Source organism: Micromonospora sp. NPDC051543, assembly GCF_044454415.1.
GTDB lineage: Bacteria > Actinomycetota > Actinomycetes > Mycobacteriales > Micromonosporaceae > Micromonospora.
The window spans coordinates 246,683-287,563 of the sequence record NZ_JBITDT010000003.1; the positions used below are offsets into that span (position 1 = coordinate 246,683).

The 40,881-nt window shown below is 71.3% G+C and carries 41 protein-coding genes (1 of these 41 running past the window's edge); 23 read left to right on the plus strand and 18 right to left on the minus strand.

Annotated features, from left to right (window positions below):
- Window positions 1-482 carry the beginning of a zinc-binding alcohol dehydrogenase gene (locus ACIA3K_RS06900; RefSeq protein WP_396799594.1) on the minus strand. Its footprint begins 556 nt before the window's first position, so 482 of the gene's 1,038 nt are visible here — the first part of the coding sequence; the start codon lies at window positions 480-482; its stop codon lies off the left edge, out of view.
- A 116-nt stretch (window positions 483-598) separates the two neighbouring features.
- On the opposite strand from ACIA3K_RS06900, the gene ACIA3K_RS06905 reads away from it, so the two are divergent.
- From ACIA3K_RS06905 to ACIA3K_RS06920, 4 genes are all read left to right on the plus strand, one after another.
- Entirely contained in the window at window positions 599-1,993 is a 1,395-nt protein-coding gene (locus tag ACIA3K_RS06905) for an ABC transporter substrate-binding protein (protein WP_396799595.1), read from the plus strand.
- Window positions 1,990-2,940 (plus strand): carbohydrate ABC transporter permease, encoded by a 951-nt coding sequence (locus ACIA3K_RS06910; protein ID WP_396799596.1) that lies wholly within the window; start codon window positions 1,990-1,992, stop codon window positions 2,938-2,940. The genes ACIA3K_RS06905 and ACIA3K_RS06910 overlap by 4 nt, the downstream gene beginning before the upstream one ends.
- Complete coding sequence (locus ACIA3K_RS06915; protein WP_396799597.1) at window positions 2,940-3,806, plus strand: carbohydrate ABC transporter permease; 867 nt, start codon at window positions 2,940-2,942, stop codon at window positions 3,804-3,806. The genes ACIA3K_RS06910 and ACIA3K_RS06915 overlap by 1 nt, the downstream gene beginning before the upstream one ends.
- A gap of 61 nt (window positions 3,807-3,867) precedes the next feature.
- Window positions 3,868-4,473 (plus strand): class I SAM-dependent methyltransferase, encoded by a 606-nt coding sequence (locus ACIA3K_RS06920; protein ID WP_355050020.1) that lies wholly within the window; start codon window positions 3,868-3,870, stop codon window positions 4,471-4,473.
- A gap of 45 nt (window positions 4,474-4,518) precedes the next feature.
- Here ACIA3K_RS06920 and eccB read toward each other — a convergent pair whose 3' ends face one another.
- A complete protein-coding gene (gene eccB / locus ACIA3K_RS06925; RefSeq protein ID WP_396799598.1) occupies window positions 4,519-5,889 on the minus strand; it encodes a type VII secretion protein EccB in 1,371 nt (456 codons plus the stop codon).
- Window positions 5,890-6,015: 126 nt separating this feature from the next.
- On the opposite strand from eccB, the gene ACIA3K_RS06930 reads away from it, so the two are divergent.
- Both ACIA3K_RS06930 and ACIA3K_RS06935 read left to right on the plus strand, forming a co-directional pair.
- Complete coding sequence (locus tag ACIA3K_RS06930) at window positions 6,016-6,729, plus strand: spermidine synthase (protein ID WP_396799599.1); 714 nt, start codon at window positions 6,016-6,018, stop codon at window positions 6,727-6,729.
- A 191-nt stretch (window positions 6,730-6,920) separates the two neighbouring features.
- Window positions 6,921-7,097 (plus strand): hypothetical protein, encoded by a 177-nt coding sequence (locus ACIA3K_RS06935; RefSeq protein WP_357121405.1) that lies wholly within the window; start codon window positions 6,921-6,923, stop codon window positions 7,095-7,097.
- Between the two features lie 12 nt (window positions 7,098-7,109).
- On the opposite strand, the gene ACIA3K_RS06940 is transcribed toward ACIA3K_RS06935, so the two are convergent.
- Complete coding sequence (locus tag ACIA3K_RS06940) at window positions 7,110-8,912, minus strand: acyl-CoA dehydrogenase (RefSeq protein ID WP_396799600.1); 1,803 nt, start codon at window positions 8,910-8,912, stop codon at window positions 7,110-7,112.
- Window positions 8,913-9,161: 249 nt separating this feature from the next.
- Here ACIA3K_RS06940 and ACIA3K_RS06945 point away from each other — a divergent pair, with 249 nt between their 5' ends.
- The 8 genes from ACIA3K_RS06945 (at window position 9,162) to ACIA3K_RS06980 (ending at window position 15,263) form a co-directional block, all read left to right on the plus strand.
- The gene (locus ACIA3K_RS06945; RefSeq protein WP_396799601.1) at window positions 9,162-10,199 is read left to right on the plus strand and encodes an SMP-30/gluconolactonase/LRE family protein; all 1,038 of its coding nucleotides are present in this window, start codon (window positions 9,162-9,164) and stop codon (window positions 10,197-10,199) included.
- Between the two features lie 274 nt (window positions 10,200-10,473).
- Entirely contained in the window at window positions 10,474-11,037 is a 564-nt protein-coding gene (locus tag ACIA3K_RS06950; RefSeq protein WP_396799602.1) for a SipW-dependent-type signal peptide-containing protein, read from the plus strand.
- Window positions 11,038-11,046: 9 nt separating this feature from the next.
- A complete protein-coding gene (locus ACIA3K_RS06955) occupies window positions 11,047-11,679 on the plus strand; it encodes a hypothetical protein (RefSeq protein WP_396799603.1) in 633 nt (210 codons plus the stop codon).
- 11 nt (window positions 11,680-11,690) lie between these two features.
- Window positions 11,691-12,971: a signal peptidase I gene (locus ACIA3K_RS06960; RefSeq protein WP_396799604.1), complete on the plus strand. Its 1,281-nt coding sequence runs from the start codon at window positions 11,691-11,693 to the stop codon at window positions 12,969-12,971.
- An 11-nt stretch (window positions 12,972-12,982) separates the two neighbouring features.
- A complete protein-coding gene (locus ACIA3K_RS06965) occupies window positions 12,983-13,456 on the plus strand; it encodes a hypothetical protein (protein WP_396799605.1) in 474 nt (157 codons plus the stop codon).
- 62 nt (window positions 13,457-13,518) lie between these two features.
- A complete protein-coding gene (locus ACIA3K_RS06970; RefSeq protein WP_396799606.1) occupies window positions 13,519-14,124 on the plus strand; it encodes a DUF4291 domain-containing protein in 606 nt (201 codons plus the stop codon).
- 23 nt (window positions 14,125-14,147) lie between these two features.
- The gene (locus ACIA3K_RS06975; protein ID WP_396799607.1) at window positions 14,148-14,528 is read left to right on the plus strand and encodes a VOC family protein; all 381 of its coding nucleotides are present in this window, start codon (window positions 14,148-14,150) and stop codon (window positions 14,526-14,528) included.
- Between the two features lie 39 nt (window positions 14,529-14,567).
- Window positions 14,568-15,263 carry an alpha/beta fold hydrolase gene (locus ACIA3K_RS06980; RefSeq protein ID WP_396799608.1) on the plus strand — a complete coding sequence of 232 codons (696 nt, stop codon included), beginning with the start codon at window positions 14,568-14,570 and terminating at the stop codon, window positions 15,261-15,263.
- Window positions 15,264-15,458: 195 nt separating this feature from the next.
- Here the strand turns inward: ACIA3K_RS06980 and ACIA3K_RS06985 are convergent, their stop codons facing one another.
- From ACIA3K_RS06985 to ACIA3K_RS06995, 3 genes are read right to left on the minus strand one after another with little or no spacing between them, the layout of a single operon-like run.
- Window positions 15,459-16,715: an MFS transporter gene (locus ACIA3K_RS06985; protein WP_396799609.1), complete on the minus strand. Its 1,257-nt coding sequence runs from the start codon at window positions 16,713-16,715 to the stop codon at window positions 15,459-15,461.
- Complete coding sequence (locus tag ACIA3K_RS06990) at window positions 16,712-17,308, minus strand: helix-turn-helix domain-containing protein (RefSeq protein WP_396799610.1); 597 nt, start codon at window positions 17,306-17,308, stop codon at window positions 16,712-16,714. Before ACIA3K_RS06990 ends, ACIA3K_RS06985 begins: the two co-directional genes overlap by 4 nt.
- A 40-nt stretch (window positions 17,309-17,348) precedes the next feature.
- Window positions 17,349-18,941, minus strand: a complete 1,593-nt coding sequence (locus ACIA3K_RS06995; protein WP_396799611.1) for an LLM class flavin-dependent oxidoreductase — start codon at window positions 18,939-18,941, stop codon at window positions 17,349-17,351.
- Window positions 18,942-19,054: 113 nt separating this feature from the next.
- Between ACIA3K_RS06995 and ACIA3K_RS07000 the strand changes: the two genes are divergently transcribed.
- Window positions 19,055-19,579, plus strand: a complete 525-nt coding sequence (locus tag ACIA3K_RS07000; RefSeq protein ID WP_396799612.1) for a MarR family winged helix-turn-helix transcriptional regulator — start codon at window positions 19,055-19,057, stop codon at window positions 19,577-19,579.
- A gap of 73 nt (window positions 19,580-19,652) precedes the next feature.
- Here the strand turns inward: ACIA3K_RS07000 and ACIA3K_RS07005 are convergent, their stop codons facing one another.
- The 3 genes from ACIA3K_RS07005 to ACIA3K_RS07015 form a co-directional block, all read right to left on the minus strand.
- Entirely contained in the window at window positions 19,653-21,161 is a 1,509-nt protein-coding gene (locus ACIA3K_RS07005) for a phosphoesterase (RefSeq protein WP_396799613.1), read from the minus strand.
- Between the two features lie 170 nt (window positions 21,162-21,331).
- On the minus strand, window positions 21,332-23,284 hold the full coding sequence (locus tag ACIA3K_RS07010) for a Xaa-Pro dipeptidyl-peptidase (RefSeq protein WP_396799614.1): 1,953 nt from the start codon (window positions 23,282-23,284) through the stop codon (window positions 21,332-21,334).
- Between the two features lie 84 nt (window positions 23,285-23,368).
- On the minus strand, window positions 23,369-24,031 hold the full coding sequence (locus ACIA3K_RS07015; protein WP_355050036.1) for a hypothetical protein: 663 nt from the start codon (window positions 24,029-24,031) through the stop codon (window positions 23,369-23,371).
- A 366-nt stretch (window positions 24,032-24,397) separates the two neighbouring features.
- Between ACIA3K_RS07015 and ACIA3K_RS07020 the strand changes: the two genes are divergently transcribed.
- Both ACIA3K_RS07020 and ACIA3K_RS07025 read left to right on the plus strand, forming a co-directional pair.
- A complete protein-coding gene (locus ACIA3K_RS07020; protein ID WP_396799615.1) occupies window positions 24,398-25,360 on the plus strand; it encodes a helix-turn-helix transcriptional regulator in 963 nt (320 codons plus the stop codon).
- A 55-nt stretch (window positions 25,361-25,415) separates the two neighbouring features.
- On the plus strand, window positions 25,416-26,051 hold the full coding sequence (locus ACIA3K_RS07025) for a DUF6624 domain-containing protein (RefSeq protein WP_396799616.1): 636 nt from the start codon (window positions 25,416-25,418) through the stop codon (window positions 26,049-26,051).
- A 30-nt stretch (window positions 26,052-26,081) separates the two neighbouring features.
- Here ACIA3K_RS07025 and ACIA3K_RS07030 read toward each other — a convergent pair whose 3' ends face one another.
- Window positions 26,082-26,468, minus strand: coding sequence for a winged helix-turn-helix transcriptional regulator (locus ACIA3K_RS07030; protein ID WP_396799780.1), 387 nt, complete (start codon window positions 26,466-26,468; stop codon window positions 26,082-26,084).
- A gap of 96 nt (window positions 26,469-26,564) precedes the next feature.
- Here ACIA3K_RS07030 and ACIA3K_RS07035 point away from each other — a divergent pair, with 96 nt between their 5' ends.
- Window positions 26,565-27,422, plus strand: coding sequence for an SDR family oxidoreductase (locus tag ACIA3K_RS07035; RefSeq protein ID WP_396799617.1), 858 nt, complete (start codon window positions 26,565-26,567; stop codon window positions 27,420-27,422).
- 72 nt (window positions 27,423-27,494) lie between these two features.
- On the opposite strand, the gene ACIA3K_RS07040 is transcribed toward ACIA3K_RS07035, so the two are convergent.
- Window positions 27,495-28,187: a TetR/AcrR family transcriptional regulator gene (locus ACIA3K_RS07040; RefSeq protein ID WP_396799618.1), complete on the minus strand. Its 693-nt coding sequence runs from the start codon at window positions 28,185-28,187 to the stop codon at window positions 27,495-27,497.
- Window positions 28,188-28,303: 116 nt separating this feature from the next.
- Here ACIA3K_RS07040 and ACIA3K_RS07045 point away from each other — a divergent pair, with 116 nt between their 5' ends.
- On the plus strand, window positions 28,304-29,302 hold the full coding sequence (locus ACIA3K_RS07045) for an ion transporter (protein WP_396799619.1): 999 nt from the start codon (window positions 28,304-28,306) through the stop codon (window positions 29,300-29,302).
- 37 nt (window positions 29,303-29,339) lie between these two features.
- Entirely contained in the window at window positions 29,340-29,693 is a 354-nt protein-coding gene (locus tag ACIA3K_RS07050; protein WP_396799620.1) for a TraR/DksA family transcriptional regulator, read from the plus strand.
- A 69-nt stretch (window positions 29,694-29,762) separates the two neighbouring features.
- On the opposite strand, the gene ACIA3K_RS07055 is transcribed toward ACIA3K_RS07050, so the two are convergent.
- Window positions 29,763-30,257 carry a GNAT family N-acetyltransferase gene (locus ACIA3K_RS07055; protein ID WP_396799621.1) on the minus strand — a complete coding sequence of 165 codons (495 nt, stop codon included), beginning with the start codon at window positions 30,255-30,257 and terminating at the stop codon, window positions 29,763-29,765.
- Between the two features lie 407 nt (window positions 30,258-30,664).
- Here ACIA3K_RS07055 and ACIA3K_RS07060 point away from each other — a divergent pair, with 407 nt between their 5' ends.
- Window positions 30,665-32,059: an enolase C-terminal domain-like protein gene (locus ACIA3K_RS07060; RefSeq protein ID WP_396799622.1), complete on the plus strand. Its 1,395-nt coding sequence runs from the start codon at window positions 30,665-30,667 to the stop codon at window positions 32,057-32,059.
- An 8-nt stretch (window positions 32,060-32,067) separates the two neighbouring features.
- The gene (locus ACIA3K_RS07065; RefSeq protein ID WP_355050045.1) at window positions 32,068-32,763 is read left to right on the plus strand and encodes a FadR/GntR family transcriptional regulator; all 696 of its coding nucleotides are present in this window, start codon (window positions 32,068-32,070) and stop codon (window positions 32,761-32,763) included.
- Window positions 32,764-32,856: 93 nt separating this feature from the next.
- On the opposite strand, the gene ACIA3K_RS07070 is transcribed toward ACIA3K_RS07065, so the two are convergent.
- From ACIA3K_RS07070 to ACIA3K_RS07080, 3 genes are read right to left on the minus strand one after another with little or no spacing between them, the layout of a single operon-like run.
- Window positions 32,857-33,669, minus strand: coding sequence for an ATP-binding cassette domain-containing protein (locus ACIA3K_RS07070; RefSeq protein ID WP_396799623.1), 813 nt, complete (start codon window positions 33,667-33,669; stop codon window positions 32,857-32,859).
- The gene (locus ACIA3K_RS07075; RefSeq protein ID WP_357121335.1) at window positions 33,669-34,721 is read right to left on the minus strand and encodes an ABC transporter substrate-binding protein; all 1,053 of its coding nucleotides are present in this window, start codon (window positions 34,719-34,721) and stop codon (window positions 33,669-33,671) included. The genes ACIA3K_RS07070 and ACIA3K_RS07075 overlap by 1 nt, the downstream gene beginning before the upstream one ends.
- A 40-nt stretch (window positions 34,722-34,761) precedes the next feature.
- Entirely contained in the window at window positions 34,762-35,769 is a 1,008-nt protein-coding gene (locus tag ACIA3K_RS07080) for an ABC transporter permease (RefSeq protein WP_396799624.1), read from the minus strand.
- A gap of 671 nt (window positions 35,770-36,440) precedes the next feature.
- Between ACIA3K_RS07080 and ACIA3K_RS07085 the strand changes: the two genes are divergently transcribed.
- Window positions 36,441-37,868, plus strand: a complete 1,428-nt coding sequence (locus tag ACIA3K_RS07085) for an endo-1,4-beta-xylanase (RefSeq protein WP_396799625.1) — start codon at window positions 36,441-36,443, stop codon at window positions 37,866-37,868.
- 86 nt (window positions 37,869-37,954) lie between these two features.
- On the opposite strand, the gene ACIA3K_RS07090 is transcribed toward ACIA3K_RS07085, so the two are convergent.
- From ACIA3K_RS07090 to ACIA3K_RS07100, 3 genes are read right to left on the minus strand one after another with little or no spacing between them, the layout of a single operon-like run.
- Window positions 37,955-39,109: a serine hydrolase domain-containing protein gene (locus tag ACIA3K_RS07090; RefSeq protein ID WP_396799626.1), complete on the minus strand. Its 1,155-nt coding sequence runs from the start codon at window positions 39,107-39,109 to the stop codon at window positions 37,955-37,957.
- Window positions 39,110-39,112: 3 nt separating this feature from the next.
- Window positions 39,113-39,937, minus strand: coding sequence for a carbohydrate ABC transporter permease (locus ACIA3K_RS07095; protein WP_355050051.1), 825 nt, complete (start codon window positions 39,935-39,937; stop codon window positions 39,113-39,115).
- A complete protein-coding gene (locus ACIA3K_RS07100; RefSeq protein ID WP_396799627.1) occupies window positions 39,934-40,776 on the minus strand; it encodes a carbohydrate ABC transporter permease in 843 nt (280 codons plus the stop codon). Before ACIA3K_RS07100 ends, ACIA3K_RS07095 begins: the two co-directional genes overlap by 4 nt.
- Window positions 40,777-40,881: the final 105 nt, after the last annotated feature.

Here is a 40,881-nt window from a genome sequence, read left to right on the forward strand (position 1 = left end):
TGCCCGAAGACGCCGACCCAGTCGCCCAGGTGCAGGTCGCCGGCGAGCACGGCGGTCAGCGCGATGGCGCCGGGCCGGGCGAAGACCGCGGCGAGCGGGTCCAGCCCGACGGGCAGAGGACGGACCGCCTCGGCGGGGAGCACGGCCTCGGCGCGGTGCCCCCAGATGCCCCACACGAGCTGGCCCGGATGCCGGTCGGCGACCTCCGCGGCTACCTCGACGACCTCGCCGACCTCCTCGTAGCCGAAGCCGACCAACGGGTACGGCACGGGGGCCTGCCGGGGGACGAACATGCGGGCCGTGTCGTCCCAATCCTTGCGGAGCCGGGGATTGCTGCCCCGGTAGAGGGTCAGCTCGGTGCCGGCGGAGATGCCCGAGTAGCAGGTGCGGACCCGGACCTGGCCGGGACCGAGCGGATCTGGCGGGCAGGGCTCGAGACTGATCTGTCGAGGCCCGGCGAGGGAGACCACCCAGTTGCCCATGTGTCACATCCCGGTAGCACTGGGGTCCAGGATAGCCAAAAAATAGCCATATGTCTTGCTATTGATCAATCGAAGGTGTTGGATCCCTCTTGTACCCTTCGAGAGGAGTGCCACCGATGTCAGCACCTCCGAGGCGGATACTCGCCACCACCCTGATCCTGGCACTGGCCACGTCCACCCTGCTGGCCTGCGGAGACGACGGATCCGACAGCAACAGCAAGAAGATCACCGTGTGGAGCCTGGAAGACGTCGCCGACCGCGTCACCGCCACCAAGGCGATCATCGCCGACTTCACCGCCAAGACCGGGATCCAGGTCGACCTCGTCACCGTCAACGAGGACCAGTTCCCCTCGTTGATCGCCGCAAACGCCGCCGCCGGCGAGCTGCCCGACGTGGTCGGCTCGGTCTCCCTGGCCGGCATCCGTACGCTCGCGGGCAACGAGCTGCTGCACGCCTCGGCGAACGCGGAGGTCGTCGACGCGCTGGGCCGGCAGACGTTCTCCCCCCGGGCGTTGGAACTCACCTCCGACGACGGCAAGCAGCTCTCCGTGCCCAGCGACGGGTGGGGGCAACTGCTCGTCTACCGCAAGGACCTGTTCGACGCCGCCGGCCTGCCCGCCCCCGACACGTACGACCGGATCGCCACCGCCGCGACGAAGCTGAACACCGGCGGGGTCGCCGGCATCACCGCCGCCACCTCGGCGAGCGACGTGTTCACCCAACAGACCTTCGAGCACCTGGCCCTGGCCAACGGTTGCCAGCTCACCGACGACTCCGGCGCCGTCACCCTCGACTCCCCGCAGTGCGTCGAGGCGTTCCGCTTCTACGGCGACCTGATCCGCACCAGCTCCGTCAAGGGCGCGCAGGACGTCGACACCACCCGGGCCACCTACTTCGCCGGCAGGGCGGCCATGGTGATCTGGTCGCCGTTCATCCTCGACGAGCTGGCCGGGCTGCGGAACGACGCCAAGCCGACGTGCCCGCAGTGCCAGGGCGACCCGGCGTTCCTCGCCAAGAACAGCGGGTTCGTCACCGCGATCAAGGGTCCGAACGGCGCCGAACCCGCGCAGTACGGCGAGATCAGCTCGTGGGCGGTGCTGGACGGTGCGGTCACCGACCCGGCCAAGTCCTTCGTGGAGTACATGCTCGGCGACGGTTACCCGCGCTGGTTCGGCATGTCCCCCGAGGGCCGCTTCCCGGTGCGCAAGGGCACCCCGGCCGAGCCGGAGGCGTTCCTGACCGCCTGGACCACCAGCCCCGCCGGCGTGGACACCAAGAAGCCCCTCACCGACGTGTACGGCGACGACGTGCTCGCCACCCTGCGGCGCAGCCCGGACACGTTCGGGCGCTGGGGCCTCAGCCAGGGCCAGGGAAAGCTGGTCGGCGCGATGCTCGGTGAACTTCCGGTGCCCAAGGTGCTGGGTGACCTCACCGCCGGGAAGTCCGACGCGGCGGCCGCCGCCGGTCGGGCCCGGAAGGACGTCGAGGCGATCAAGGCAGGCGTCAATTGACCACCACCGCGCCCGGCCGCTCCCCCACGCAAGAGCGGCCGGAGCGGGCGCGTCGCCGACCGCTGACGCTGCGGCGCCGAGAGTCCCGCGCCGGGCTGGCGTTGGTCGCGCCGACCCTGCTCGTCACCATCGTCGTCATCGGCATCCCGATCGTCTGGACCGTGGTGCTCGCCTTCCAACGGGTCCGGCTCGCCACCCTGCGCAAGACCGGCCTGTTCGGCGAGCTGACCATGGACAACATCGACCGGGTGCTGCACACCCCCGGCTTCGCCGACACGCTGTGGGTCACGCTGCTCTACAGCGTCGGCGGCACCGTCGGGTCGATCGTGCTCGGCCTGATCGCCGCGCTCGTCGTCCGCCGGCCGTTCCGCGGTCGCACGCTGGTACGGGCCTCCATGCTGCTGCCGTACGTGGCGCCGGTGGTCGCGGTGACCTTCGTCTGGCAGGTGATGCTCGACCCACAGCTCGGCATCGTCAACCACTGGGGGCAGCGCCTGTTGGGCTGGGACGCGCCGGTACCGTTCCTCACCCAGGAGTCGACCGCGCTGGCCACGGTCATCACGTTCGAGGCGTGGCGTTACTTCCCGTTCGCCTTCCTGTTCCTGCTGGCCCGTCTCCAGGCGGTGCCCGGCGAACTGGAGGAGGCCGCCCGCGTCGACGGGGCCACACCCACGCAGCGGTTCCGGCACATCCTGCTGCCGCAGCTCCTGCCGGTCATCGCCCTGCTGGGCGTGCTGCGCTTCATCATGACGTTCAACAAGTTCGACGACGTCTACCTGCTCACCGGCGGGGCCGCCGGCACGGAGGTGGTCAGCGTCCGGGTCTACGAGTTCCTCACCGCCCGTACCGACGTCGGGGCCGCCGCCGCGCAGGCGGTCGTGCTGGCCGTGGTGCTCATCGTGTTCGTCCTGATCTACCTGCGCTTCTTCGGACGGAGGGTCGGCTGATGGACCGGGACATGGTCGAGACGGTGAGCCTGCGCTGGCTGCGCCGCCTGGTGATCGCCGCGTTCCTGGTGGTCACCGTCTTTCCCTTCTACTACATGCTGGTGCTCTCGGTACGCCCCATCGAACGGCTGCTGCTCGACCCGGGCGCGCTGGTCGTCGGCTTCGGCGAGCTGACCGTGGCCACGTACGCCGAGGTCCTCAAGGCCACCGACGACGGCGGCCAGGGATTCCTCACCTTCATCCGCAACAGCGCTCTGGTGGCGGTCGCGGCGACCGTCCTCACGCTGCTCGTCGCGATCCCCGGCGCGTACGCGGTGGCCCGGCTGCGGTTCTTCGGTCGGCGGCAGGTCGACTTCCTGTTCCTGGCGGTCTACCTGTTCCCCTCGATCGTCATCGCGATCCCGCTGTTCGTGGTGTTCAGCCTCGCCGGGCTGCGCGGTTCGCTGTTCGGGCTGGTGCTGGTCTACGTCTCGCAGACCCTGCCGGTATCGGTCTACATGCTGAAGAACTACTTCGAGACCATCCCGGTCAGCCTGGAGGAGTCCGCGGCCATCGACGGCGCCGGTCGGCTCGGCATCATCCGCCGGGTCAGCCTGCCCCTCGCGATGCCGTCGATCATGGCGGTCGCGCTCTTCGACTTCATGATCGCCTGGAACGAGTTCCTGTTCGCCCTGCTGTTCCTGGTCGACAGACCCGACCGCTGGACGGTGTCGCTCGGCCTGTCGCTGCTCTCCGACGGCGTGGAGGTGCCCAAGACGGTGCTGATGGCCGGGTCGGTCGTCCTCACCCTGCCCATCGTGATCCTCTTCTTCGCCAGTGAACGACTCCTGACCGAGGGCCTGACCAGCGGCGCGGAGAAGGGCTGAGCCGCCACCGATCGGCGCACCCGCCAGCCCGGCCCCGGCCGACCCGGTTACCGTGGGCCGTATGGCCAACCCGACCCGCTGGGCGACCGACACCGGTCCGGAGCACTCGCAGTGGTACGTCGACCGGTTCCGCAAACTCGCCGCCGAGGGCGCCGACCTGGCGGGCGAGGCCCGACTGGTGGACACGCTGGTCGAGCCCGGGTCACGGATCCTGGACGCCGGCAGTGGCACCGGCCGGGTCGGCGCGGCCCTGGCCCAGCGCGGGCACACCGTCGTCGGGGTGGACGCCGACCCCGTCCTGGTGGAGGCCGCCCGCGCCGATCATCCCGGTCCGCGCTGGCTCGTCGCCGACCTGGCCGACCTGGACCTGCCGGCCATGGGAGAGGGCGAGCCGTTCGACGCCGCCGTGCTCGCCGGCAACGTGCTCGCGTTCGTCGCCGTCGGCACCGAGCCGGAGGTGCTGCGCCGTCTCGCCGGGCACCTGCGACCGGACGGCGTCCTGGCGGTGGGCTTCGGCACCGAACGCGGCTACCCGCTGACCGCGTTCGACGCCGACGCGGTCGCCGCCGGGCTGCGCCTCGAACACCGCTTCGCCACCTGGGACCTGCGCCCGTGGCGGGACGACGCGCCCTTCGCGGTCAGCGTCCTGCGCCGGCCGGCAACCTGACGCCCGGGCGGCGTCGCGACGGCGCGGCGAACGGCCGGAGCGGCGTCAGGACGGGGCGGCGACGGCCCGGGCCGCGGCCGGGTCGAGGGTCGCGCCCGCCGGCACGAGACTGACCAGGCCGGCGGGCAGCCGCACCGGTCGCACGTCGCGGTACCCGAGCATCGGCAGCACCTCCCGGTCGGCCAGCACGTACCGCCGGCCCAGGTCGGTGACCACGGACACCGCCCCGCCGGACGCGCCGGGCGCCGCGGCGGCCTCGACCACCGCGCCGCCACCGGGCTGCACCACCACGTGGTCGGCCAGCGCCGTGCCGCCGGACGGCGCGGTCCGCGGAACGGCCGCCAGGTCCGGCAGGTGTACGCCCCAACGCACCTCGCCCGCGTCGTCGTCGCCGACGCGGGTGCAGATCGCCGCGTCGTCGGTGGCGGCGAGCCGGGGCGGGGCGGGCGGCGGAGCGGTCGGGCCGCTCGGGGCGAGATCGGGCATCGTGGGCAGCGCGGCGAACCGACCCAACGTCATCGGCTCCGACTCCCCCTGCCCGGTACGGGCCAACAGCAGCCCGGCCTGCAACTCGGTGATCCCGGCCAACCCGTCGTCGAGCGCCACCGCGTACTGCCGGCCGCCGCCGGAGTTGCGGACGAGGTAGACCTGCCCGATGGTGGCGCCCGGCACCCGGGCGGCGGGGCGGCCCTCGCCGGGCAGCTGCGGCGGGGCCAGGTCGACCCCGGCGGGGAGGGCGTTGAGCAGGGCTGGCGCGACGGGCACCGCCCGCGTCCGGGTGGTCGCGAGCGCGGCCAGCACCCGGTTGGGATCGCGGATCAGGTAACGACGCTGGTGCCACACGAGGTGCAGGTCGCCGTCCGGATGGCGGAGCAGCAGCGCCTCGTCGCCGAGTGGCCGGCCGCCGTCGGGGTCGACGCCGATGAGCAGCGCCGAACGGGAGTCCGCGTCGGCCGTCGTCGAGCAGACCGTCCAGGGCGACTTCGCGAGGCGACCCGGCGCGGGCAACGAGTCCGGCGCGTCGGCGATGCCCAGTGGCAGGCCGCGCGGCACGCCGTCGATCGACCGCCGGGAGACCAGTACGGTCTTCGCCCGGTCCGCCCCGACGATCAGCAACGCCGAGGCGTAGTTGAGCACCGGGTGCAGCTTCTCCTCGCGGTACACGAACCGGGCGCCGGACTCCTTCTCCACGATCACCGCGCCCGGGTCCCGCCAGCCCTTGCCACCACCGGCGAACAGGCCGTACAGCGCCGCACCCCCGAGCCCGATCACCGCGACGAGGACACTGGCCAGGCCCGCGCCCGCCAGCCGTCGAAACGGCGACTGGGCCGGGTCGGTCTCCCGCATCACCAGCGCGGCGACCGCCCGCTGGACGCTGAACTGGTAGGAGTGCAGCTGATCCTGCCGCGACGGCATGGGGTCCCTTCCGCTGGTTCGACCGGGCACAGGATATGCGCTGCGTCGATGTCCCGTGGACCCTGCGTGGCGGGACGGAAGCCGGTCGGTACCATTCGGGGACGAATCCGGCGGCGAGAGGGCACCGTGGGCGCGCGTTTCGAGGAACTGGCCTGGCGGGAGACACCGATCGGCGCGATCAGCCTGCGGCGGCGTCGCGACCCGGCGCTCCAGGTCGAGGTGTACGAGGTGAAGCTCGACGACGAGTACCTGATGTCCAGCCTCTTCCCCGTCGCCGAGATCGAGCTGGCCCGCCTCGGCCTCGCCGAACTGGCCGGCGACACGCTCGACGTGGTGGTCGGCGGCCTCGGACTGGGCTACACGGCGTGCACCGCGCTGGCCGACCCACGGGTACGGGCGCTGCTGGTGGTGGAGGCCATCGAGGACGTCGTCGACTGGCACCGGCGAGGGCTGCTGCCCTTCGCGGCCGGGCTGGCCGAGGACCCGCGGACCCGGTTCGTACGGGCCGACTTCTTCGCCGCCGTGGCGGGCGACGAGGGGTTCGACACCGAGGCGCCCGGACGACGCTTCGACGCGGTCCTCCTCGACGTCGACCACTCGCCGCGCAACGTCCTGCACCCGAGCCACGCGCCGTTCTACACACCGGACGGCCTCCGTCGGCTCGCCGCGCTGCTCCGTCCGGAGGGTGTCTTCGCGCTCTGGTCCGACGACCCACCGGACGACGGGTTCACCACCGCGCTCGGGAAGGTGTTCACGACCGCACGGGCGCACGTCGTGCCGTTCGCCAACCCGCTGACCGGTGGCCAGTCCGCCAACACCGTCTACGTCGCCCGGCGCTGACCCGCCCCATTTCTCGCCGATCTTGCAGATTCTGTTGGCGATCTGCGGGCGGAAGTACCTTTTGCCGGGACAGAATGTGCAAGATCGCGCAGGAGGTGGGCGTCCGGGGGGCGTGTTTGGGTTTCCCGGGGGCGGGAAGGTCGGGCCGGGGGTCGCCGCATCTCGCGCCGGCCGAGTTACGGGAGGTCGCGATGCGTGCCCTGCTCTGGGTCGTCGGCGTGGTGGCTGGCGTGCTGATTCTGCTCGGGCTGATTCTCGAAGCCGTCCGCTGGCTGATCATCATCGGTCTGATCGCGCTGGTGATCGTGATCGTCCTGGGCGTGGTCAAGGGGCGGCAGGCCATGCACCACCAGGGCCGTCGACGCTGACACCGTGCCCGCTCAGAACCAGTCCGCGCGCATGTCGAGCGCGGTGCGGTCGAGGCTGTCCAGCAGGTCGAACTGGGGTCCCGTGCGGGGCAGTTCGACACTGAAGAAGTAGCGGGCGGCCTGTCGCTTCCCGGCGTGGAAGGAATCGCCGCTCTCGGCGGGCGGCAGCGCCAGCACCTGCTCGAGCCAGATCCAGGCGATCACCACGTGCCCGACCGCCTCGAGGTACGCGCTGGCGTTGGCCAGGGCGACCACCGGGTCGCCGCCGGCCCAGAGCCGCCGGGTGACGGTGGTGATCCGTCGCACCGCCGAGTACAGACGCTCGGCCAGTTCGGCGGTCTCGCCGCCGGCCAGCCGCGCCCGCGCGACGGTGTCCCCCATCGTCTCGGTCAGCAGGAGCAGGCCCGCGCCGCCGTGCATGGTCATCTTGCGCCCCAGCAGGTCCAGCGCCTGAATCCCGTGGGTGCCCTCGTGGATCGGGTTGAGCCGGTTGTCGCGGTAGTGCTGCTCCACGTCGTGGTCGCGCGTGTAGCCGGCGCCGCCGAGGACCTGGATGGCCAGGTCGTTCGCCGCCAGGCACCACTGCGACGGCCAACTCTTGGCGATCGGGGTGAGCACGTCCAACAGCAGGTGTGCCCGTTCGCGGTCGGCGTCGCCCGGGGCGGTCTTCTCCTCGTCGAGCAGCCGGGCGCAGTAGAGCACCAGGGCGAGCGCCCCCTCCACGTAGCTCTTCTGCGCCAGCAGCATCCGACGTACGTCGGGGTGGTCGATGATCGGCACCTGCGGCGTGGCCGGGTCCTTCGCGTCGACCGGGCGGCCCTGCGGCCGTTCCCGGGCGTACGCCAGGCTCTTGAGGTAGCCGGTGTAGCCCAGCGCGGTGGCGCCGGCCCCGACGCCGATCCGGGCCTCGTTCATCATGTGGAACATCTGGGCCAGTCCCTGGTGGGGCGCGCCGACCAGGTGGCCCACCGCGCCGGGCTGGCCGCCCGGGTTGTGCCCGCCGTCGCCGAAGCTGAGCAGCGCGTTGGTGGTGCCCCGGAACCCCATCTTGTGGTTGAGCCCGACCAGCGCCACGTCGTTGCGCTCTCCCAGCGAGCCGTTCGGGCCGACCAGCACCTTGGGTACGACGAACAGCGAGATGCCCTTCACCCCGGGCGGGCCGCCGGGTATCCGCGCCAACACCAGGTGGACGATGTTCTCGGCCAGCTCGTGGTCGCCGCCGGAGATCCACATCTTGGTGCCGAACAGGCGGTACGTGCCGTCGGGCTGCGGCTCGGCCCGGGTGACGATGTCGGCCAGTGAGCTGCCGGCGTGCGGCTCGGACAGGCACATGGTGCCGAAGAACCGGCCCTCGAGCATCGGCCGGACGTACGTGTCGACCTGCTCGGCGCTGCCGTGCGCCAGCAGCAGGTTGGCGTTGCCCAGGGTCAGCATCGGGTACGCGGAGGTGGCCACGTTGGCCGCCTGGAACCACGCGAAGCAGGCCGCGGCGACGGCGTGCGGCAGTTGCAGACCACCGACGGAGTCGTCCACCGCGGCGGTGAGCAGGCCCGTCTCGGCGAAACTCCGCAGTGCCGCCTCGATCTCCGGGATCGTCCGCACCCGGTTCCCGTCGACCGTGGGCTCGGCGAGGTCGGCGGCCCGGTTGTGCGGGGCGAACTGGTCGGTTGCCACCCGTTCGGCGAGGTCGAGGGCGTCGTCGAAGGTCTCCCGGGAGTGCTCGGCGTAGCGGGGACGCTCGACGAGGTGCGACACCCGCAGCCAGTCGTGCAGCAGGAAGTCCAGGTCACGGCGGGAGAGCAGGGTGGAGGGCACGGTACTCCTCGGCGGGCGCAGGGGTGTGTCGGTGCGGGCGGCGGCCCGGCGTCGCCCCGGCCCATACTGGCGGATCAGCCGAGCGGACACTACCGCCGTCGTCGAAGCCGATGCGTCGCGCCAGGTGGGCGTTGGGCACAGGTAGGCGTTTCGTGAGGTCCGCCCCGGGGATACCGCGTCGATGGCGACCGGTCCGGCCGGCCGCCGACGGGAGCCGGAGACGCCGCCGGGCGCGTGAGGAGCGGGCCGATGCCGCTGCTGCCCACCGAGGTGGACCCTCGGTTGACGTCGGTGCTCACCGAGAATCGGGTGTGCACGGGTGTGACCACCCTGCGGGGTCGGGTCTTCGTGAGCTACCCGTTGGCGGACGGGCCGGGCGTGCAGGTGGCGGAGGCGCTACCGGACGGCGGTCGCAACCCCTACCCGGACGCCGCGTGGAACCGTCTGAACCAGTCGCCGGACGGCGCGTTCGTCCACGTCAACGGTTTGCGTGCCGGCCCGGACGGCAGGCTGTGGATCGTCGATTCGGGAGCGCCTCAACTCGGTGCCCGGCAGGTCCCGGGCGGCGCGCGGCTGATCGTCGTCGACGTGGACCACGACCGGGTGGACCGCGCCTACCACCTCGACGCGGCGGTACGCCCCGACAGCTATATCGACGACGTCCGGTTCCACGACGGCACCGCGTACCTCACCGACGCCGGTGCGCCCGGCCTCATCGTGCTGGATGTGGAATCGGGCCGGTGCCGGCGGCTGTTGGACGGGCATCCGAGCACGGTGGGCGGGCCGGTGGTCGCTGACGGTCGGGCGCTGCGGGATCCCGGCGGCGCCGAGGTGTGCCTGCACGCAGACCAACTGGAGGTGTCGCCGGACGGCCGGTGGCTGTACTACCAGCCGGCCTCCGGCGGCATGTCCCGGATCGGCACCCGCTGGCTGAACGACCCGACGCTGTCGGCCGAGGAGTTGGCCCGGCGGGTCGAGCCCTGGTGGGACACGCCGAGCACCGGTGGCACGGCCATCGACGCGCTCGGCACCATCTACGTCAGCGACGTGGAACGGCGACGCGTGCTCGCCCTCGCGCCGGACCGCAGCGTTCGTACGCTGGTCGCCGACCCCCGCCTCTCATGGGTGGACGCGATGTGGCTCGACACCGATGGCCAGCTCTGGATGCCGGCCGCCCAACTGCATCTGACCGCCGGTTTCAACGGTGGGCGCTCGTCCGTCGACTATCCGGTCGAGGTCTACCGCATGCGGGTGGACGGCGTCCCGCCGGCGCTGGGCACTGACTGAGCGACACCCTGCAAGCTCCGGGCTTTTCGCCCGTTCTACGTCTCTTATTCCTTCTGGACGTTTACTGTGTCTTTGCGTAACAACCACCGGTTTGTACGTTTTGTCTGATTGTCGGTTCCAAGACGGCGGCAGCCGGTCCGATCACCGCTGCCCGTTGTCACCGGCCCAGGACAACCCACCGCGTTGTACCGAGGAGGACAAGTTGAGTGAACCGACAGGGACGGCAATGAATGAATCGAGCAGTCGAGGACGCCGTCGCAAGGTCAAGGCCATCATGGCGGGAGGGATCGCCCTGGGGCTCGGGGCAACGATCACCCTGGCGGCCTGGAACGACTCGGAGTACGCCACGGGCACGTTCACGGCCGGCACGTTCAGCATGGAGGGCAGCACGAACGGCACCACCTACGCCGAGCACCCCACGGCCGGCACCGCGGCCGCGTTGACCTTCAGTACCGGCTTCGACAGCATGAGCCCGGGTAGCGTGGTCGCGGCGCCGTTCGCCGTCCGCCTGACGGCCGCCACGACGTACGACGCGACAGTCACGGTGGCGTCGGCCACCCCCGCGCCGCCCGCGTTCGTCGGCCTCACCTACGGAATCGCGACCGTTCCGGCCTTCGCCAACTGCAGCGCGACACCCACGAGTCCGACCTGGATCGTCGCGCAGGGCACGGCGCTCAACTCGGTGACCGGCGCGGTGTCGTTCAACCTGACGCAGGGCACCCCTCCCACGACACCTGGCGCTCCGGCCTTCCTGTGCTTCGTCGTCACGGCGGGGGGCACCCTGGTGCAGGGCACCTCGGTGACGCAGACCTGGCAACTCCTGGCTACGTCCGTATAGGTGGCGGCCGTGGTCAGCCGTCGGACCTCGACCGGACGACCACGGCTCCTTCGCACCCGTGCCGTACTCGCCGGCACTCTCGTTCTCGGACTGGGAGCGACGTCCACGCTCGCCGCGTGGACCGATGGCGAGTACGGCACCGGGTCGTTCGCCGCAAGCGTCTTCGGCACCGAATCGCAGACCGCGTCCAGCGCCTGGGCGAGCCACACACCGGCGGCGAACGCCGCGACGCTGGCATTCTCCGCGACGGCGATGTCCCCGGCGGTCTCCTTCTACGCCTTCATCGATATCCGGACGACATCGACGACGAATGTCGGTGGTTCCGTCGCGCTGACGAGTTCGTCGAACGACGCAGGCGCCCTCCTGCCCGCGCTTGAGTACCGCGCCGTGCGGACGGCCAGCACCAGCACCACGTGTGCTGCCGCCGCCTTCACCGGTACGCCGACGTGGATCGTCGGACCGAGCTACCTGGCCGTCACCTCGGTGCCCGGAGCCCCGGTCTCGTCCACCGTCACCGCGCCGAGCGGCGCGACGCCGCAGGTGCGGTTCTGCTTCGAGGTGCGGATCCAGTCCGGCGCCAGCAACGCGTACCAGGGCACGAGCGGTGCCGTCACCTGGCTGTTCACTGCCACATCGACGTAAGGGATCTGCACATGATGGGACGAGTGGGCCTACGGCAGAGTCTCCTCGCCCGGATCGGTGACCTCGCGCTGACCGTGCTCGCCGTCGGCGGGACGGTGTGCGTCGTCCTCGTCCCGCTGGCGTTCTTCTTCGACATCTCACTCATCCTGTTCAAAACCGGGTCGATGGGTCCGACCATCCCCGCCGGATCGCTGGCGGTGGTGCGGGAGATTCCCGCGTCGCAGGTGCGGGTAGGAGACGTGGTCACCGTCGACCGCACGCCACTGCCGCCGATCACCCACCGGGTCGTCGACATCGATGCCGGCGGCGGGGCTTCCCGCTCGCTCACCCTGCGTGGGGACGCCAACGAGTCGAACGACGCCGCGCCCTACACCGTGACCGACGTCCGGCTGGTGGAGTGGTCGGTGCCCAGGCTCGGGTACGCGGTGCGCACGGTGTCGAACGTGTACGCGATGAGCGCGATCACGATCGGGACGGCCGCGATCGTGACCTGGGCATTCTGGCCGCGCGTCCCCGAGCGGCGGACCAGCCGTCGACGATCGAGCCCGTCGCGGTCGAACCAGGCCGGACCAGGTTCCGGGGTCCACCCTTCGTCCGGTGGCGCGACGCCCCGAGGTGACTCGACCGTCCGGCGCTTGTTCGTCGTACTGGCCGTGCTGCCGGGCGTCGCCGCCGCCGTCCTGGCCACTCCCGGCCGGGCACGTGCGGACACCACCGAGGACGTCACCCGTAGTCGACACCTCACACTGATCTCGATCGGCGACCACGAACGCATGTCGAACATGACGCCGAACGAGCCGGTGCCCTGGCAGGTGGGGGTTCTGGCACAGACCAGGCAGCCCGGCACGGTGACCATCTCGCTGTCGGCGCGGGGAGCCCTCGCGGCCGATCCGGACGGACTCCAGGTGATGGCCGCCATCTGCGCGATGCGCTGGGTACAGGGTGCCTGCCCGGACGGTCGGGGAGAACAGGTTCTGGTGGACGGTCCCGCCACCCGGGTAGCCGCGCACCCCATCACCCTCAGCTCCATGCCCGCCGACCAGCAGCGTTGGGTGCTCGTCACCGCGAGCCTGCTGGCCAACTCGACCGCCTCAGGTTCGGCGGACCTGGTCGTCATGGCCACCGGCTCCGGCGACCAGGCCTCGGCGGACGGCCGGGTCGGCCCGCTTCCGCGTACCGGAACGAACCTACGGACACCGGCGCTCGCCGGCGCCGGCGCGCTGCTCGGCGGTCTGCTGCTCATGCTCCTCACACGCCGGCACCGGATCAGGGTCAGGATCAAGCAGCCGTGAGGCTCAGGTGGATGTCGACTGCGCCACGGCGTCAGCGGACCGGTCACGCCCGGAGGCGCTGGGTAGCGGTCGCCATGGCCCTGGTGCTCGCCGGGACGGTCGTCGCGCTGGGGCCGCCGTCGTCGACGTTGGCCTCCTGGACCGACAGCGAGTACGGCAGAGGTTCGCTCCAGGCCGGCACGGTCAATCCACCGACGAACCTCCAGTGCAGCGCGGGCGCGCTCACCCCACCGACCTTCACCTGGACCCTGCCGGCCGGCGGTCTGACGCGCAGCGGCTTCACATGGTCGCTGACCGGCGGTTTCTCCGGTGGCGGCACCCTCGGCCCGACCGCCACGTCGGTCACCGTCCCGGGCGCACTGTTGGGCATCGGAAGTGGCAGCTTCCGCCTGGTGGCGAACGGCCCGGGCGGCTGGACGTCGACCCAGGTCACCGGATCGGTCGGCATGCTGACCGCGGTCCTCTACTTCTGCAGCGTGCCGTAGACGTCGTGTCCTGCCGCTGAATTCGGTGGAGCGGGCCGGGCGCGATGGGCGAGGATCGCGGCGTGTCCGTTCCCGCCCGTCAGATCCGCGCTCGCCACTCGGCCGACACCATCACCGTGTACCAGGCGTACCCTCCGGAGGTCGCGCTACCGGCGGTGGCCGCCGGCAGCTTCGTGGCCCCCTTCAAGCGGGACCGCATGACCTGGATCAAGCCGTCGTTCCTGTGGATGATGTACCGCTGCGGCTGGGCCACCAAGCCCGGCCAGGAGCGCGTGCTGTCGATCGACATCACCCGGGAGGGCTTCGAGTGGGCGCTGACGCGAGCCTGCCTGAGCCACTACGACCGGGACGTGCACAGTGACCGGGCCGCCTGGTCGCAGCAGTCCAGGAGCAGCCCGGTACGGGTGCAGTGGGACCCGGAACGGACGGTGCGGATGGCGGCTCTGCCCTACCGGTCGCTGCAGGTCGGGTTGTCCGGTGCGGCGGTCGCCCGCTACGTCGACGACTGGATCGTCGCCGTCACCGACATCACCCCCATCGTCCACCGGGTACGCGAGCTGGTCCGGGCAGGCGATGAGCGGGCGGCGACGGACCTTCTACCGGTCGAGACGCCCTACCCGCTACCGCCCCAGATCGCCGCTCACCTCGGCGCGACCAGCAGAGGATAGGAGTCCTCGATATCCTGCCTCGCATGCATCGAAGTCGTGTGTACGCGCTGCTCATCGACGCGCCCGAGGCGGAGGCCGCGCGGGCGGCGGAGTTCTGGTCGGCGGCCCTGGGCGTCGGCACCCGGTCCCACCCGGAGGAGCCGCAGTTCGTGGGTCTGCACGAGGCGGTGCCGGGCCTGGTCACCGCCGTCCAGGCCGTCGACGACGCGCCGCGCTACCACCTCGACATCGAGACCGACGACGTGCCGGCCGAGACCGCCCGGCTGGTCGGCCTGGGCGCCACCGAGGTGACGCGGTGGATGGAGTGCCGCATCCTGCGCGCGCCCGGCGGGCACCTGCTCTGCGTCCTGCCGGTCGAGAGTCCACCCGAGGTGTTCGACGCCCAGGCCCGGACCTGGTCGTGACGCGCGAACCTGTCGCACGGCCGCAGTAGGGTTCCGGCCATGGCTGATCTGGTGTTGGTGGCAGGAGCGTGGCTGGGGTCCTGGGCGTGGGACGAGGTGACGCCGCCCCTGCGGGCGGCCGGCCACCAGACCTTTCCCCTGACCCTCTCCGGTCTCGCCGAGAGGCAGGGCGTGCCGGCCGGCCAGCAGACCCACGTGCGGGACATCGTCGACGAGATCGAACGCCGCGACCTGCGCGACGTGGTGCTCGTGGGGCACAGCTACGCGGGCATCCCGGTGGGGCAGGCCGCCGAGCGGATCGGCGACCGGTTGACCCGCGTGGTCTTCCTCGACTCGGAGGTGCCGGTCGACGGCGGGTCGTTCGCATCCGGCTGGTGGCAGGGTCAGGCGGCGTTCGAGTCGGTGCTCGCCGACAACGGCGGCGACTGGCCGCCGCTCGCCCCGGCCGAGTTCGACGGCCAGGGTCTCACCGACGAGCAGATCGCCCGGCTGGTCAAGGGCGCCACCCCGCATCCGGGGCCCACGCTGACCGAGCCGGCCGTGCTGAGCGGTTCCCTGGGCGAGTTGCCGGCGACGTACGTCAAGTGCCTGCTCGACGGGCCCGAGCCCAACGACGTCGTGGCGACGCTGCTCGCCAGCGAGAGTTGGCGGCTCCGCACGATGGCCACCGGCCACTGGCCGATGTTCTCCCAGCCTGCCGAGCTGGCCGCGCTGCTCGCGGCGGAGGCGAGCTGACCGGCGGCCGGTGCCGGCACGCCGTCAAGGTCGGCTCGGGGGCTATCGGTGCGATGAGCGTGATGCCGGTGAGTCATCAAGATGACTCACCGGCATCACGCTTGAGTGGGTAGGTGCCTCCGCTCAGGAGCGGCACAAGCGGGGCGACGGCAAGTCAGGAGCGGCACGAGCGGGGCGACGGCCAGGCCGGGTCGGTCACGGCGTGACGCTGTCGAGGGTCCTGATGTGGCGCACCGGGGACGCGAGCAGCCACAGCACGGCGAGCACACCGCCCACTCCGGCGACGACCAGGGTCGGCCGCAGTCCGAGGGTGGTGCCGAGCGCGCCGCCGACCAGCGCGCCTAGCGGCCGGATGCCGTAGTTGACGGCGCTGTACGCGCCCGCCCGACGACCGCGCGCGTCGTCCGGGGTGACGGCGGCGAGCAGGGCGTTGAGGCTGACGTCCATCAGCATCACGCCGACGCTGGACACCAACTCGATGGCCGCGAGCATGGCCACCTTCGCCCAGGTCGGGCCGTTGATCAGCGCCGTCAGCGCCAGCGGGGCGGGAAACACCACCGCGCCGATCATCGCCGTACGACCGAGCCCGAGGGCGCGCGAGATGCGGGGTGCCAGGGCCGCGCCGGCCAGTCCACCGAGCGCTCCGACGCCGAACGCGACGCCGATCGCGCCGGCCGACAGGCCGAGTTCACGGTTGGCGTAGAGCACCAGCAGCGCCGAGGCGATGAAGGTGAAGAAGTTGACGGTGCTGGTGCAGCCGAGCGCGGCGCGCAGCACCGGGTGGCGCAGCACCAGCGTCATGCCCTCGCGGACCATGCCGAGCGTGGACGTCTGCCGTGGCGGTGGCGGGGGTTCGGTGACCGGGATGCGACGCAGCAGCAGCGCGGAGAACAGGAAGGACACCGCGTCGACGAGGATCGCCACCGGCGCGCTGAGCGCCTGGACGAGTCCTCCGCCGACGGCCGGGCCGACGATGAACGACAGGGACCGGCTCACGCTGAGCTTGCTGTTGGCCTCCACGTACGCCGAGCGCGGCACCAGGGCGACGAAGAACGCCTGCTGCCCCAGGGCGAACAGCACCGCTCCGGCGCCGGTGAGCAACGCCACCAGGTAGAGCTGGGTCAGGGTGACCGCGCCGAACAGGTACGCCACCGGGAGGCTGAGCAGCACGACGGCGCGGACCAGGTCCGCGATGATCAGGAGGCGGCGTTTGTGGGTGCGCTGGTCCACCCACGCGCCGAGGAACAGGCCCAGCAGGTTGGGCAGCCAGATCAGCGCGGTGAGGACACTGACCTGCACGGGCGTCGCGGCGAGCAGGGCGACGGCGATCAGGGGCAGGGCCAGCTCGCTGATCCGGTCGCCGAACGCCGTGATCGTCTGACCGATCCAGAAGGTACGGAAGCGCCGGTCGCGGTGCGGGGGCGGCGCGGCCGGGGCGTCGACGGCGGTCATGACGCGGACGGATCGTCGGCGGCCTCGGGCAGCAGGTAGCGCAGCATCCGTACGATCTGCGCGCCGGCCGGGGGTGTCTCGTCGTCCTTGCGCCGCACGTACGGGGCGAGCAGTTCCTCGATCGCCTCCTCCAGCTGGCGCGTCTCGTCGGGAGTGGCGATGAACGAGGTGTCGGCCACCCCGGCCAGCGCGCGCCAGGTGTCGTCGAGTCGGGGATCCTCCTGCAACAGCCACTGCTGGGGCGTCTCGGCGTACCGGGCGAACATCTCGCCGCGGAGCTGCCGCGCCGCGGCCTGCCCCTCGGCGTCGTCCGGCAGGCTGAAGCGGAACCCACGGGAGGTCGCCTGCCACCAGCGCTCCCGCTTGCTGGTGCTCCCGTCGGCGTCGGCGACCAGGCCGAACGTCGCGAGGTGGCGCAGGTGCCAGCTCACCACCGACGGCGTGGCCCCGACGTGCGGCGACAGCCCGGTGGCGGTGGACGGGCCGTGTCGCTGGAGCCGGTCGAGGATGGCCAGGCGGACGGGGTGCGCCAACGCCCGCAGGGCCTGCGGCTCGGTGATCTCGAAATCCCCGTACGGATTCTTGAGAGACATGTTTCGAAAGTAGTCTCTCAAATCTCTCGGGGCAACCCCGTCAGCTCACCCCCAGGCGGGCGAGCGGCTCGACCAGTTCCCGCTCCTCGTAGCTCAGGTGCGACAGCAGGGCGTCGGTCAGCAGGTTCACCGCGGCACGCAGCTCGGCCAGTCCGTCCGGCGCGCCGACGTACGCCACCAGCGCCTTGTCGACGCCCTCCAACACCTCGTGGATGACGTGGTGCTCCTGCTCCAGCCGGTCGACGACCGGGCGCAGCCGCGGGTCGGCCTGCCGCAGACGCGGAAAGAGCGCCTGGTCCTCGATGGTGTGGTGGGTGGTGACGATGCGGCAGTAGGACTCGCAGTACGCCCCCAACGTCCACCGGTTCTGCCGCATGGTCATCGTGTTGATCTGCGACCGCGCCGCGCCGGCGTCGATCTCACCCGCCGCGACCTGCTCGATCAGGTCGTGGATCTGCGCCAGCTCGGCGCGCAACCCGTCGTGCACCTGCACCAGGTGCTGGCCGGTGGCCTGCTCGTGCGCGGTGTAGGTGCGGGTGGGATCGGGCGTCGGCCCGGTCGGGCGGGCCGCCTCGTCCCAGACCTGCCGGTCGCTGAGCCGCCGGCCGTCGTCGGGGGTCGGCACCACCGCGAAGGCGCCGGCGCTCACCCGCGCCCGGGCCCGCGGCGCGGAGGGCGCGACGACCGCCGCCGGCTGGGTGTCCGCAAGAACCTCGGCGGGGGTACGCACCGACGCGGCGGCCCGGTCGCGCTCGGTCGCCACCAGTTCGCGCACGGCGGGCGCCACCTCACCGGCGAACCGGCGCAGGTCGTCGGGGTCGTCGCTGGCCAGGATGAACGTGCCGATCCCGTCCCCCAGCGCCAACTCGGTCAGCTCCCGCACCCACTGCTCGACGGGTCCGTGCAACGGGCCACGGCCCACGGCGGCGAAGGTGCCGGAGATGTTGAGCAGCCGGCGGACGTCGGCGGGTGAGCGGCCGGCCTCGCGGGCCGCGTCGTCGATGATGGCGTTGCCCCGGGCCAGGTCACCGGGTTCGAGGTAGCCGAGCGACGGCAGCCAGCCGTCGGCCCGACGACCCGTGAGCGCGAGCATGCGCGGCTTGTACGCCCCGAGCCAGATCGGCACCGGGTGGGCGGGGGCCGGGCCGCGCTTCGCGCCGACCACCCGGTGGAACTCGCCGTCGACCCGCACACCCCCGCGCGCCTGGGCGTCCCACATCTGCCGGAGGACGTCGATCCCCTCCTCCAACGCCCGGACGCCCTGCCCCGGGGTCAGCCGCCGCCCGCCCATGGCCTCGATGGCATCCCAGAACGCGCCCGCGCCGAGGCCCAACGCAACCCGACCTCCGGTGAGCAGGTCGAGGCTGGCAACGCTGCGGGCGAGCACGGCGGGTGGGCGCAGCGGCAGGTTGGTGACGTTCGCGGACAGGTGCACCCGGTCGGTCCGGGCGGCGATGAAGCTCAGCAGGGTCCAGGTGTCCAGGAACCGTGGCTGGTAGGGGTGGTCCTGGAAGGTGACCAGGTCCAGACCGACCTGCTCGGCCAGGACGGCGAGCCCGACGGTGCGGTCCGGGTCGTCGTTCTCGGGCGTGGTGAACGAGCCGAAGACCAGGTCGTGGCCGTAGTCGCTCATGTGCGAGCCTCCTGTCGTACGCGCCGCGTCGCGCGATGCGTCGTGAACCCAACCTTATGTCAGACAGAACATCTGCTGCCAACAAGGTCTGTGACTTCGGCTATCGTCGGGGTATGACGGGTGCCACCGACCGGCCGGAACGGCCCGATCCGCTCGACGACGACCTGGGCTGGATGCTGGGAATCGTCTTCCGTGGCTACGTCCGAGCGGCTGAGCACGTACTGACCGATTTTCCGGGCGGCCCGCGCGGTTATCAGGTGCTCACCGCCTCGGTCACCGGGCCGGGCCGCAATCAGGGCGCGATCGCCGAGGAGTTGGGAATCGACCGCACGGTGCTGACGTACCTGATCGACGACCTCGAACGCCCCGGGTTCGTGGCCCGGCGACCCGACCCGTCCGACCGGCGCAGCCGACTGGTGGACGTCACCGATGCCGGGCGGGCAGCCTGGGAGCAGCGGCGCGAGGCGCTACGACGGGTGGAGGCGCACCTGTTGGGGTCGCTCACGCCGACCGAGTCGACGACCCTGCGCACCCTGCTGCAGAGAGTGGCCTGCTCCACCCAGGCCACCGACCCCCTACACAACCTCTGCGAAGCGGTAACCCACATCCACCCCGATCCACCCACGGAGCCTCGTTGATCAAGAGGTTCGCGTCACCGTAGGCCGGAACCCTGACGCGAATCTCTTGATCAACAGGGAGGGTGGGGCGGGATCAGCGGACGTGCACGAACACCGGGTTGGAGTAGAACCACAGGTCGTCCCACGGGCTCTCGAGACCGTCCGCGAGGGGCTCGGCCTCATCGGTGCTGGTGCCGCGCACCCGGGCGTACGTGTCGGCATCGACGTTGCGCAGGGTGTGCCGGATGACGTAGTCGTGACCCTGGCGACGCCAGTCGCGCGGGCCGAACCGGGCCACCACCTTGGTGGTGGGGTTGGTGTCGGTGTCCAGGTTGGCGCTCGGTCCGGTGATCTGCCCGACGATCAGGTCGACGCGGCGGACCTCGGGACGGACCCCGTTGGCGTTCACGCCGTCCAGCGGGCGGAACCGGATCTCGATCTCGACGTCGGTGCGGCTGCGACGGCTGACCGTGATGGTCTCGCCGACCTCGGCCGTCCTGCCCTGCGACGTGGCGCTCACGTCGAGGCTGCGGATCAGGTCACCGGTGGTCACCCAGATCCGGCCGTTGCGCAGGCCGTCCATGATGTCGCCGTAGTCCTGGCGGGCGTGCACGTAGGTCTTGCTGTACTCCCCCGGCCAGAAGTCCGAGCCGCCGCGCGTCCAGTGCACGTGCGAGTCGGACGTCGCGGTGATCCACCAGCGCCGCCCCTCGCCGAGGAGCGAGTCCCAGAGCCCACCGACCCGCGCGGTCATCTGGTCGAAGCCGCCGTAGGTGGGGTGGTTGCCGTACCCGCCGCGCTTGCCGCCGTTGAGCGGGCCGGCCTGGTGGCCCGGGGCACCCTCGAAGCCGATGTAGACGTCCGGCGCGGCGTTGTTGCCGTTACGGAACTCGCGCGGGGTGTCCTGGCCGTAGACGCCGAGACCGGTCGCCGAACGGGAGGCGTGGTGGGCGATCACCAGCGGCTTGTGCGGCATGCCCCGGGCGACCTTGAGGAACTCCACCATCTTGGCCTCGGTGTCGCGGGCCGGGTCGGTGGGGAACGCGTCGTACTTGGCGAAGCGGCTCTCCAGCTCGAAGAGCTGCTTCGCCTCGTCGTCGTGGCGCGGGATCATCAGCGTGTGGTGGTCCAGCGAGGGCGCGTCGAACTCCATGCCCCAGAACTGGAGCACCTCGGGGACGAGCTTGCGGGAGCGCAGCAGGTCGGGGTACGCCTGCTCGATGTTGACCTTTGAGTGCGTCGGTCCACCGTGGTCGGTGCACATCGCCCAGGTCAGGCCGAAGTTCTTGGCCATGATGGCGTTGGTGACGATCGGGTAGACCGCGTCCGCGCCCTTGTGGAAGACGATCGGGGACTTCGTGGTGTCGAACTCGCCGCTGTACTCGGAGTGGACGTGGTGGTCACCCGCGCGCCACGACCGGTTCTTGACGCCGCCCCGGTCACCCTCGTCGGCGCCGGGCCGGCGCTCCTCGTCGGCCCACGCCGCGCCGCCGCCCACCAGGGGGCTGGCGGCGGCCAGCGTCGCGCCGACACCCGCGTACTTGACCAGCTTGCGCCGCGACAACTGCGCGCGCTCGACCTCTTCGGCTTGCTTGTCTCTCACGTCAGAGCCTCTCCTCGATCAAGCGAATGCTCTTTCGATCAAGGAGCCTCGGAGAGGTCGGTGAACGCCCGCCGTACGCCGCACGGGTACCCGGTGAACTCCCTGGCCGAGCCCGTTGAAGGGCACGGCGACGCGCCGCTGGGTGACGAAACGACAGCGGGGCGGCAGGCTCAGGGCCGCTGCCGCTCCCGCTCCACGCGTGCCGATTCGGCGGTCGACGGCGCGGCGGGCGCGGTGACCACCGTCGGCGCGACGTCGACGGCGGGCAACCCGGTCCGACCGGCGACCGGCAGGACCAGTTCGCTGCGCCCGAGGTCGACCCGGACGGTGGCGTCCCGGTCCTCGGCCATCGTGAACTCCGGGTCGCTCTGACCGAGCACCAGGCCGAGGACGTGCCCGGCCGGCACCACCGCGTCGTACGCGTTCAGCGGCACGGTGACCGTGTACCACCGGTCCGCCCGCAGCGGCGTGGTGAACCGCAGCGAACGATGGTGCGCGGCGTCGAGCCAGCCCCGGGCCAGCACCGCGTGGTCGGAGACCTCGGTGATCTCCTCGGTGTCGTGGTAGCAGGCGTCGTCGGCCTGGGTGGACGCACCCCAGCAGGACTCGGTGTCCAGCGTCCGCACCGCCCCGAACCAGCTCCGCTCGGCGGTGCCGTAGTCGACCAGGCGGGCGGTCAGCTGCGTGGTCGGCCGATCCACCCGGACGCGCAGTCGCACCGACGCGCTGCCGGAGATCCGCAGCGCGGAGTCCAGCGGACCGGAGAGGAAGACCAGCCGGCCGGCGGTCGCGCTGTTCGGCTCGGCGACCACCGCGTCCTCGGTCAGCGCCTCGTCGACGTACTCCCGTTCCTGACCAGGGCGCGCACCGCGGCCGCCGAGGGTGCCGGTCACGCCGTCGCCGACGCCGAGGGGAACCCGCACGTTCCGGGTGCCGGGCGCGGGCCAGTCGCGCTGCGTCGTCCACCTGCCGGGCGCGGTCTCCAGGTCGACCCTCGGTTCGCCCATCACCCCGTTCGGCAACTCCTGCAACCAGTAGTCGAACCAGCGGTGCAGGGTCGCCACCCACTCGGCGCGTCGCACGTCGAACGGATCCTGGTGGCCGGCCTGGGAGAGCCACATCTTGCGGGGTACGCCCCGCTCGGCCAACTCCTGCCACCAGCGGGCGAACTGGTTCGTGGTGACGTTCAGGTCGTTGAGACCGTGGGCCACGAAGACGCTGGCCCGCACCCGGTCGGCCGACGGTCGGTAGTCGCGCTGCCCCCAGAACCCGTTGTAGTCGCCGGTCTGCTCGCCGCTGTCCGCCCGCAGCCGGGCGAGCATTGCCGCGCAGGCGGCCTCCGGGCGGCTGCTGACGACCGAGTGCAGCCAGCCGGGATAGTCGGTCGACACCAGCGTCCCCTGGTATCGCACGTAGTCGTACCAGCTTGAGATCGCCGAGATGGGCACGATCGTGGCCAGGCCGGGGACACCGGTGGCGGCGACCCCGTTGGCGACCGAGCCGTCCCACGACTTGCCGATCATGCCGACGCGGCCGGTGCTCCAGCCGGCGTCGACCGGCCGCCCGTCGGCCGTGTACGCGCGGGCCCGGCCGTTGAGCCAGTCCACCACCGCGCGGGCGCTACCCACCTCGACCGGGCCTCCGACGTCCTCGCACCCCGTCGAGCGGGCAGTACCGGCGAGGTCCACGGCGACGAAGGCATACCCGCGCGGCACGAAGTAGTTGTCGTAGAACAGGGGCACCGAGGCGATGACGCCGGACGCGTCGTACGCCTTGAACTCGCCCTCGTTGCCCCGGCCGCAGCAGAGGTAGTAGGGCGACGCCTCCATGATGACCGGTACGCGGACCCCTGCGGCGGCCGCCTCTCTGGGCCGGACGATGTCCACCGCGACCCGGTCGCGGACGCCGTCGCCATCGCTGTCGGCGCGGGTCTCGACCCAGACGCTCTCCCGGATCGCGCTGGCGTAGGAGTAGGCGGGGACCGTGGCGGTGCCGACGACGTGGGGTGGGGCCGGACGGTGACGGTCGGACGGGTCGGCGCTGGCGGGCGCGGCGGCGAGCGTCGCCACCAGCAGGCCGGCCATGGCAGCGGCGCTACGTGCGCGGGTTCGGGAGGTCGGCATCGGTGTCCTTCCGGGTACGACGCGTCCAGGACATTCCATCGCATCGATGCCTCTTTGCCCAGCCCCCACGGCGGCGCGCCGTCGTCAGATCCGGGCGCGGGGCAGCCAGCCCAGGAAGCGGTGTCGTGCGCTGGGCAGGGGCAGCGTCGGCAGGTCCTGGGCGGCGGCGACGAGGCACGAGCCGAGGTACACGGCGAGGGAGGCGCGCGCGCCACCGAACTCGGCGAGCAACTGACTCTGCTTGGTCGCGCAGGGCCATTCGCGTCCACAGCCGGTACACGTCCAGCTCGGCGGGTTGGGCAGGTGCTCGGGCAGCTTGGCACGCCGGTAGCGGCCCACGACGCTGTTGTCCGCACGGACGTCGCGTCGCCGGCGTTCGGGCCCTTCGTTGCGGTGCGCGGGCGGCCGGGCGCCGGGCAGGTAGCGCCGGACGGTGCCGAGGAGCGCCCCGACGCGTACCAGGGCGTCCGGCCCGACGTGGTGGGCCAGCAATGCCGTGAGCAGGTAGTGCCCCAGCAGGTCGAACGAGTCGCGGTTGAGCCGTAGGTCACGGCACAGGTCGACGAACTCGGGCGTGGTCAGCGGGACGCGGTCGTCGAGCGCGCGACGCAGCACCTCCCGCAGCGCGACGCCGAGGCTCATCAGCGCGTCACCCTCGCCCAGTCCCAGGCTGTCCTCGTCCGCCACCCGCGCCAACGCCTCGGCCACCGCCAGTCGTACGACGCGGTCCGGATCGGTACCGTCCAACGACTCACCCCCGCCTGTCGGCCGGCTCTCCGGCTGTTGTCCGGGCGTCGGGACGCCCGGGAGATCATGAACAAGATTTCGCTGCCGCATCGGAGGCGACTAGGACAGCGGGCGCAGGATCGCCGCGCGCGATAGCCGGAAAGCGAAACCGACTCGGCAAAACAGCGGATCGACCGACGTACACGGCCGGTTGCCGTATGGTGGAATTCCCATCAATAGATATCTGATTCGCTGGGAATGACGCCACCACCACCGCCGAACCGGTCGGCAACGCGCCGCGATCACCGGCACGTGCGCCCAGCCACGTCCCGACCAAACCGCCGGCCCCGTTCCGACCGGCGGTCTCCTCTCGGACGGAGACAGCGGATGACGTCACCAGTGCAGGCCCGAGGATTCGAGAGTCACGACCCGGCGGCCATCCACCGCTTCCTGGCCAGCACATATACCGCGGACCTGCGTATCCACGCGGGCGAGACCGGCTACCACCTCGTCCACCGGCGCGTCGACGCCGGGCCGTTCGCGCTCGCCACGACCGGCCAGAGCGCCCACCTCGACATTGAGGTGGGCGACATCGACGGGCTGATCGTCTGCCGTACCCGCAGCGCCCTGATCAGCCGTACCTCTCAGGGGGAGACCCACCGCTTCGGCCCCGGCGACGTGTTCCTGACCAACCGACCGGGCGAGCCGTTCAACCTGCGGTGGGAACCCGGCGAGGTGGAACTCTGCGTCCTGGACCTCGGGGTACTGAGACAGGTGGCGACCGCCACGCCGGCCCGGCGGCCCGGTCCGATCCGTTTCACCGACCTCGGTTCCGTCGACGCGACCCTCACCCGACAGTGGCGACGGACCACCAGGTACGTGAACGACGTCGTCCTGAACAGCCCGACCGCCAGCGCCCAGCCGCTGGTGATCGGCAGCGCCGCCCGCATGCTCGCCGCGGCGGCGCTCGCGATCTTTCCCAACACGGCGTTCACCGACGAGACCGCCCGGGACCGCCACGACGCCAGTACCGCGACCCTGCGTCGCGCCATCGCCTTCATGGAGGAGAACGCCGACCGGGACATCGGCGCCGCCGACATCGCCAACGCCGCCACGGTCTCCCTGCGCGCGGTGCAGCTCGCCTTCCGCCGTCACCTCGGCACCACCCCGATGGCGTACCTGCGCCGGGTCCGGCTCGACCGGGCGCACCACGACCTGGTCCGGGCCGACCCGCGACGGGAGACCGTGTCGGCCATCGCCAGCCGTTGGGGGTTCGCCAGCCACAGCAGGTTCACCGCCTGGTACCACGCCAGCTACGGGGTGCCGCCCCGTGAGACGCTGCACGCCTGACGTCGCCCCGGCGCCGACCTTGTGACACGTCTTGGCAGCGACGAAGATCGATGCTGTGAAGCTTCCGTCGACGTTCGCCCGGCCGCTGGTGTGCCTGCTGCTCCTGACCGGCTGCGGCACCTCGCCCGGGACCACCGACGGGCCTACGGGCGGCCCTCCGCCCACGTCCCTCTCCCCGGCAACCTCCGTCTCCCCCGCCGCCTTCGACAAGGCGCTGCACGACGAGTTGATCGCGATGCTCGAGCGCGACCAGGCCGACCGTGCGGGCACCCCGCAGACCGAGTCCGACCAGGCGCGCACCCTCCGGCTGAAGGAGATCATCCGTACCCACGGCTGGCCAACCTTCGATCTCGTGGGCGAGGACGGGGGCAACGCCGCCTGGGCCATCGTCCAGCACTCCGACCTGGACCCCGCCTTCCAACAGGAGGCGCTGGACCTGCTGCGCGCGGCCGTCGCCGCCCGCCAGGCGTCCCCGGGCAACCTCGCCTACCTCGAGGACCGGGTCGCCGTGGCAAAGGGCGCGCCCCAGGTGTACGGGACACAGATCCGCTGCGGGCCGGACGGTCCCGTCCCAGCGACCCCGATCAGGGACGAGCCGGGCGTCGAACGCCGCCGCGCCGAGGCTGGCCTGCCCACACTCGCGAGCTACCTCGCCGAGATGACCACGATCTGCGCCCAGGACACCAACTAGGCGGGTGCCCGTCCAGCACGGGACGCGCCCTCAGGGCCGCTCCCGCTCACGGGCGGCCCGCACCTCGGGCACCGCGGCTTCCAGCAGGTCGGCGAGGCCACGGAGCTGCTCGGCGACCCGGACACCGAGCGGGGTGAGCGTGTATTCGACGCGCGGCGGGATCGCGGTGAGCACCTCACGGGTGAGCATCCCGTCGCGCTCCAGCGTCTGCAGGGTCTGGGAGAGCATCCGCTCGCTGACCCCCTCGATGCGCCGCCGCAGGGCGTTGAACCGGTAGCTGCCCTCGCCGAGCGCGAGCAGGGCGAGCGAGGCCCACTTCGACGTGACGTCCTCGAAGGCGGCACGGGAGGTGCAGCTGCGCGCGAAGACATCGCTCACGAATTCCTGGGTAGGCCCCGCCGGGTCCTGGGCCGGCATGTCGGTCACGTCACCAGCCTACCCGAAGCTTACTCAACGACTTGTGCTGTAGATTCGTAAGCGCTTACTAGAAGTAACCGCCCATCGGAGGTCCCCATGCCCACCTATGCCGTCACCGGCGCCACCGGCCGTCTCGGCCGGCTGGTGATCGAGCACCTGCTCGACACCGGTGTGCCCGCCGCCGAGATCGCCGCCGTCGTCCGCAGCCCGCAGAAGGCCGCCGACCTGGCCGCCCGCGGCGTCGAGATCCGCCAGGCCGACTACGACGACCCCTCGACGCTGCCCGGCGCCGTGGCCGGCGTACGCCGTCTGCTGCTCATCTCCGGGGACACCCCGGGGCAGCGGGTGCCCCAGCACACCGCGGTCATCGACGCCGCCCGGCTCGCCGGGGTCGAGCGCCTGGTCTACACCAGCATCCTGAAGGCCGACACGACCACGAACCCGCTCGCTCCCGAGCACAAGGCCACCGAGGAGGTGCTGGCCGCGTCGGGCCTGTCGTACACGGTGCTGCGCAACGGCTGGTACACCGAGAACTACACCGATCAGCTTCCGCAGTACCTGTCGAGCGGCACCATCCTCGGCGCCACGGGCGGCAGCAAGGTCTCGGCCGCTCCCCGGACCGACTACGCGGCCGCCGCGGCGGCGGCGCTGACCCGGGACGAGGGCGGCAACGCCGTCTACGAGTTGGGCGGCACCGCGTTCACCTTCGACGAGCTGGCCGACGCCGTCACCGAGGTCACCGGCACGACCGTCGTGCACCGGGACATGTCGACCGCCGAGTTGGCCTCCGCGCTGCAGAACGTCGGTCTCGACGCCGGCACCGCCGGGTTCGTGGCCGCCCTCGACCACTCGATCGCCATCGGCGAGCTGGCCACCGACAGCGACGACCTCAGCCGGTTGATCGGTCGACCCACGACCGGGCTCCGCGACACCATCCGCGCCGCGCGCGCCTAGGGCGTGTGTCAAAGCCCTCGGTCGAGCCGAGGCGGAGTCCAAACGGCGGTCCGGCAAGGCGGAGATGGGCTCTCAATCGGCGGACGCCGGCGTCAGCAGGCCGGTGAGCAGGCTGCGCAGGGTCCGCTCGAAGAGGTCCGTCGGGGGCGTCGGCGGCCCGACCCGGCCGAGGGCCGCGACGAGATGTGGGTACGCCCCGAGGTCGACCCCCGCGAAGCTGGGTGACCCGGCGGCGGCCTCGCTGCGGGCGAACAGGCTCACCACGCCGGTCAGCACGGCGATCGCCTCGAACTTGGCGGTGACGGCGCAGCGCACGGGTTCCAGGATCCGGATGCAGTTGTCGAACCAGGCCAGGCTCTCGGGACCGACGCCCGACGGCCGTTGGATCACGTCCACCAGCCACGGGTGGGCGCGGAACAGGGCCAACTGCTGGCGGGCGACCAGCAGCATCTCGTCCCGCCAGTCGTCCCGCTCCGGCGGGTACGGCCGCAGCTCCCCCACGACGCGGTCGGTCATCAGGTCGAGCAGGTCGTCGCGGGACGACAGGTACCGGTAGAGCGATCCGGCGCCGGTGCCGAGCGCGCCCGCGACGGCCCGCATCGACACCGCGGCGAGGCCCTCGGTGTCGGCCAGGGTGATCGCCGCCGCGACGATCGCCTCCCGGCTGTGCGTCGGCGCGGGGCCACGGGTTCCCCGTTCGGGTCTGGCCCAGATCGGCTGCCGGCCGGCCCCGTGGTCGCCGGACCTCCCCGCTGCGTCGGTCACCTGGTCACTCTAGAGCCGGTGACGGGGTTGGCCGCTCAGGTGCCGCGCGGCCGGCCACTCCTTACGCGAGGCACTAGGGTGGTCGCCATGGTTCCGCGCCGCCACGACGACCGGAGGTGGGCCCGCGCGGCGACCTCGGCACCCATCGGCGGATCGGCCGGCCGGTGGTGAGCGGACCGTCAGCTCCCACGCAGCGAGGTGACCGCGCACGTCCCGACGGTCGTCGACAGCCGCTGGCCGACGCCTGCGCGCGGCTCGCCCGCTCGCGGCCCTTCGAGATCGGCATCGTCGTCGTCATCCTCGCCAACGGGATCGTCCTCGGGCTGGAGACGTACGAGGGGCTGTTCCCCGCGACCGGCGCGCTGCACGGGCTGGAGCTGTTCTTCCGCGCCGTCTTCACCATCGAGATCGGCGTCCGGTTGGCCGCGTACGGCCGGCGTCCACAGGACTTCTTCCGGCACGGTTGGAACGTCTTCGACTTCCTCGTGATCGCCGCCATCTTCGTTCCGGGCCTGCACGGCGACGCGGCGCTGTTGCGCGTGGTGCGGGTCGCCCGGATGGTCCGGCTGGTGCGGTTCTCGCCGGGCCTGCGGACCATCGTCTCCGCGTTGTGGCGCAGTCTGCCCGGCGTCACCGGATTCCTCGCGCTGGCCGTGGTGACGCTCTACGTGTACGGGATGGCCGGCTGGCTGATCTTCGGCGACCGGTATCCCGACGAGTACGGGGACATCGGCAGGTCGTTGCTGACGCTGTTCGTGCTGCTGTCGCTGGAGACGCTGCCGGACCTCATCGAGCAGGGGCTGGCCATCTCGCCGTGGACGCTGCTCTACTACGTCAGCTACGTGGTGATCACCGTCAACCTGCTGCTCAACATCCTCATCGCGGTCATCGTGAACTCCATGGAGGAGGCCCGTCGGCTGGAGATGACCGAGCGGTTGGCCCCCGGCTACGACGAGGACGGTGACGGCATCCCCGACGAGGTGGACCGCATCGCGCTCACCCAGCGGCTGGACGACCTGCGCGCGGTCATCGGCGAGTTGGAGCGGGAGTTGCGGATCGACCGGGAGGACGCGCACGGCCGGCCGCATCGCGTCCAGGTGCGCTCCGAACGCTGACCCCGCGATCGTTCTCCGCGCGTAGCGTGGAACCGTCATGGACACCGAGCCCAGCGCGATTCGTGCGGATCTGCACCGCCGACGCGACGAGACCACCACCGAGATCGCCGCGCTCGAGGGCGACCTGCGGAGCCTGTTCGAGGCGTCCCGGTCCTCGAACGCCGACGACGAACACGACCCCGAGGGCAGCACGATCGCGTTCGAACGGGCACAACTGAGCGCCGTGCTGGCCGCGGCCCGTCGACGCGTCGCCGAACTGGACGAGGCGCTGAGCCGCGTCACGGCGGGCACCTACGGCGTCTGCGAACGGTGCTCCCGCCCGATCCCCGCCGAACGGCTCGCGGCCCGCCCGTCGGCGCGTACCTGCGTCGCCTGCGCCAGCCGACGGTGACGGTGGCGGCGCCCGCGGACCCGGCGCCCGGCGGACGCCGCGGGGTGTCCGCGCGCGGACGGGCTCCGGTCAGACGACGGTGGAACTGCGGCGTTCCAGCAGGACGACGTCACGCCAGCGGTCGTGGTGGCGGCCGATCCGCTCGCGTACGCCGATGACACGGAAGCCGGCCCGGCGGTGCAGGGCCAGGCTGGCGGTGTTCTCGGGGAAGATGCCGGACTGGATCGTCCAGATGCCGGCGCCCTCGGTCGAGGTGATCAGCGCGTCGAGCAACAGTCGGCCGACTCCGCGTCCCTGAGCCGCCGGGTCGACGTAGACGGAGTGCTCGACGACGCCGGCGTAGACCGGGCGGCTCGACGTCGGCGAGACGGCGACCCAGCCGAGGACGAGGCCGTCGACGACCGCCACGAACCGGTGCGCGGCGATCCGGCTGGCGTCGAAGGCCGCCCAGGTCGGTGCGGTGACCTCGAAGCTGGCGTCCCCACCGTCGAGGCCGAGTTGGTAGATCGCCAGGACGCGGTCCGCGTCGCCGGGGCTCATCGGTCGCAGGGTCGTCTCGGCCACGGTCGGGCTCCGATCTTCTCTCCATGATGTTGCGGGTCTGCTGTGTCAGACAGTTGTACCGTGCGGGGACACCGGCTTTCCGCCGCGCTCACCGGCATCCCGCACGTCCGGCGTCCGCTGGTCGAAAGATTTGATGTATCGATTCGACCGTGGCAGCTCGCCGCGTCGGTTCGACCGGCCGCGAATGTGAACGTCCAATCTTCCCCGCAACTCGCAGGTTCCCTTACCGCAACCGGACCGCAACGGCGTGAGCCGCCGCGAGCGACCGGCGAGGTCCATCGCGAAGACCGCGAGGAAACGTTGGATGTCTATGCGTATGGGCCCGACGGCGTCGTTGACGCATCCAAACCGCCCTCCGTATACTCCGAATGATCATCTGATCTTTAGCCGAGCCGGGCGAGGAGCGCATGCCGCAGATCACTGGCGTCACCGTCGAGGACGTCCGCTTTCCCACCTCGCTGACCGCTGACGGGTCCGACGCCATGAACAAGGACGGCGACTACTCGGCGGCCTACGTCATCCTGCACACCGACGGCGTCGACAGCGCCGGCGTACCGCTGGCGGGCCACGGCCTCACCTTCACCATCGGTCGGGGCAACGACATCGTCGCGGCGGCGGCGGCCCACCAGGCCCACCGCCTGGTCGGCCTGGACGTCGCCACGATGGCCGCCGACATGGGCGCGGTCTACCGCCTGCTCACCTCCGACACCCAGCTGCGCTGGCTCGGTCCGGAGAAGGGCGTCGTCCACCTGTCCCTGGCGGCCGTGCTGAACGCGGCCTGGGATCTGGTCGCGCGACTGGCCGACAAGCCGCTGTGGCGGCTGCTCACCGACATGTCCCCCGAACAACTCGTCGACATCGCGGACCTGCGCTACCTGTCCGACGCGCTGACCCGGGACGAGGCGCTGGACATCCTGCGGGCACAGCAGAGCACGAAGGCCGACCGCCTCGCCGAGCTGGCACGCACCGGTTACCCGGCCTACACCACCTCGGCGGGCTGGCTCGGGTACGGCGACGACAAGCTGCGCCGACTGTGCCAGGAGGCCGTCGACTCCGGCTACGGTTACGTCAAGCTCAAGGTGGGCGCCGACCTCGACGACGACATCCGTCGCTGCACCATCGCCCGGGAGATCCTCGGCCCGGACCGCAACCTGATGCTCGACGCCAACCAGGTGTGGGACGTCGACCAGGCCATCGAGTGGGTCAAGGCACTGGCCCGTTTCACACCACTGTGGATCGAGGAGCCGACCAGCCCGGACGACATCCTGGGCCACGCGGCCGTGCGCCGCGCCGTCGCTCCCGTCGGCGTCGCCACCGGCGAGCACTGCCACAACCGGGTGATGTTCAAGCAGTTGTTCCAGGCCGAGGCCATCGACTTCTGCCAGTTGGACACCGGCCGGCTGGCCAGCGTCAACGAGATCGTCGCGGTGCTGCTGCTCGCCGCGAAGTTCGGCGTCCCGGTGTGCCCGCACGCCGGCGGCGTCGGGCTCTGCGAGATGGTCCAACACGTGTCGGTGCTCGACTACGTCGCGGTGTCGGGGGATCTCACCGGCCGCGTCACCGAGTTCGTCGACCACCTGCACGAGCACTTCACCGATCCGTGCGTCATCCGCAACACCGGTTGGGGCAGCGGATACGTCCTGCCCGACACGCCCGGCTACTCCACGCGTATGCACCCCGAGTCGATCGAACGGTACCGGTTCCCGGACGGCCGCTACTGGGCTTCGACCGAGGCGGCTACCGTGTCATCTCCGGAGCCGTACGTCATCGCGGGTGGAGCCGCCACCCCCGCCGGCCGCTAGGAGGTGTCATGTCCCGCACCGACGAGGTCGTGAACGGCATCAAGCGGATGATCCTGGAAGGGACGTTCAAGCCCGGGGACCGGCTGCCCATCGAGAAGGACCTCGCCGAATCCCTCGGCGTCTCGCGGGGCTCGCTGCGCGAGGGGATGTCCGCGCTGTCGATCCTCGGCATCGTCAACATCCGCCAGGGTGACGGCACCTACGTCACCAACCTCGACGCGCCGCAGCTGCTGGCCCCGATGGGCTTCGTGGTCGACTTCCAGGGGCAGGGCGACGGACGGCACATCCACACCGTCCGCCGCCTGCTCGAGTGCGAGGCCGCCCGGTTGGCCGCGACCAGGATCACCGACGAGGCCCTGGCGCAGGCCGCCGAACTTCTCGACGAGGCGGCCCGGATCGCCGGCCGGTCGCCGCAGGACCACGAGCGCATCATGGAGATCGACATCGCGTTCCACCGGATCATCGCCGCACACGCCGACAACCCGGTGCTCATCGGCTTGATCGAGGCGTTCGCCGGGCGCACGCTGCGCGGACGGCTCTGGCGGAGCCTGCACGAGGAGGGCGCGGACCGGCGCACCCACGACGAGCACGTGGCGATCCTCAAGGCCCTCCGGGCACGCGACCCGGAGCGGGCCCGCACCCGGATGGCCAACCACCTGATCGGTGTGGAGGAGTCGCTCCAGGGGTTGCCCGACGAGGGCTGACCGCCGCCGTCGACTGATCGCCCGCCCGTGCCGCTCGTCGCTGGCACCGTTCCCGGTGCACCGCGCGCGCTCACGGGCGGGCGACCCCCGGCCCTAGTCCCGCTCCGAGCCCTTGCTTCCGGTCATCGCCGCGACCAGATCGTCGGTGCTGACCTCGTCGGCGCGCAGCCGAGCCGCCCGCCGGCCGAGACGCAGCACCTCCACCCGGTCGGCGATCTCCAGAACCTGCGGCATGTTGTGACTCACCAGCACCACCGACATGCCCGCCTCACGAGCCCGCCGCACGACGTCGAGCACCCGCTCGGTCTGCACGACGCCCAGCGCCGCGGTGGGCTCGTCGAGGATGACCACGTTCGTCGCCCAGATGATCGCCCGCGCCACCGCGACGCACTGCCGCTGCCCGCCGGACAGCATCGCGATCGGCGTGGTGACCCGTGGGATCCGTACGCCCAACTCGTCGAGGGCCGCGGCGGCGCCGTGACGCATGGCGCGCTTGTCGAGCAGCCCCAGCCGACCGAGCGGCCCGGACCGCAGGATCTCCCGCCCGAGGTAGAGGTTGGCGGCGACGCTGAGGTCGTCGGCGACCGCGAGATCCTGGTAGACGGTCTCCACCCCCGCGCGCCGGGCGTCCACCGGAGTCCCGAAGTGAACGGGACGACCACCTATCCGGATCTCGCCCTCGTCCGGCGCGTGCACGCCGGAGAGCGTCTTGACCAGCGTGCTCTTGCCGGCGCCGTTGTCACCGATGAGGGCGACGACCTCGCCCCGGTGGACCGTGAAGTCGGCGCCACGCAGCGCCTCGACGTGGCCGAACCGCTTGACGATCCCCCGGGCTTCGAGCACCGGCGGCTCCTCGGGAGACCGCCGCTGGTCGTTGTCGGTCGTCGGCGCGGAGGTCGTCGCCATCACTGCACCGGGGGGTTGGCGCAGCTGGGCTCGAGCACCGCCTTGATCTCCGGCGAGTCGATGTTCTTCTTGGTGACGAAGGTGACGCCGGTGTCCGCGGACGCCAGCGGCGCCTTGTCCCGGAGGTGCTTGACCATCTTGTCGACGCCGAAGTAGCCCATCTTGAAGGGGTTCTGCACGACCAGCGCCGAGATCTGGCCGTTGCGCAGTCCGGCGATCTCGTCCGGGGCGGCGTCCCAACCGATGATGACCACCTTGCCGGACTTGCCCGCCGCCTGGATGGCCTGCGCGGCGCCGAGCACGCTCGGCTCGTTGGCGGCGAAGATGCCGGCGAGGTTGGGGTTCGCGGTGAGGATGTTCTCGGTGACCCGCCGCGCCTCGTTGACGTCGCTGCGGCTGGGCTGCTGGCCGACCAGCTTGAGGTTGGGGAACTGCTTGAGGCCCTCCTTGAAGCCGTCGACCCGCTCGGTGTTGGTCTGCGAGCCCGGCTGGAACTCCACCAGCGCCACGTCGTGGTTGCCGGGCCCCAGCTCGGTGGCGAGCAGCTTGGCCGCCTCGACGGCCGACGCCTTGTTGTCGGTGGCGAAGAGCGGCACGCTCGACGGCTGCGGGCTGGTGCCCGAGTCGATCATCGCGACCGGGATGTTCGCGCCGATCGCCTGGTCGGTGGCCGGCGCCAACGCGCGGGAGTCGGTGGCCGCGTAGACGATCCCGTCGACCTTCTTGGTGACGAAGTTCTGGATGAGGTTGACCTGACCCTCGACGTCGGTCTCGGTGGTCACCCCGTCCCACTGGACGGTGACGTTGCCGGCGCGCTGCGCGGCGCACTCGGCGCCCGCCTTCACCGTGTTCCAGTAGTCGGCCCCGACGGCCTTGGGCACGACGGCGAGCTTCAGCGGCCCGGAGGCGTCCTTGGTCGCGCCGTCGCCTCCGTCGCGGACCTCGACTCCGCCGCAGGCGCTGAGCAGCGCGGCCGCCGCGGCGGCGGCGAGGACGGCCTGCGCGCGCAGGAGGTGACCCCGTGGACGTCGGCGGATGGTGGTGTGTGCCATGGTGTGCGTCCTTCCTCTGGTGAGCTGCGGGAACGGCAGATCAGCCCCGTGACTCCAGCCGCCGACGGCGGTACTGGTCGAAGTAGACGGCAGCCCAGATGATCAGGCCGACGATCACCTGCTGGTAGTGGATGCTGATGTCGAGCAGGACGGCGCCGTTGCGGACCAGGGCGATGAGGAAGGCGCCGATGATGGTCCCGACGATGCGGCCCTGCCCGCCGAACAGGCTGGCGCCGCCGATGACCGCGGCGGCGATGACGTCGAGTTCCAGCGAGATGCCGTAGTTCGGCTGCCCGGAGTTGACCCGGGAGGCGGCGATCATGCCACCGAGGCCGACCAGGACACCCGCCAGGACGTACACGTAGGTCAGGTAGCGGCCCACCGGGATGCCCGAGCGGCGGGCCGCCTCCAGGTTGGAACCCATCGCGTAGGTGTACTGCCCGAAGCGGGTCTGCGAGAGCAGGAAGGCCACTCCGACGGCGACCAGGGCGGTGATCACGACGGCGAACGGAATGCCGACGATCTCCCCGTTGCCGAGCAACTGGAACGACCGGGGCAGCCCGTAGACGCCGACCGCGCCGGTGATGATGAAGACCAGCCCTCGGCCGACCGACATCGTTCCCAGCGTCGCGATGAACGGGGGGATCCGGGCGACGGTGACCAGCAACCCGTTCAGCAGCCCCGCCAGGGCGCCGACACCGATCGCGACCGCCGTGGCCGCGAGGAGCGGGAAACCCAGGTCCCGTACGACCATCGCGCCCGCCACGCCGGCGAGCGCGGCGACCGAGCCGACCGACAGGTCGATGCCCTTGGTGATGATGACCATCGTCTGCGCGGCGGCGATGATGGCGATCACCGCGGTCTGCGCGCCGATGTTGAACAGGTTGTCCGCCGTCAGGAAGTAGGGACTGGCGAAGCTCAGCGCGACGAACAGGACGACGAGCGCGGTCGCGGCGGTGAACTCGGACAGCGCGTGGGAGATCCGCTCGCGCAACCAGTCGTTGAGCGCGCCGCCGTGGGCCTGATCGGTCGCCTCGACGGTACTCATCGCCGGGCCCGGCCGTCGTCCACTGTGTCTCTCCCGGCTCGGCACGCGCCGCCGCCGCTGATTGACGCTCTCGCTCGCAACCGGACCTCCCCAGGAAGTCACGCACGGGCCACGCCCCGCATTGCCCGCGCGATAGATCAGATGTTTGCAATGATCAGGCGTTACCTTGCCATGGTCACACTCGTGTTGCCAAGGTCTTACCGGCATGTTGTGGCATCGTTATTCGCACCTCGGGCACGATACGTCCGACCAAAAGACCCGCTGACCGGGTCCGGTCCGGGACGGCCACCGACGTCGTCAGCGGAGGGGTCTGCCCCACGGCCCACCGGTCGCCTTGAGCATGTTATCGATAACATGCTATGTTCCGCCAAGGAGTCGAGGGCACGTCCCTCCCGTTCGGAACCACCGGCACCTCGAAGGGCATCGGGTCCCCACGACCCGGTCGACGGCCGGTGAGCTGTCCGAGACACACCTGTCCGGCGTTACGTCATTCCCGCGTCCGCGCACACGGCTGTCCATCGTGACGTCCACCCCGCAGACAGCACCGTCGTCGACCCGTCGAACCGTCCGGGGCACCGCCGAATCCCGCCCCGTATGGCCCCTGGCAGCCCTTTGCCGGTCGGGCACCCCGACCTCGACTCCGCCGCCACCATTTGTCGAAAGGCAGGACCATGGACAAGATCCCCGACGAACGCGCACCGCGACCCCGGTTCCGGGGCCGTCGGGTGCTGGTGCCGCTCGCGGCCACCCTCGCGGCGGTCGCCGCGACGGTGGCGGTGACCTCCACCGCCAACGCCGGCACCACGCTGGGCGCCTCGGCGGCCGAGAAGGGCCGCTACTACGGCGCCGCGGTACCCGCCTTCAAGCTGTCCGACAGCCAGTTCGCTGGCATCGTGAACCGGGAGTTCAACCAGCTCACTCCCGAGAACGAGATGAAGTGGGACGCCACCGAGCCCCAGCAGGGCCGGTTCAACTACAGCGGCGGCGACCAGATCGTCGCGCACGCCCAGTCGCACGGCATGATCGTGCGCGGCCACACCCTGCTCTGGTACCAGCAGCAGCCGGGGTGGGCGCAGAGCATGTCCGGCACCGCGCTGCGTAACGCCGCCATCAACCACGTCACCCAGGTCGCCACCCACTACCGCGGCAAGATCTACGCCTGGGACGTGGTGAACGAGGCGTTCGCCGACGGCGGCTCCGGCGGGCGGCGCGACTCGAACCTGCAGCGTACCGGCAACGACTGGATCGAAGCGGCGTTCCGCGCCGCCCGCGCCGCCGACCCCGGCGCCAAGCTCTGCTACAACGACTACAACACCGACGGCATCAACGCCAAGTCCACCGGCATCTACAACATGGTCCGCGACTTCAAGTCCCGCGGCGTGCCGATCGACTGCGTCGGCTTCCAGTCCCACCTCGGCACCTCGGTGCCGGGTGACTACCAGGCCAACCTGCAGCGCTTCGCCGACCTCGGCGTCGACGTCCAGATCACCGAGCTGGACATCGCCCAGGGCTCCAACCAGGCCAACGCCTACGCCCAGGTGACCCGGGCCTGCATGGCCATCCCCCGCTGCACGGGCATCACGGTGTGGGGGGTCCGGGACAGCGACTCGTGGCGCAGTAACGACAACCCGCTGCTGTTCGACCGGTCGGGCAACAAGAAGGCGGCGTACACCTCCGTCCTCAATGCCCTCAACGCGGGCACCGGCACCCCGACCACGCCGCCGCCCACCACTCCGCCGCCCACCACTCCCCCGCCGACCACTCCCCCGCCCACGACGCCGCCGCCGACCACTCCTCCGCCCACCGGTAGCGGCTGCACCGCCTCGGTGTCGCTGAACTCCTGGAACGGTGGCTTCGTCGCCACGGTCAAGGTCAACGCCGGCTCGACGGCCGTACGGGGCTGGTCGGTCCGGATCACGCTGCCCTCGGGCGCCGCCATCACCAACACCTGGAGCGCGCAGGCCAGCGGCTCGTCGGGTGCGGTGGACTTCCGCAACGTCGACTACAACGGCCAGATCGGCGCGGGCGGCAGCACGGAGTTCGGTTTCCAGGGCACCGGCGCCGGCCCCTCCGCCACTCCGACCTGCACCGCGAGCTGACCCGTCCCCTCTCAGCTCACCCCCTGGGCACCCCCGGGGCGACGCGGACGACCGCGCTGCTCCGGGGGTGCTCGCCTGTGCCGACCTCAGGCGTCGAGGCAGGAGCGGACGGCGGCGGTGAGCCGGTTGGCGCGCTCGTCGCCCGCGCCGTACATCTGGTTGACCACGTAGCCGAAACCCACCTCGTGGTACGCGTCGGCGAAGGCGAGATTGCCGCCGGCCCCGTCGTGGCCGAAGCTGCGCTCCCCCAGCAGCGGCCGGGCCGGCTCGGAGTGCAGCAGGAAACCGGTGCCCCAGAGCTGGCCGGTGTCGGGCGGGCCGTGCCGTTGCTGGCCCCGCGAGCGGACGACGACCGCGTCGTCGACCGACGCCCCGGTAAGCAGGGGCCCGCCGCCCACGTCGGACACGCAGGCCGCGTAGAGGCGCGCGAGGCCGTCCGCGGTGCTCACCGCTCCCGCGCCCGGAATGCCGGCCGCCTGGATGTCCGGGTCGTTGAAGCTGACCAGACCATCGGCGTCGGCGGGGAAGGCGAACGCGCCGCCCATGGTGATCCCTCGCTCGGCGACCGGGTCGACGAAGGGATCGGCGTCCGGTGGTGGGGCCAGATCCCAGGCGACGCCGTCGCGCTCGGCGGCGGGCAGTCCGAGCCAGGTACGCAGTCCCAGCGGGCCGGCGACGGTGTCGCGGAAGTACGCGCCGGGAAGCTGACCGGTGACGCGGTGGATGACCTCGCCGACGAGCCACCCGTAGGTCATCGAGTGGTAGCTGTGCGCCGTACCCGGCTCCCACAGTGGGGTCTGGGCCTCGATCGCCGCGATGACCGGGTCCCACGCGAGCACCTCGTCGAGGGTCAGCGGCCGGTCCAGCGCCGGCAGGCCGGACTGGTGGGTGAGTAGCCACCGCACCGGAATGTCCGCCTTGCCGTGCTGGCCGAACTCCGGCCAGTAACGCGTCACGGGCGCGTCGAGGTCGAGGCGTCCCTGCTGGGCGAGCAGGTACGCGCAGATCGCCAGGATCCCCTTGGTACAGGAGAAGACGACGACCGGCGTGTGCGCCGTCCAGGGCCGGCCCGTGCGGGTGTCGGCCAGCCCGCCGTACAGGTCGACGACCTTGCGGCCGCGCACGTAGAGGGTGACCGCGGCGCCGACCTCACCGCGGAGGGTGAAGTTGTCGCGGAACGCGTCGGCGACGCGCCCGTAGCGCTCGTCGACGTCGCCGTGGATCTGCGGCTGCGTGGCCACTGCCTATCCCTTCAGTGAGCCCTGGATCAGGGCCTTGATGAACTGTCGCTGGAAGATCAGGAACACGATGAGGGTAGGGGTGAGGATCAGCAGCGAGCCGGCGCACAGCAGCACCAGGTCGGTGCCCCACTGGCCCTGGAACGCGCCGAGCGCTCCGGCCATCGTGCGTTTGGTGGCGTCGTCGACCAGCACGATCGCGAGCAGGAACTGGTTCCACGTCCAGAGGAACATCAGGATCGTCAGCGAGGCGATGGCCGGGCGGGCCAGCGGCACCTGGACCCGCCAGAACAGCTGCCAGGTGCTGCTGCCGTCCACCCGGGCGGCCTCGGACAGCTCGACCGGCACGTTGGTGAAGTGGGCGCGCATCCAGAACACCGCGAACGGCATGTAGAGGCCGATCAGCGGCAGGATGATGGCCCACCGAGTGTTGAGCAGGCCGAGGTCCTGCATCTGGTAGTAGAGCGGGGTGACGACGGCCTCGAAGGGCAGCGTGAGGCCGAGCAGCAGCAGACCGAAGACGAGCCGGCCGCCGGGCACCCGCAACTGACCCAGCCCGAAACCGGCCATGGTGGCGATGAGCACGGACACCGGTACGACGCCCGCCACGATGAGCAGGCTGGAGCGCAGCAGTGCGCCCATGTTGGCGGCGGTGAACGCGTCGGCGAAGTTGCCCCACTGCGGGTCCGACGGCCAGGCCAGACCGTCGGGCACGGTCCCGCGCGGTTGCAGGGCGGCCGAGAGCATGCTCACGAACGGCAGCAGGGTCACGAGGATCAGGGCGATCAGGAAGACCCGACCGGTCAGCTGCTCACGTCGGCTCAGGTTCACGGCTTCTCCCCCCGGGTGAGTCGCTGGATCGGCAGCACGAACGCCAGCACCAGGAACATCAGTACGACGGCGAGCGCCGAGGCCAACCCCACCTGACGCTGCGAGAAGGCCAGCCGGTAGATCTCCAGACCGGGCACGGTGGTCTGCAGTCCCGGTCCGCCACTGGTGGAGATGTAGACGATGTCGAAGCTGGCCAACGCGGCGATGATCGTGACGGTGAGGCAGACCCCGATCTCCTGGCGCAGGCTGGGCAGGGTCACCGCGAGGAACTCGCGGACCGGCCCCGCGCCGTCCAGGCGGGCGGCCTCGTAGAGCGCCGGATCGATCTTGCTCATGCCGGTCACCAGCAGGATCGTGCAGAGGCCGAGAAGGACCCACGCCCCGATCACCCCGACGGCGGGCAGCGCCGTGTCGAAGTCGCCCAGCCAGGCGCGGGCCACGCCACCCAGTCCGACGGCGCGCAGCACCTGGTTGACCAGACCGTTGGTCGAGAGCAGCCAACTCCACGCGATGCCGGCCGCCACCAGGGGAATGACCTGGGGCAGGAACAGGATCGTCCGGACCACGGTGCCGAACGCGCCGGTGGTGATCCGGCGGACCACGCTCGCCACCAGCAACCCGAGCGCGACCGGGATGAGGCTGAAGAAGACGATCAGGATGATTGCGTTGGAGATGATCTTCAGGAGGTCGCTGTCGGTGAAGACCGTGACGTAGTTGTCCAGGCCCGCCCAGCGGGCGACCCCGATCCCGTTCCAGTCGTAGAGCGAGTACTGGACGGTCAGGGCGAGGGGCCGCAGGACGAAGACCGCGTACATCACGAAGGCGGGCAGGACGAACAACCAGCCGGTCCCGGCCGCGGGGGGGCCCCCCGGGGGGGGGGGGCCCCGCGCGGGGGGGCGGGGGGGGGGGCCCCCCCCCCCCCCCCCCCCCCCCCCCCCCCCACG

Coding starts and splice junctions, on each gene's coding strand:
- ACIA3K_RS06905 (WP_396799595.1), top strand. CDS start 599: ATGTCAGCACCTCCGAGGCGGATACTCGCCACCACCCTGATCCTGGCA.
- ACIA3K_RS06915 (WP_396799597.1), top strand. CDS start 2,940: ATGGACCGGGACATGGTCGAGACGGTGAGCCTGCGCTGGCTGCGCCGC.
- ACIA3K_RS06920 (WP_355050020.1), top strand. CDS start 3,868: ATGGCCAACCCGACCCGCTGGGCGACCGACACCGGTCCGGAGCACTCG.
- eccB (WP_396799598.1), bottom strand. CDS start 5,889: ATGCCGTCGCGGCAGGATCAGCTGCACTCCTACCAGTTCAGCGTCCAG.
- ACIA3K_RS06935 (WP_357121405.1), top strand. CDS start 6,921: ATGCGTGCCCTGCTCTGGGTCGTCGGCGTGGTGGCTGGCGTGCTGATT.
- ACIA3K_RS06945 (WP_396799601.1), top strand. CDS start 9,162: ATGCCGCTGCTGCCCACCGAGGTGGACCCTCGGTTGACGTCGGTGCTC.
- ACIA3K_RS06950 (WP_396799602.1), top strand. CDS start 10,474: ATGGCGGGAGGGATCGCCCTGGGGCTCGGGGCAACGATCACCCTGGCG.
- ACIA3K_RS06960 (WP_396799604.1), top strand. CDS start 11,691: ATGATGGGACGAGTGGGCCTACGGCAGAGTCTCCTCGCCCGGATCGGT.
- ACIA3K_RS06965 (WP_396799605.1), top strand. CDS start 12,983: ATGTCGACTGCGCCACGGCGTCAGCGGACCGGTCACGCCCGGAGGCGC.
- ACIA3K_RS06975 (WP_396799607.1), top strand. CDS start 14,148: ATGCATCGAAGTCGTGTGTACGCGCTGCTCATCGACGCGCCCGAGGCG.
- ACIA3K_RS06980 (WP_396799608.1), top strand. CDS start 14,568: ATGGCTGATCTGGTGTTGGTGGCAGGAGCGTGGCTGGGGTCCTGGGCG.
- ACIA3K_RS06985 (WP_396799609.1), bottom strand. CDS start 16,715: ATGACCGCCGTCGACGCCCCGGCCGCGCCGCCCCCGCACCGCGACCGG.
- ACIA3K_RS06990 (WP_396799610.1), bottom strand. CDS start 17,308: ATGTCTCTCAAGAATCCGTACGGGGATTTCGAGATCACCGAGCCGCAG.
- ACIA3K_RS06995 (WP_396799611.1), bottom strand. CDS start 18,941: ATGAGCGACTACGGCCACGACCTGGTCTTCGGCTCGTTCACCACGCCC.
- ACIA3K_RS07000 (WP_396799612.1), top strand. CDS start 19,055: ATGACGGGTGCCACCGACCGGCCGGAACGGCCCGATCCGCTCGACGAC.
- ACIA3K_RS07010 (WP_396799614.1), bottom strand. CDS start 23,284: ATGCCGACCTCCCGAACCCGCGCACGTAGCGCCGCTGCCATGGCCGGC.
- ACIA3K_RS07020 (WP_396799615.1), top strand. CDS start 24,398: ATGACGTCACCAGTGCAGGCCCGAGGATTCGAGAGTCACGACCCGGCG.
- ACIA3K_RS07030 (WP_396799780.1), bottom strand. CDS start 26,468: ATGCCGGCCCAGGACCCGGCGGGGCCTACCCAGGAATTCGTGAGCGAT.
- ACIA3K_RS07035 (WP_396799617.1), top strand. CDS start 26,565: ATGCCCACCTATGCCGTCACCGGCGCCACCGGCCGTCTCGGCCGGCTG.
- ACIA3K_RS07050 (WP_396799620.1), top strand. CDS start 29,340: ATGGACACCGAGCCCAGCGCGATTCGTGCGGATCTGCACCGCCGACGC.
- ACIA3K_RS07060 (WP_396799622.1), top strand. CDS start 30,665: ATGCCGCAGATCACTGGCGTCACCGTCGAGGACGTCCGCTTTCCCACC.
- ACIA3K_RS07065 (WP_355050045.1), top strand. CDS start 32,068: ATGTCCCGCACCGACGAGGTCGTGAACGGCATCAAGCGGATGATCCTG.
- ACIA3K_RS07070 (WP_396799623.1), bottom strand. CDS start 33,669: ATGGCGACGACCTCCGCGCCGACGACCGACAACGACCAGCGGCGGTCT.
- ACIA3K_RS07075 (WP_357121335.1), bottom strand. CDS start 34,721: ATGGCACACACCACCATCCGCCGACGTCCACGGGGTCACCTCCTGCGC.
- ACIA3K_RS07080 (WP_396799624.1), bottom strand. CDS start 35,769: ATGAGTACCGTCGAGGCGACCGATCAGGCCCACGGCGGCGCGCTCAAC.
- ACIA3K_RS07085 (WP_396799625.1), top strand. CDS start 36,441: ATGGACAAGATCCCCGACGAACGCGCACCGCGACCCCGGTTCCGGGGC.